Below are 56,501 nucleotides of genomic sequence, written 5' to 3'. Positions count from 1 at the left end.
AGATGATTACATTATCGGCGGCGCTGGCAGCGATACTATTTACGGCGATGCTGGTTCTGACTGGATACATGGGCAGGACGGCGCCGATTTTCTCTATGGCGGCGCGAGTGACGATGAATTGTATGGCGGTGCCGGCAATGATCAGCTCACAGGAAACGGCGGATACAACTACCTGTCCGGCGACGGCGGGAACGACACCTATATTCACAATTTCACCGACGCCGGCATCTCCATCATTTACGATAATGGTGGCGCGTCCGATCAGTTGACGTTGCAGAACCTGTCATCGACGCTCAATATCCAACGCTCCGGCACCGATCTTTATCTCTATACCGATGCTGACGCGGCGGATGGCGCACTGAACAATTATATCCAGATCCTGGATTTCTACGGGGCCACCTCGACGGTGCGTGGTGTCGGCACCGTCGAGGTCCTTGTGATCGGCAGCCAGACCTATGATCTCTGGGGACTGGCTCCCCATTGATCTCATCGCCATGCGGGAGAAGGGCGCCGCTGCCAGTGGCGCCCTTTGCGCTTTCGGCAAGGTCTTTGCCACGGATATTGCATGCCCATCGGCAATGCCACATGCGCAAATGACGGGCGCAGGCTGGGCGTCCGGCCACAGGCGGGCCCGAAAGTCCGTTGCATTTCAAAAAGATACGTCTGGTAAAGGCGGATTTTCGCAACAAGAACCGTTTGATCAGGATGTGCAATCGCTCAACAAAACAATCCCATTGATACTGGAAGCATTTGGGGAAAACCTGCGACAGTGATTGTCGTTGGAGTCCATTTGCCCATGACCGCCCCCCTGCCGTGGGATGAACGCCACGCCGCCGATATCATCCATCGGCACCTTCACCTGGAAGGGCCAACGCTGCCGATCCTGCACGCCCTGCAGGATGCGTTCGGCTGCGTACCCGACGCGGCCGTGCCCATGATCGCCGAGGCGCTGAACCTGTCGCGGGCGGAAATCCATGGCGTGGTCAGCTTCTACCATGATTTCCGCCGTGAACCGACCGGACGCCATGTGGTCAAGGTGTGCCGGGCCGAAGCCTGCCAGGCCCTGGGCAGTGAGAAGGCGGCAACCGCGTTGCTGGAACGGCTGGGCGTTGGCTGGGGCGAAACGACCGGCGACGGCACGGTGACAGTGGAAGCCGTCTATTGCCTGGGCATCTGCGCCTGCGCACCCGCCGCTTTGGTCGATGGCGATCCGGTGGGCCGCCTGGATGGCGCCAGACTGGCCGCTGCGGTGGAAGAGGTGCGCTGGTCATGACCCGTATCTTCATTCCCCAGGATGTCGCCGCGCTCGCCGTGGGTGCCGAAAAGGTGGCCAAGGCCATTGCCGCGCAGGCCGGCGATCAGGCCCCCATCGTGCGCACGGGATCACGCGGGCTGTTCTGGCTGGAACCGCTGGTGGAGGTGGAAACACCGGCCGGCCGCATCGCCTATGGCCCCGTCACGCCTTCCGACGTGCCCGGCCTGTTCGCGGCCGGTTTCCTGACCGGGGCGCCGCATCCGCTATGCCTGGGCCCGACGGAACAGATCCCCTGGCTGGCCCGCCAGAACCGCCTGACCTTCGCCCGCTGCGGCATCATCGATCCGCTGTCGGCGGAGGATTACCGCGCCCATGGCGGCTTCAAGGGCGTCAAGCGCGCCCTGGAACTGGGCCCGTCCAACACGGTTGAGGAGGTGGTGCGGTCGGGCCTGCGCGGGCGCGGTGGCGCCGGCTTCCCCACCGGCATCAAATGGCGCACCGTGGCAGCATCCCCTGCCGACCGCCGCTATATCATCTGCAACGCCGATGAGGGCGACAGCGGCACCTTCGCCGATCGCATGATGCTGGAGGGCGACCCGCTCGCCCTGATCGAGGGCATGGTCATCGCCGGCTATGGCGTCGGCGCGAATAAGGGCTATGTCTATTCCCGGTCGGAATATCCCCACGCCAACCATGTTTTCAGCCGCGCCCTCTATGTCGCTCGCAAGGCCGGGCTGCTGGGCCCGTCGGTGCTGGGCAGCGATTTTGCCTTCGATATCGAACTGCGCGTGGGTGCGGGCGCCTATGTCTGCGGGGAGGAAACGGCCCTGCTGGAAAGCCTGGAGGGCAAGCGCGGCGTCGTCCGGGCCAAGCCGCCCTTGCCCGCCATCAAGGGCCTGTTCGGCCGGCCGACCGTGGTGAACAACCTGTTGTCGCTGGCCACCGTGCCCACCATCCTGGCCAATGGCGCCCAGGCCTATGCCGATTACGGCATGGGACGGTCGCGCGGCACCATGCCCATCCAGATAGCCGGCAACGTCAAATTCGGCGGCCTGTTCGAAGATGCGTTCGGCATCACGCTGGGGGAAATCGTGAACGAGGTCGGCGGCGGCACCCTGACCGGCCGACCCGTGCGCGCCGCGCAGTGCGGCGGGCCCTTGGGCGCCTATTTCCCCCCGTCCCTGTTCGACACCCAATATGATTACGAGGCGTTCGCCGCGCGCGGCGGCCTGATCGGCCATGGCGGCATCGTCGTCTTCGATGATCAGGTCGACATGGCGGCCCAGGCCCGCTTCGCCATGGAATTCTGCGCCATCGAGAGCTGCGGCAAATGCACCCCCTGCCGCATCGGCTCCACCCGTGGCACCGAAGTGATCGACAAGATCATGGCGGGCGTGGAGGTCGACGCCAATATCGCCCTGGTGGAGGATCTCTGCCAGACGATGAAGTTCGGCTCCCTCTGCGCGCTGGGCGGCTTCACCCCCTACCCGGTGTTGAGCGCGCTTCAGCATTTCCCCGAGGATTTCCGGCGCGGGTCCCTCCCCGCGGCGGCGGAATAGGGGGATGGGGATGCTTGGCGAAAGCAATCATTCAGCCTATCTTGGACGTGAAGCCGCTTCGCGGAAGGGAACGCCATGCTCCAACTTGATCGCATCACCCAAGACCCTGCCATCATGGGCGGCAAACCCTGTGTCCGTGGGTTGCGCGTCACGGTCGGTATGCTTGTCGCACAGGTTGGCGCGGGGCGGGGCATCGACGAGCTTCTGGGCGACTACCCGTACCTTGAGCGCGAAGACATCCTGCAGGCGCTCAGATACGCGGCATGGCGCGCGGAAGAACGAGAGATCGTTCTGGCGTCCTGATGAAGCTGCTGTTGGACATGAATCTGTCGCCGCGCTGGGTCGATACCCTGGCGGACGCGGGGATTTCTGCCGTCCATTGGATGCATGTCGGCCCCATGGATGCACCGGACAGTCAGATCATGGATCATGCCGAAAGGCACAATCTGATCGTCCTGACCCACGATCTGGATTTCAGCGCCATTCTGGCCGCCACGAAGGGCGCGCGGCCCAGCGTCGTGCAAATCCGCAGCGACGACATCACACCGGAAGCGATGTCGGGCGTGTTGATCGCTGCCTTAAGGCAAGTGGCAGACGATTTGGCTGTTGGCGCTCTGCTGACTGTCGATCCAAAACGGTCAAGGTTGCGGCTGCTACCACTCGCCTAGACTCTCTTCTCTCTGCACTGGGCATGAATGTGCCCCCGACCTCCCCCCTGCATCAGGAGCGGGTGCCATGACACTCATCCACGAAACCGATTTCGGCACCCCGGCGTCAAAGTCGGAAAAGCTGGTCACCTTGACCATCGACGGGCAGAGCGTGAGCGTGCCCGAAGGCACCTCCATCATGCGCGCGGCCATGGAGATGGGAACGCAGATCCCCAAGCTTTGCGCCACCGACATGGTCGATGCCTTCGGTTCCTGCCGCCTGTGCCTGGTGGAGATTGAGGGGCGGCCGGGCACGCCCGCGTCCTGCACCACGCCCGTGGCACCGGGCCTGAATGTGAAGACGCAGACCCCGCGCCTGAAGCAACTGCGCCGGGGTGTGATGGAGCTTTACATCAGCGACCATCCGCTGGACTGCCTGACCTGCGCGGCGAACGGAGACTGTGAGCTGCAGGACATGGCCGGCGCCGTGGGCCTGCGCGAGGTGCGCTATGGCATGGACGGCGCCAACCATTTCAAGCCCGACAGCCCGCTGGCGATGCCCAAGGATGAGAGCAACCCCTATTTCACCTATGACCCGGCCAAATGCATCGTCTGTTCGCGCTGTGTGCGGGCGTGTGAGGAGGTGCAGGGCACCTTCGCCCTGACCATTGAGGGTCGCGGCTTCGACAGCCGCGTCTCCCCCGGCCAGCATGAGGATTTCCTGGACAGCGAATGTGTGTCCTGCGGCGCCTGCGTCCAGGCCTGCCCCACGGCCACGCTTCAGGAAAAATCGGTCATCGAGATCGGGCAGCCAGAACATTCCGTCGTCACCACCTGCGCCTATTGCGGCGTGGGCTGCGCCTTCAAGGCGGAGATGCGGGGCGATGAGCTGGTGCGCATGGTCCCCTATAAGGATGGCAAGGCCAATCGCGGCCATTCCTGCGTGAAGGGCCGTTTCGCCTGGGGCTATGCCACGCACAAGGAACGCATCCTGTCGCCCATGATCCGCGACAGTATCGACCAGCCCTGGCGCGAGGTCGGCTGGGAAGAAGCCATCGGCTTCACCGCGACCAGGCTGAAGGCGATCCAGGCCAAGTATGGCCGCGACAGTATCGGCGGCATCACCTCGTCGCGCTGCACCAACGAAGAAACCTTCCTGGTGCAGAAGCTGATCCGCGCCGGGTTCGGCAATAACAATGTCGATACCTGCGCCCGCGTCTGCCATTCCCCCACGGGCTACGGCCTGAAGACCACGTTTGGCACCTCTGCCGGCACCCAGGATTTCGATTCTGTCGAACAGACCGATGTCGTCATCGTCATCGGTGCCAACCCGACCGATGGTCACCCTGTCTTCGCGTCCCGCCTGAAAAAGCGGCTGCGCCAGGGGGCGAAGCTGATCGTCATCGATCCGCGCCGCATCGATCTGGTGAAGTCTCCGCATGTTGAGGCGGCGGTGCACCTGCCCCTGCGCCCCGGCACCAATGTCGCCGTGGTCACCGCACTGGCCCATGTCATCGTCAGCGAAGGGCTGGTGGACGAGGAATTTGTGCGCCAGCGCTGCGACTGGGCGGAATTCCAGGAATGGGCCGCCTTTGTCGCCGAACCGCGCAACAGCCCGGAAGTGGTCGGCGACATGGCCGGCATTGATCCCGACGCCATCCGCCAGGCCGCCCGCCTGTTCGCCACGGGCGGCGATGGCGCCATCTATTATGGCTTGGGCGTGACCGAACATTCCCAGGGCACGACCACCGTCATGGCCATTGCCAATCTGGCCATGGCCACCGGCAATATCGGCCGTCCGGGCGTGGGCGTGAACCCGTTACGGGGTCAAAACAATGTCCAGGGTTCCTGCGACATGGGTTCCTTCCCGCATGAATTCTCGGGTTATCGCCATGTGTCGGACGACGCCACAAGGCAGATGTTCGAGGAGATGTGGGGCGTTCCCCTGTCAGCCGAGCCGGGCCTGCGCATTCCCAACATGCTGGACGCCGCCGTCGACGGGACCTTCAAGGGGCTTTATGTGCAGGGGGAGGATATCCTGCAATCCGACCCCAACACCCATCATGTCGCCGCCGGTCTGGCGGCCATGGAATGCGTCATCGTCCAGGACCTGTTCCTGAATGAAACGGCCAATTACGCCCATGTCTTCCTGCCGGGCTGTACCTTCCTGGAAAAGGACGGCACCTTCACCAATGCCGAACGCCGCATCCAGCGTGTGCGCCGCGTCATGGCACCCCGCAATGGCTATGCGGATTGGGAGGTGACGCTGCTGCTGGCCAGGGCCATGGGTTTCACCATGGATTACGCCCATCCCAGCCAGATCATGGACGAAATCGCCCGCGTCACCCCCAGCTTCAAGGGTGTCTCCTATCAGCGGCTGGAAGAGATGGGCTCCATCCAATGGCCCTGCAACGACAAGGCGCCGCAGGGCACACCCGTCATGCATATCGATGGCTTCGTGCGCGGCAAGGGCAAGTTCGTCATCACCGAGTACATCCCGACGGAGGAACGCACCGGCGCCCGCTTCCCGCTGTTGCTGACCACGGGCCGCATCCTGTCGCAGTACAATGTCGGCGCCCAGACGCGACGCACGGCCAACAGCGTTTGGCACGAGGAGGACCGGCTGGAAATCCACCCGCATGACGCGGAAAACCGGGGCATCCGCGATGGCGACTGGGTGAAGCTGCAAAGCCGGGCGGGGGAAACCACCCTGCGGGCCCTGATCACCGACCGGGTGGCGCCCGGCGTGGTCTACACGACCTTCCACCATCCCGACACCCAGGCCAATGTCATCACCACCGACTATTCCGACTGGGCCACCAACTGTCCGGAATACAAGGTGACGGCCGTACAGGTCGGCCACAGCAACGGCCCCACGCCCTGGCAGCAGGAATATGAGGCGCAGGCCCGCCAGTCGCGCCGCATCGACGGCCATGTGGTCGAGGCGGCGGAATGACCAAAGCCGGAGGCGGGAACATGACCAAGCCGGAGGCAACGGCATGAACAGCCCGGCCAAGCCCCTGCGCCGTCTGGCCTGGCATGATGGCGTGATGCAGGAAGGCACCCGCATCACGGCAGAGGAGGTGCCCGTCGCCATCGTGCATGACGGCGCCACCTATGCCGTGATGATGGCCAGCCCCGCCGATCTGGAGGATTTCGCCATCGGCTTCAGCCTGACCGAAGGCGTGATCGACAGTCCGGCAGAGGTGGAAGACCTGGAACTGGTCGAAACCGACCTGGGCTGGGTCGCGCGGATGTGGCTCAGCAAACGGCCCCGCGCCGCCCTGGACACCCGCCGCCGCCGCCTGACCGGCCCCGCCGGCTGTGGCCTGTGCGGGGTGGAAAGTCTGGCCGAAGCCGTGAAGCCGGCCCGCCCCGTCGGGTCCGGCCGGCCGCTGACACCGCTGGCCCTGGCCCAGGGCTTTGATGCGATGTCGCAACAGCAGGTGCTGGGGCGCCTGACCCGCGCCGCCCATGCCGCCGCCTTCCTGGCACCCGATGGGGACCTGATGGTGCGGGAGGATGTGGGCCGCCACAATGCCCTGGACAAGCTGATCGGCGCGCTGGTCCGTTCGGGCATTGATGCCACGCAGGGCGCCATCCTGATGACCAGCCGCGTGTCGGTGGAACTGGTGCAGAAGGCCGCCATGGCCGGTGTGCCGCTGCTGGCCGCCGTCTCCGCCCCCTCCACGCTGGCCGTGAAGCTGGCCGACGCTGCCGGCATGACCCTGGTGGCCGTGGCGCGGGCCGACGGGTTTGAGGTTTTCTGCCACCCCGACCGCATCACGATCAACGCCGAGGAGTGCCCCCGTGTCGCCTGAAAAGCTGGTCATGATGGCCAACCAGATCGGCGCCTTTTTCGCCAGCCAGGGCCCGAACGGCGCCCATGGCGTCGCCGACCATATCAAAAGCTTCTGGGACCCGCGCATGCGGGCCGGGATTTTCGATCATCTGGACAAGGGCGGGGCCGGATTGACCCCCATCGTCGTCCAGGCCCTGGAGAGCCTGAGAACAAAACAATAGGAGGCGTCACCCAAACACCCCATCCCGGCACCCATAAGGAGCTTTCACCAGAAGAACCAACCGGAGCCATTCCAAGAAGCCCCGGCAATGCGTGTCCATCCAATAACGCCAAAGCGGCGAACGAACAGGAGGAAACGAGGGCATGGTAGCGGCAGATCAAACGCAGGGCCAAGGTGCGGGGCAACCCGGCCTGCTGGACCGGGAACGCATCATCGCGCATGCGGGCTTCAACCGATGGCTGGTGCCACCGGCGGCATTGGCAATCCATCTCTGTATCGGCATGGCCTATGGTTTCAGCGTGTTCTGGCTGCCGCTCAGCCAGTCGCTGGGCGTGACGGCACCGATGGCCTGTCCGGCCGATGCCGGGCTGATGAATGCCCTGTTCACCACCTCGTGCGACTGGAAGGTCGCCGATCTGGGCTGGATGTACACGCTGTTCTTCGTCCTGCTGGGCTCGTCCGCCGCCATCTGGGGCGGCTGGCTGGAACGCGAAGGCCCGCGCAAGGCCGGCTTTGTCGCCGCACTCTGCTGGTGCGGCGGCCTGCTGATCTCCGCCATCGGCGTCTATACCCATCAACTCTGGCTGATGTGGCTGGGCTCGGGCGTCATTGGCGGTATCGGGCTGGGCCTGGGCTATATCTCGCCCGTCTCCACCCTGGTGAAATGGTTCCCCGACCGGCGCGGCATGGCCACCGGCATGGCCATCATGGGCTTTGGTGGTGGTGCCATGATCGGCTCACCCTTGGCCAACATGCTGATGAACGGCTTCAAGACGTCGACCTCCGTCGGTGTGTGGGAAACCTTCGTCGTCCTGGCCGTGATCTATTTCGTGTTCATGATGTCCGGGGCCTTTGGCTATCGCCTGCCGCCGCCGGGCTGGGCGCCCAATGGCTGGACCCCGCCGGCGCCTTCCGCCAATGCCATGATCGCGCATGGCAATGTGCATGTGAAGGACGCGCACAAGACGCCGCAATTCTGGCTGATCTGGGCCGTGCTCTGCCTGAACGTGTCGGCCGGCATCGGCGTGCTGGGCATGGCGTCGCCCATGTTGCAGGAGATTTTCGGCGGCGCTCTGTTCGGTCAGCCGGACCTGGGTTTCTCCGACCTGAACGCGGACCAGAAGAAGATAATTGCCGGCATCGCCGCCGGCTTCACCGGCCTGTTGTCGCTGTTCAACATTGTCGGCCGCTTCTTCTGGGCGTCCTTGTCGGACAAGATCGGCCGGAAGATGACCTATTTCACCTTCTTCGGCCTGGGTATCGTGCTTTATGCCTCGGCCCCGTCCCTGGCCCATATGGGGTCGAAGGTGCTGTTCGTGGCGGCGTTCTGCATCATCCTGTCCATGTATGGCGGCGGCTTCGCCACCGTGCCGGCCTATCTGGCCGACATGTTCGGCACGAAGTTCGTGGGCGCCATCCATGGAAGGCTGCTGACGGCCTGGTCCACGGCCGGCATCATCGGCCCCGTGGTCGTGAACTATATCCGCGAGGCGCAGATCGCCGCCGGCGTGCCGCGCGCCCAGGTCTATGATTACACCATGTATATCCTGGCCGGGTTCCTGATCCTGGGCTTCCTTGCCAACGCCGCCGTCAAGCCTGTGGACCGTAAATGGTTCATGGACGAGGAAGAGGCACCGAAGACAGCCACCGGCCCCATGATCAACCGCAGCGACGTGGACAGCGGCGGATTCGACGCCAAGGTGCTGCTGGCCTGGCTGGCCGTGGGCATCCCCATCCTGTTCGGCGTCTATCAGACGCTGCAAAGCGTGGTGAAGCTGTTCGGGTGACGCCGCCGCCCGGCGCCTGAGTGAAATTTCACCTGAATTTGCGCCGCGACCATCTGACCTTCGATGTGGACCATTTGGCAGGTTGACCTGTGGCTCCGAAAGATTGATGTCATGACGGTCGCGCCGCATTTTCGGCGTCCGATTTTGTGGGAGGATCCCCTCGATGAAGTCCCTGTTCACCGCCCTTGTCCTGACGGGCGTTGCCGCCCTGACCGCCGGCACCGCCATGGCCCAGGACGCCGCCAAGGGCGAGACCGTGTTCAAGAAGTGCATGGCCTGCCATCGCATCGGCCCCGATGCCAAGAATCTGGTCGGCCCGATCCTGACCGGCGTCGTCGGCCGCCCGGCCGGCAAGGTCGATGGCTTCAAATATTCCGAGATCAATCACCATTCCGGTGAGGCCGGCCTGACCTGGACGGAAGCCAATCTGGAGGCCTATCTGGCCGACCCGAACGCCTTCCTGAAGAAGTTCCTGACCGACAAGGGCCACGCCGACCAGGCCGTGGGCGTCACCAAGATGGCGTTCAAGCTGCCCAACGAGCAGGAGCGCAAGGACGTGATCGCCTTCCTGAAGAGCAAGCAGTAACAGCCTGTTCCAGGCTGGCAAAAGGAGCCGGGCGGATCAACCGCCCGGCCCCTTTCTGTTTCAACCCACCTTCAACCCTTCCAGCACCGCCCGTAACGGCGCGGGCAGCGCCGTGGGCCGGCGGCTGTCCCTGTCGACATAAACATGCACGAAATGGCCGCCAGCGGCCGCCATCTCCGCCCCCGCCTTGAAAATCCCCAGCTCATAGCGCACGGAACTGTTGCCCAGATGGGCGACACGGATACCCACCTCCAGCCGGTCGGGAAAGGCCACAGAGGCGAAGAACCGGCACCCCGTCTCCACCACCAGACCGATGACATCGCCGGCATGGATGTCCAGCACGCCCTGGTCGATCAGATAGGCATTCACGGCCGTGTCGAAATAGGAATAGTAGGTCACGTTATTGACGTGGCCATAGACGTCATTATCCATCCAGCGCGTATCCAGCGCATGGAAATGCCGGTAATCGGCCCGAACGGGCGCCGTCGGCTTGCTCAAGATCACCCCTCCCCATCCCTCTTTCAGGCGCGCGGCCGCAGGCTCCGGATCAGCCCTTCCTGCGCCGTGCTGGCGATCAGCCGGCCCGTGCGGTCGAATATCTGCCCCCGGTTCAACCCGCGTCCATTCCCGCTCCACGGGCTGTCCGTGCTGTACAGCAGCCAGTCATCGACCCGGAAATCCAGCGCATGGAACCATACCGCATGGTCCAGGCTGGCCGCCCTCAGCGTCCGGCCCAACCAGCTGACATTATGCGGCAGGACGCCCGTGCCCAGCAGGACCATGTCGCTGATATAGGCCAAGGCCACGCGATGCAGGTTGGCATCATCGTCCAGGGGGGACACGACGCGGAACCAGACCTGCTGCAGCGGTTCCCGCACGCCCGGATTGACGGGATCGACGGGGTCGACCGGGCGCAGTTCCACGGCCCGGCGATGGGCCAGCAGCGCCCGGCTTTCCGCCGGCAGCTTGTCCGCGATGGACAGGTAGAATTCATGCTCCGTCATCAACACATCGGGCGGCGTGACCTGCGGCATGGGGAACAGCTGGTGTTCCAGCCCGTCCTCCGGCACCTGGAACGACGCCGTCAGGGTCAGGATGGGGGCTCCGCCCTGCAGCGCCTCCACCCGGCGGGTGGTAAAGCTGCGGCCGTCATAATCGCGGTGGACACGGAAATCGATGGGATAATCCTCGTCCCCCGGCCGCATGAAATAGGCGTGCAGGGAATGCACGACGCGCGACGGGTCCACCGTCCGGATGGCCGACGCCAGGGCCTGGGCCACCACCTGCCCGCCGAACACGCGGCCCTTGCCCCCGATCAGCCGGGACCCCTGATACATGTCGCTGCCCAGCTCATCGACCGTCAGCAGCCGCGTCAACCGTGCCACCAGCTCTTCCGGGCCGGGAATGGCGTTATAGTCCTCGATCATTCCGGGACCTTTCTTCACCGATGCCTAATCCCCTCCACTATTTTGGGGACCGGGGCGGCTGGCAAGGGTATGGCCGCCCCGGTTCGGACATGGGTGACTTGCGGTCGCATACTCGGGGATTCACAGCGACGCGCGATAGGCCCGCCAGCCGCCATAGCCGGTGATCTCTGTCGCCCCTTCCAACGCGTGGCCTTCGCACAGGAACCCCGTCACCTGCCGCCCATCATCCAGGGTCAGCTTGCCCACACCCAGGGGCGCCGGGATGCGGGCGACGAAGGCACCAAAGGCGGCGGGCGGCAGGGCCCATTCTTCGGCCAGGATGCCCGGCCCGGCAAAGCCCGGATCGCGCACCAGACCCGGCTTGGGCGGAATTGTGCCGGCCAGGGCGTAGAAACGGTAATCGGGCGCCGTCCGCACCTCCCCCAACCGGATGCCGCCGACGCTGGTCAATTCCGGGTTCAGCGGCATGCCCGTCAGATGCGCCCCCACCACGATGATGGGCAGCCAGTCGGAAGGCGGACTGTTCACCACCGGCACCGTGACCGGTTCCACCTCCCCATGCAGCCTGTCGCCGATATCGGCCAGGGCCGCATCGGTGAAGGCCGGCCCTACCAGCGTGACACCGAAGGGCAGGCCATTGGGCCGGAACCCCGCCGGCACGGCCAATGCCGCGCAATCCAGCAGGTTCACGAAATTGGTATAGCGGCCCAGATGGCTGTTCAGGCGCACCGGATCGGCCTGCATCTCCGCCACCGTATAGATGGTGGGTGTGGTGGGCAGCAGCAGGAAATCCACTTCCCCCCACAGCCGCGCGATACTCTGGGCATAGAAGGCCAGCGCATATTGGCCGACAAACGCCTCCACCGCACTCTTGCCCGCCGCCCCCTGGATGATGGTGCGGACCGTCGGGTCCATGGCGTCGGCCTGCCCCTCGACAAACTCCTCAATGGCGGCCAGCCGTTCGGCCACCCAGGGCCCGCCATAAAGAAGATGGGCGCATTCCCGCAGGGGGCCGTAATCGAACTGCACGGCCGACCCGCCCAGCGCCTCCAAATTGGCAATGGCAGCATCATACAGAGCCTCTGCCGCCTGATCGCCCAGGAACTCCTTTTCGGCCCCGGTCAGCACCCCGAACTTGAAACCGGTCACGCGGAGCGGTGTCGTTCGGGCCAGACGAGAGAAGGGATCGCCCCCATCGAACCCTTCCGCCACACGCCGCACCAGATCGCCATCGGCCACAGAATGGGCCAGCACCGTCACACAATCCTGTGACCGGCAGGCGGGTACCACCCCGGCAGCCGACAGCAACCCCTTGGTGGGCTTGATCCCCACCAGATTGTTGAAGGCGGCCGGTACCCGGCCCGACCCGGCCGTATCCGTGCCGAGCGCAAACGCCACCTGCCCCCGCGCCACCGCCACGGCGGACCCCGAACTGGACCCGCCGGAGATATAGTCATTGTTGAACACGCAGCGCGGGGCGCCATAGGGGCTGCGCGTGCCGTTCAGGCCCGTGGCGAACTGGTCCAGATTGGTCTTGCCGATCAGGATGGCGCCCGCAGCCCGCAGCCGCGCCACCACGGTACTGTCGGCCGCTGGATCATAGGCGAAGGCCGGGCAGGCAGCCGTCGTGGGCAGGCCGGCCGCGTCGATATTGTCTTTGGCCGCAAAGGGAATGCCCCACAGCGGTTTGGCCGGGTCATAGCCGGCATCGGCCAGGGCCTGCGCCTCGGCCCGCAACCGGTCGGCCGGCACCGTGCTGATCCAGATGGCGGGGTCGGGATTGGCTGCCAGCCGTTCCAGAACCGCCTCGATCACCGTGACTGGACTGGCATCGCCGCTGCGATAAAGGTCCGTCAGTTCATGGATGGTAAGTTTCTCGGGCAACATCAGGCAACCTCCTCCAGGATAGCGATGGTCTGGCCGGCATTGACGGTGCGGCCGGGTTTCGCGGTGATTTCCCGCACCCGGCCGGCCGTTGCGGCCTTCACCTCCATCTCCATCTTCATGCTTTCCAGGATCAGGATCGTGTCACCGGCCGCCACATACTGGCCCGGCTCCACCATGATTTTCCAGACGTTACCGGTCACGCCCGCTTCCACACCCGTACAGCCATCCGGCAATGCTGTGGCATCGGCGGCGGGGCCGCCATCATCGCTGACGAAACTGTCCAGCCCCTTGGCCTTCCACTCCTCGCGCTCGGCCTCGAACGCCGCCTGCTGCCGGCCCTTGAAGGCGTCGATGCTGTCGGCATGGGTGGCCTGGAACCGCAGATGGTCGGCGTAATCCAGTACCGTCTCCTCGATCCGCACGGGATAGCGGCCATGGGGGAAGGCCTCCCGCGCCTCGGCCAGTTCCTGTTCGCTGACGGGGAAGAAACGGATCTGGTCGAAGAAGCGCAACAGCCAGGGCTTGCCCGCCTGGAACGGTGCGGTGTTCCGCCAGGAATTCCAGACCTGGATGGTACGGCCGAACAGCTGGTATCCGCCCGGCCCCTCCATCCCATAGATGCACATATAGGCGCCGCCGATGCCCACGGCATTTTCCGGCGTCCAGGTGCGGGCGGGATTGTATTTCGTCGTCACCAGCCGGTGGCGCGGGTCCAGCGGCGTGGCCACCGGCGCGCCCAGATAGACGTCACCCAGCCCATAGACCAGATAATGGGCGTCAAACACGATGCGGCGCACATCGTCAACATGGTCCAAGCCATTGATGCGGCGGATAAATTCGATATTGTCGGGGCACCAGGGGGCATCGGCCCGCACCAGTTCCTGGTACTTAGTCATGGCCAGCCGCACCTGCGGGTCGTTCCAGGAGAGTGGCAGATGTACGACGCGGCTGGGCACCCGGGCATCCTCGATCCCGCCCAGCCCGGCCTCGATCTCCGCCAGCACGCCCAGCAGATTGGTGGTGCGCAGGGTCGAGCTGTCGTAATGCACCTGCAATGACCGGATGCCGGGCGTCAGATCGACGATGCCGGGCAGGTTCCGGTCACGCAGCGCCGTCACCAACAGATGCACGCGCAGCCGCAACCCCAGATCCAGCGCCATCGGCCCATATTCGACCAGCAGATAATCATCCCCCGCCCGGCGATAGATAACGGGTACCGGTCCGTCGATCCGGTGCAGGATCGGCGATGGCAGGTCGGCATGGGTGATGAGGACGGGGGCTGCCACCGGCTTGACCACCGGTACGAACCGGACCTTGTCGCCCGGTCGCAACTGCCCGACCTTCCACAGGTCACCTTTCGCCACCACCAATGGGCAGACGAAACCGCCCAGGCTGGGTCCGTCCGGGCCCAGGATGATGGGCATGTCGCCCGTGAAATCCACCGCGCCGATGGCATAGGCATTGTCATGGATGTTGGACGGGTGCAGCCCCGCCTCCCCCCCATCCGCACGGGCCCAGGTCGGCCTCGGGCCGATCAGGCGCACGCCCGTGCGGGCGGAATTGAAATGCACCTCGTAGGTCGCGGCGAACAGGTCGACGATGTCGGCTTCCTGAAAGAAATCCGGCGCCCCGTGCGGCCCGTAATGCACGGCCAGTTCCCAATCATGGGACAGAGACGGCAGCGTCACCGCCTCCGCCGTACCCGTGGGCAGGCCCGCCAGGGCCAGCGTATCCCCCGCCTTCAGGCAGCCCGTGCCATGGCCGCCGAACCGGCCCAGGGCAAAGGTGGCCTTCGACCCCAGATAGGTGGGCGCATCAAAGCCGCCGGCCACGGCCAGATAGGCGCGCTGCCCCGGCCCCTGGATACGGCCCAGCGCCAGCACCTGGCCCGCCTTCACCGTCACCGGCACGCCATGCGGGATGGAAATCCCGTCCAAGGTCCCCGCCATGGCCGCACCAGTCACGGCCACGATAGCGTCAATGTTGAAGCGCAGCGTCGGCCCGGTCAGCGTGCATTCCAGCGCCGCCGTCCCCTCCGCATTGCCCAGCATCCGGTTGGCCAGCCGGAAGGACTTGTCATCCATGGGCCCCGATGGCGGCACCCCGACATCCCAATAGCCCAACCGCCCCGGCCAATCCTGGATCGACGTCTGGGCACCCGGTGCGATCACCTCCACCGTCGCCGGCGTAAAGGGGAAATCCTTCAGCACCGATGTGGCGACATCGCCCCGCCGGAACAGGTCCGATGCGATGATGGCGCGCAGATAGGACAGGTTCGTCTCGATCCCCGCCACGCGCGACGCGGACAGGGCGGCCGACAGCTTGTCGATGGCGGCATCGCGCGTGCCGGCATGCACGATCAGCTTGGCCAGCATCGGGTCATAATGGGCCGTCACCTCCGTCCCCGTCGCCACCCAGCCATCCACCCGGATATCGTCGGGGAACGATACCTCGGTCAGCAGACCGGTGGAGGGGCGGAAATCGGCGGCGGCATTTTCGGCATAAAGCCGCACCTCGATCGCCGCCCCCTGCGGAACCAGACTGTCCTGCGCCGGCAGGGTGAAATCGCCCGCCGCCTGCCGGATCATCCATTCCACCAGATCGACGCCGAACACGGTTTCGGTCACGGGATGTTCGACCTGCAGGCGGGTATTCACCTCCAGGAAATAGACCTGCGCCCGTTCCACATCATAGATGAATTCCACGGTGCCGGCCGAGGCATATTGCACGCTCTGACCCAGGGCCACCGCCGCCTCGCGTAACCGGGCACGCACATTGTCGGGCAAACCGGGGGCCGGCGTCTCCTCCACCACCTTCTGGTTACGGCGTTGCAGGGAACAGTCACGCTCGCCCAGCGCCACCACCCCGCCCTTGCCATCGCCGAAGATCTGCACCTCCACATGCCGGGCCTGGGCGACAAACCGTTCCAGATAGACGCGCGCATCGCCAAAGCTGCTGGTCGCCATGCGCTGCACGGCGGCGAAGCGGGCGGCCAGTTCCTCGGCCGTATGGCAAAGCTGCATGCCGATGCCGCCGCCGCCCGCCGTGCTTTTCAGCATGACGGGAAAGCCGATGCGCGCCGCCGCTTCCTGCGCCTGTTCAACGCTGTCCAGAATATCCGTACCGGGCAGCAACGGCACGCCCGCCGCTCTGGCCAGATCACGCGCCGTGTGTTTCAGGCCGAAACCGCGCAGATGCTCCACCCGCGGGCCGATAAAGGTAATGCCGGCCGCGTTCAGCTTTTCCACGAACCCAGCATTTTCCGACAGGAATCCATAGCCGGGATGGACCGCCTGTGCGCCCGTGGCCCGGCAGGCGGCGATGACAGCGTCGATGTCCAGATAGCTTTGCTTGGCCGGCGACGGGCCGATAGGCACCGCCTCATCGGCCGCCAGGACGGGCGCCGTAAACCGGTCGGCATCGGCATAGACGGCGACCGAGGCGATACCCATGCGCCGCAGGGTCTTGATGACCCGCGCGCAGATCTCACCGCGATTGGCGATCAGAACCTTGGTGAACATGACAGGGTTCCTTTGGGGGGAAGGGCATGCCCTTCGTGCATCTTTTCCGTCACCCCGGCGCAGGCCCATAGGCGCTAAGTTAGGGGCTTCACCTTTCCTGCCTCCCCCGCGAAAGCGGGGGTCCAGGGGCCACAAGAGCCAGCGCTTCAGTGCTCTTGGCTCCTGGACCCCCGCTTTCGCGGGGGAGGCAGGTTTGTGCAGAAGGTTAACTTAGTGCCTATGGGCGCAGGCCGGGGTGACGGTCTAATTCTGGGACAGCGACACGCCTCACCCTTCCCAGATCACCACCTGGATGGGCGTGGGGTCGAAACCGTTGCAGGGATTGTTCACCTGCGGACAGTTGGAAATGACGCAGAGCAGATCCTGCTGCACCAGCAGTTCCACATAGTCACCGGCCGACGACACCCCATCGACAATGGCCAGCGTGCCATCGGGGTCGATGGGCACATTCATGAAGAAATTGATGTTGGGCACGATATCGCGCTTGCCCATCCCGTGACGGGTCACGGCGATCACGAAGTTCTCCCGGCATGCATGCATGTATTTCGTATGATGCCCGAACCGCACCGTATTGCTTTCGCAGGAACAGGCGCCGGCCGAGGTATCGTGCCGGCCGCACGTATCGGCCACGACACTGGCCAGGACATTGCCACGGTTGGAATAAAGCACCGACCCCGCCTGGATATAGGGCGTGCCCTGGGCCAGCACTGTGTCCTGGGCGCTGTAACGTTCGCTGAAATCATCCAGGCTGTAGAACAGCGTATCGACGGCCTGACAGCCCTCGCTGTCGACAATCCGGATCACCTGACCCTTGCGCACAATGCCGGACCAGGGATGTTCGGCCGGCACCAGTTCGTTCAGAATGGCGCTGGCGGGATCACGGTCGGACAAAACCGGGGTGAAGCTGTGACTGGTCATGGTTCTTCCCTCCCCGCTCAGGCCGACAGATAGGCATCATTATTGACGAAGCCCCGCGCGGCTTCCGCCGTGGCCGTGCGGCACAGATCATCGGCCGCGGCCGGCGGCACCTCATGGATGACCAGTTCGACGGGGACCGGCGGTGTGGCCGGGGCCAGCGGGTGGGGAGTGTTGGATACGGCCAGGATCATATCCATCTCCGCCCGCAGCGACACGAAATCGCCCGGCTGCACACCCGCCGCATCAAAGGCAAACGTCCCGTCACCGGTCACGGAAGTGGGCGCAAAGAAGCTGATACAGGGTGGGATATCCCGCTGGGTCAGGCCATGCTTGCCGGCCGCCAGTACGAAATTGTCGCGCGCATTGCGCACACCGCTGTCGGGGCCATAGGTACGGGCGACACTGGCCGGGGTGGACCCGCCCACCACCGTATCATGTCGGCCGCAGCTATCCTCCACGATGGACAACAGCACGCGCCCCATGTCTGAGAACAGGACCCGCCCCTTGCCCAGCGCCGCCGTCCACTGGATCTTGATCGTGTCGGCATGGTTGAACCGTTCCGACGGGTCGTTGCGGTTCCAGGCCAGCAGCGACACGCCCGGCGTGGCGGCCGGGTTGGTGATGCGCAGCACCTGCCCGCGCCGGATCACCCCGGTCCAGTACCAGCCACCGGGCAATTCCTCCCGCAGGCGCACAGACGCCCCCTCGGGCAGGCCCAGCCCGCGCGGGCTGGGCGGGGGCAGGACCAGGGGCGCACGGCCGGAGGCGGCGGATTTCAGTTCCAGATACCGGGCCCGGTTGGCCGCGATCTGCTCTTGGGTCTGGCGGGGCATGCTTGCTCCCTCCTCACGCTGCGTCGGCCGGGTCGTCCCGGTCTGTCTGCCCATCCGTTTTGGCCGGGTCGTCCCGGCGGGGCGGTTCCTTGCCGAAATCGGGCTGGCCGGCCACGCGGCGGGGCCAGACCTCGATATCGTTGGTGATGCTGGCGCCATAGCGCAGCCGTTCTTCCGGCAGGTTGCGGCGGCGGTCAAAGGCGATGACGCGGGTGCCCAGATGGAAGGCTTCCGACAGATCATGGGTGACCATGACCACCGTCATCGGATGGTCGTGCCACAATTGGCGCATCAACTTGTGCACATCGGCGCGGATGCCGGGGTCCAGCGCCCCGAACGGTTCATCCAACAGCAGGACCTTGGGCCGCGCGATCAGGGCCTGGGCCAGGGCCAGCCGCTGCTGCATGCCGCCCGACAACTGCGCCGGGTACTTGTCCAGCGCATGCGACAGGCCGACCGCGTCCAGCAGTTGCGCCGCCTCTTCCTTCGCCTTGCGGCGGGCGGCGCCGAACAGCCGGCCGAACAGGCCACCCGCCTGCAATTCCGCGCCCAGCAAGACATTGCCCAGCACACTCAGATGCGGGAACACGGAATAGCGCTGGAACACCACGCCGCGGTCGGGGCCGGGTTCGGGCGAGATGGGCTGGCCGTCGATCAGGATCTCACCGCGCGACGGGGTTTCCTGCGACAGCAGCATGCGCAGAAAGGTGGTCTTGCCACATCCGGACGGGCCGACCAGGGCCACGAAGGAACGCGGCGCGATGTCCAGGTTGATCTGTTCCAGAACCACCTGCTCGCCATATTCCTTCCAGACATTGCGGACGGAAATCTGGGTCATGCGCCGGCCCTCGCATCCGCAAACCAGGGGAAGGCCCGGCGCTGCACCACCCGCAGCCCCAGATCCATCAGGAAGCAAAGCAGCGTGATCCAGGCGACATAGGGCAGGATGACATCCATGGCCATATAGCGCCGCACCAGGAAGATGCGGTAGCCCAGCCCGCTTTCGCTGGCAATTGCCTCTGCCGAGATCAGGAACAGCCAGGCCGGGCCCAGATTCAGCCGGATACTGTCAATCAGACGCGGCAGGATCTGGGGCAGGACGACGCGGATGGCAATCGTCCAGCTATTGGCGCCCAGCGTCTGCGCCTTGATGAATTGCTGGCGCGGGAGATCATCGATCTTCAGCATCAGGTCGCGGATCAGGCAGGGCAGCACGCCGATCACGATCAGCGTCACCTTCGACGCCTCCCCCAATCCCACCATGATGAACAGGATGGGCAGGATGGCCAGCGGCGGCACCATGGAGATGACGGTGACAAAGGGCGACAGCGTGGCCCGCACATGCGGCAGCAGCCCCGCCGCCATGCCCACCAACAGCCCGCCACCCGACGCGATGGCGATGCCCGCGAACAGCCGGGCCAGCGACGCGCCCGTGTCCAGCCACAGCAGCACGTCGCCCGTGCGCTTGTCCGCTGTGAACGCCATACGGTCGATGGCGTCGGCGAAGGATGCGAGACCCGGCAACAGCTTGTCGGCCGGATTATCGGCTAGCCTTACGGCAGAGCCCAGGGCATAGGCCGCCAGCACCGCGACAAAGGGCAGTGCCGCCAGCATCATCCAGCTTGTCCGGTCGGGCCTTCGGTTGATCAGGCGCATGGGGCGTGTCCTTGCAGAAGCGTAGGTCGTGGGTGAGGCGACGGCCGAACCCCGACAAGCGACGGTGCCAATATCCGTCGGGGTTCGCTGGACGCTCACCCGCGACCTACATCATCCATCCGCCCTTACAGCTTCCCCTCGGCCGCGGCGGCCATGTAGGTGTCGCTGAAGCGGAACTTCACGAATTTCGGGTTGCCATAGAGCGCACCGCCCGGAAATTCGATGCCCACCGCTTCGGCCGACGGCGCACCATTGCCCAGCAGGCCATGGTCGAACAGGAATCCCGCCACCTTCTGCATGGTCGCCTTCGGCTCCGGCCCGCGCACAAAGGCCAGGGCTTCCGCCGGCTTGTAGAACATGCGCGTGGCCTTCAACTGCGCCTCATACCCGGCCAGATCGGTGCCCGACGCCTTGCCCATGGCGGCGCGCGCGGCCTTGCCGGCCTCGCTGTCGGCGGACATGACGGCCATGGTCTCGTACCAGATGCCGGCCAACGCCTTGCCGAAGGCGGGGTTGTCCTTCAGCGTGTCGGTATTGGCCACCGTCAGGTCGATGATCTCACCGGGGATCTGGCTGCTGTCGAACACCTTCTTGGCGTTCGGCGTGCCCAGGATTTCCGCCACCAGCGGGTTCCAGGTCACAACTGCCGTCACGTCGGGCGTGGCCCAGGCGGCGACCATGTCGGCGTCGGAGGTGGAGACGACCTTGACGTCCTTCTTCTCCGTCAGCTTGACCGTTTCCAGCGCGCGGGCCAGCAGATAGTGGGAAACGGAGAATTCCACCAGATTGACCTTCTGGCCCTTGATATCGGCCAGATTGCCCTTGCCCTTCAGGATGACGGCATCATTGCCGTTGGAGAAGTCACCGACGATGACGGCGGTGGTGTCGACACCACCGGCGGCCGGGATCGACAACGTGTCCATATTGGTCACGGTCACGGCATCAAAGGCGCCGGCCGTGTACTGGTTGATGCTTTCAACATAATCGTTGAACTGCACCACCTCGATGCCGATGCCGTATTTGTCGGCCCATTTCTTCACGATGCCGTGTTCGGCGGCATACTGCCAGGGCATCCAGCCGGCATAGATCGACCATGCCAGCTTGAAGTCCTTCTTGGGCGCGGCCAGCGCCGGGACCGAGAGGAGCGAGGCGGCAATCAGCCCGGCGGTCAATTTTCCAAGGAAGCGGCGCGTCTTCATCATCCAACCCCTTATGGTTCCAAACCGGTTTGGGGGTTGGCGGAGACCGAACGGGGGCGCCAACCCTCCTCGATCTCCCGGGCTTTTGTCCCGCCGTGTACCCGGCCGGGCCAGATGATCTGGCGGGACCGGGCGGCAGCTCTCGGACCAGTCACCGCGTCTGTCGGACGCCGCCGGAACCCTAGCCACCATTGCCGCATAGCAGCAATCGCCGTGCCAGTCCAGTACGGGCGGATTCCTGTGATCGCTGCCTGAAACTGGCGCCGATAGGGGCAGGATCAAGATGCAATCCGCCCAAATATTGAGCACCGGCCAATCCCGCCCGGAATGGTTGACAAGGGGACCGGCTTTGGGTCATTGCAACCCCATGCCCAAGCGCACATTGACGGAGGCCACGACGTGTTGGAACGCCTGATTGAACGGGCCCTTTACGGCAGCCGCTGGCTGCTGGTGCCGGTATATCTGTGCCTCTCCTTCGTGCTGGTGGCCTTCAGCATCCGCTTCTGCATCGAACTCTATCACCTGTTCGAATATGCGGTGTTCGGCGCCAGTGATGCCGACCTGATCCTGGCCGCCCTGGGGCTGGTTGACCTGACCCTGGTCGCATCCCTGGTGGTCATGGTGATGCTGAGCGGGTACGAAAATTTCGTCTCGCGCATCGACCTGGGCGATCATGAGGAGAAACTGTCCTGGCTGGGCAAGCTGGACAGCGGCTCGCTGAAGGTGAAGGTGGCTGCCTCCATCGTCGCCATTTCCTCCATCCATCTGCTGAAAAGCTTCATGGACGCGGATAAGGTGGGCAATGACAAGCTGTTCTGGCTGGTCATCATCCATCTGACCTTCGTCATCTCCGCCGTGCTGATGGGCGCGCTGGACAAGCTGACCAACAAGGGCAAGCACTGACCCCAGGCTCGTGCCGGTACCTTGCGGCACCGGGGAAATGGCCCCCTCGCCTGGAACCCGCTCCTTGCGTCCAGCAACATTCGCGTTTCTTGTTGAACGGGGCTGATCAGATGCGGGGGATGGCGCAATGGATGTTGATGTTCTGATCGTGTTCAGCAGCGTGACCATCATCGTCATCGCCGCCCTTTATCTGAATTTCCGTGCGCGACAATCGGTCACAGACACCGTGCGCGGCATCGTGGACAAGGCCGGCGGGCTGGATCAGCAGACGGCGGCCGCCATGGCCGCACAATTAACCAGCACCGGGTCCGACCTGCGGCGTGGCGTTCTGTTCATCGCGGTAGCCCTGGCCATCGGCATCGCCTCACAGTTCATCGGCCAGGAACTGGCCGTCCGCCCCTTGCTGGCGGTTGCTGCCTTTCCCGGCATGATCGGCGCTGGTTACCTGCTACTGCATGCGCTGCGATCGGGCGGAATGGCCAAGGATGGGACAGGTAAAACGTCCTGAGCGCGGAATCGGTAAAAAAATTTCTCCCACCCACCGCCGAACGTCACTAAAGTAATAGTGAATGCGTGACGCGCCATCCGGATGGCGTGACAGTAAGGGGATGGGGATGTTCTTGCGGCGTGGAGCCATGGCCTTGGCGGTTTTGCTCACCGTGCTGCCATCCTTTCCCAGTCTGGCACAGAACCGTTTGATGATCTTCGCCTATGGCGACCATAACGAGGCCCCCTATGCCGTGATCCGGCAGGACCGGCTGGAAGGTGGCTTCATCAAGGAACTGGGGCAGACATTGGCCCAGCGGCTGGGACGGGAAGCCGCCTTCCGTTTTGTTCCCCGCAACCGCATCTCCGCCGAATTGACGGCCGGCTCGGTCGACGCCTACTGCATGGCGGCGCGACAATATTATCCCGGCTTTTCCGCCGATCGGTTTTCCCGCGGCCTGTTTACCGATGATGACGTCGTGATCCTGTCCGCGACTGTGACGGGAGAAATCAGTTCCTCAATCCTGGCAGGCAGGCGGGTCGGAACGGTGCTGGGCTATATCTACCCACCGGAGATCGAGGACCTGTTCCGCACCGGCAAAGCGGAACGGGTCGATGCCCGTAACGCGGAAAGCAACCTTCGCAAATTGGGCGGCGGACGCGTGGACGCCGTGATCATGCCGCGGCTGGCCTGGTTGGATTCCATCAAACGGGAACCCGCCCTGGCCCGGATGGCGCGGCCGGAACCAATCACCATCGCCACACGGGAACGCAGCTGCCTGATCAGCCCAGCCAGCGACCTGTCGGTTGCGGAGGTGGACAACGCGCTGCTTTCCCTGGAAGAGGATGGCAGCCTGACAGTCATGCGCACCCGCCTGGGCCAGCCCGTCCCGGGCGCTGGCACCATGGGCACCATCATGAATGGCACGCCCCGGCGGTAATGGCGCGGTCCCGTCAGTCCAGCAGCCCATCAATGTCGGTCATCAGACGCTGGCGTCGCTGCACAACGGGCACGGGCGGCTCCTCCGGCATCCCCGCCGCGCCGGCAGGTGCGGCGGGCACCACCGTCGCCTCCGTCTCCAGCAGGGCCTGCACCGCCAGCCGTACCTCTTCCCGGCGCTCTGCCGGAACCCAGAATTCAAGCCGCACCAGCCCCGCCGCCTTGCGCCGGGCCCGCGCCCTGATCTGCCTGATCGCGTCGCTCATCGCTCTTACCCCTTCAACGCCGCCAGATTAGAGCAAGCGCAGCCGCAAAGTGAATAGCGGGGGGTGGGCATCTCCCATACCGGTCACGCACCCCATGGTTGAGAGAACCCGGCCTATTCCATAACGGGGCCAGGCCCGGACGTCATCCGGGCCGGCCGGCGCAGCACCAGGACCAGGGGCAGCGCCGCCAGGGTGATGATCATCATCATCTTGAAATCATTGATATAGGCGATCATGGCTGCCTGCTGGTTCACCATGCCGTCGACGGTTGCCATCACCTGCGGCGACATCTGCCCGCCCAACGCCAGGAAGCTGTCCAGCTCTGACCGGTAGGGGGTGATATGGGCCGCCAGTTCAGCATGGTTGATCTGGATGAAATGCGCCAGCATGGAGGTGACGATGGATACACCCAGCGAATTGCCCAGATTGCGCACCAGACTGAACAGGCTGGCCGCGTCCACACGGTCCGCCGGCTGCAAGGTGGCAAAGGCGATGGTGCTGAGCGGCACGAAAACCAGCCCCAGGCCCAGGCCCTGCACGACGCCGCTCAGGATGATGGGGGTACTGTCCATGACGATGGTGAAGCCTGTCATCATGTGCAGCGACCAGGCCGTCAGGCTGATACCGATGGTGATCAGGATGCGCGGATCGACGATGCGCACCAGCCGCCCTACCATCAGCATGGAGATCATCACCCCCACGCCGCGCGGCGCCATCACCAGACCCGTGGTGATGGTGGGATAGCCCATCAGCCGCTGCAGCATGGGCGGCAACAGGGCCATGGCCGCCAGCACGATGATGCCGACCACAAAGATCAGGATCAGGCCCGTAGCCAGATTGCGGTCACGCAGCAGGCGCGGTTCCACGAATGGCCGCCTGGCCGTCAGCATATGCACACCAAAGGCCCAGAAGGCGGAGACGGAGATGCCCAATTCGATCCAGATCTCGTTGGCGGCGAACCAATCCAGCTGCTCACCCCGGTCCAGCAGCAGTTGCAAGGTACCTACCGCGATGCTGAGCAGGGCGAAGCCCAGGAAATCGAAGCCGCGCTGACGCTTGGGTGCTGCCGGCAACCAGGCCAGCATGCCCAGGAAGGCCATGATGCCCACCGGCACATTGATGTAGAAGACCCAGCGCCAGTTGAAGCTTTCCGTCAGCCAGCCGCCCAAGGTCGGACCGATGACAGGGCCGACCATGATGCCAGCCCCCCACATGGCCATGGCCGACCCATGGCGTTCCGGCGGATTGATGTTCAACAGCACCGTCTGCGACAGCGGCACCAGGGCGGCACCGAACACACCCTGTGCCAGTCGCCAGATGATCATCTCGGTCAGGCTGCCCGCCTGGCCGCACAGCATGGACGCCAGCGTGAACCCAGCCACGGACGCCAGAAACAGGTTCTTCAGCCCGATCCGGTCGGCCATCCAGCCGGTGACCGGGGTCATGATGGCCGACGCGACGATATAGGAGGTCAGCACCCAGGTGATGCTGTCCTGTGCGGCGCCCAGGCTGCCCTGCATGCTGGGCAGCGCCACATTGGCGATGGTCGTGTCCAGCACCTGCATGATGGTTGCCAGCATGATGGCAAGCGTCAGCGGGCCGCGTTTGACAGGGGCGGCCGGGGCGGCGATGGCGGCGTTCATGGCGCGCCCCCGCTCACTCTTCGGCGGCCTGGGCGGTACCGAAGCCGGGCAGGCCGCGCGCATGGCCCGTATCGATCTCCACCGTGGCCGACAGGCCGGCGCGCAGCGGCACCTTGCCGCCATCGGCCAGTTCCAGGCGCACCGGCACGCGCTGCACCACCTTCACCCAGTTGCCCGTGGCATTCTGGGCGGGAAGAATGGAGAATTCAGAACCCGTGCCGGCGCCGATGCTGGCGATGCGGGCCTTCAGCTGGCGGTCGGGAAAGGCGTCCAGCACGACGGTCGCCGTCTGGCCCGACTGCATATGGGTCAGGTCGGTTTCCTTGACATTGGCTTCGATGAAGACGGATTGCGTCTCCACGATCGACATCATGGACAGGCCGGGCATGACGAACTGGCCCACCTGCAGACGATCGGTCTGGCTGGCGATGCCGTCCGCCGGCGCGATCACACGGGTGCGTTCCAGCTCAAGCGCCGCGCGGTCGCGGGTTGCCTGGGCCTGCATGACGCTGGGGTGACTGTCGGTGGGAATGTCGGGATTGCCGGCCAGACCGGCCAGCGCAGCGGCCACACCCTGGCGGGCCTTGACCACGCCCTGCTCCGCGGCGCGCAGCTCGTTGCGGGCCTCGTCCAGCTTGGACTGGGCGGCATAGCCGCTCTGGGCCAGCTTGGACTGACGCTCATAATCGCGGCGGCGGTAATCCATATCCTGTTCGGCCTGTTCCAGCTCGGCACGCTGATGCGACAGGGTGGCGCGCAGGCGCTCCACCTCCAGCCGGGCCGTGGCCAGGGCCGCGTCAGCCTGGGCCAGCGCGATGCGATAGGGCTGTGGGTCGATCTCGAACAGGGCGTCGCCGCGCTTCACGGGACGGTTTTCCGCGGCATGTACCGCAATGATGCGGCCCTGTACTTCCGGGGAAACGCCGACCTTGTCCTGCTTGACATAGGCATTGTCGGTGCTGATGAAACGCCCGCCAGTCACCCAGACATAGCCGCCGGCAGCCGCCAGGGCCAAAGGCAGGGCCAGACCCAGGATCAGGCGGCGCCCGACGGACATGGTCGTCTTCTCGGTCTCACTCATTTTCATCACCATTCTGCGGGCGCTCGACCGACGGACCCTCCATCGCCGACAGGTTGGCCCGGACCCGGACCAACAGCCGGACCAGCTCGTCCCGCTCCTGCGGGGTCAGGCCGGCCAGCGCCTCCTCGTAAATCTCTTCGACGACGATCCGCATGGGGGCCAGCGCATCGCGCGCCTTGTCCGTCAGGACCAGAAGGCGGGCGCGGCGGTCATTGGGGTCCGGCTGACGTTCCACCCAGCCCCCTTCCACCATGCGGTCCAGCATGCGCGTCAGCGTGATCGGTTCCACCTCCAGCGCCTCGGCCAGTTCGGCCTGCTTGACACCGGGATTCTTGGAAATCTTGAAAATGGCATGCCACTGCGCCCGCGTGCTGCCGCTGAAGCGCAGGCGCTGGTCGAAACGCCGGCGCAACAGGCGCGCCGTGTCGGCCAGATTGGTTCCAAAATGGGTGGTGGGATCGCTGCTGCTCATGACCCTGCATATTATAAGCACGCTTACTATAAGCAATGCCATAAACGCCGGACCAGCCATGCGCGGCTGCGGAGACGGCGCTTGCCACAGGCCGGTCTCGCGCGTATTTCTGCCGATCTGATAGAAAGGATGCGGTGAAGCCGGTGCGATTGTCCCTGCCCCATTGGCGGTTGATGCTGTTGGCGGCCCTGGTGCTGCTGACCGGCGCCATGGGCGACAGCGTCTCGGCACGCCTGTCGGCCGGCATCGCGTCCGGCTGCACGGTGCGCAGCCCCGAACAGGACCGCGACTGCGACAGCCGCCTGACGGCCCCGACACAGACGGCCCTGCTGCAGGGCCTGTACCGGATCGACGGCAAGGCCGCACCGACGACGGGCGGCGGTGTCGGCCCGCTGCTGCCCCACGCCGATGGGGTGTCACCGACTTTCCTGACATTGGCGCTTCCGCCCGTGGACCCGGTTCGCGTGGCGGGTGGCCTGTCCGGCCCGACGGGGCGCCCCCGCGGGCCGCCGGTTCCGGCCTGACCCGACCGCTTTTCCTCCGAACAAGTTTGATCGAACCGGCCCTGTGCGTCCGGTTCCCATGATCGGAACCTATCCCATGTTGAATTTCTCCAAGGTCCGGACGGCAGTCATCCTGCTGATCTGCTTCCTGGGCATCGTTCTGTCGATCCCCAGCCTGATCGGGCCGGCCAACATCCCCTCCTGGCTGCCCGCCCGTCATTTCAATCTCGGCCTTGACCTGCAGGGCGGCTCCTACCTGCTGCTGGAGGTGGATGCCGATGCGGTGAAGCGCGAGCGGCTGGAAAACGCCACGGATGAGATCCGCGGCCTGCTGCGCACGGCGGAACTGCGTGTGGCCGGCGTGGCTGTGGATGGCAACGGCATTGTCGTGCGTCTGGCCGATCCGTCGGATGCCAGCCGCGTCACCGATGCCCTGGCCCCGCTGACCCGTGGCGCCATGCCGGGTGAGCTGGGCGATTTCACCATCGTGCCGGAAGCCGGGCGCCTGCGCCTGGATTTCGGTCCGCAAGCCCTGGCCAACCGCGTCAGCAAGGCCGTGGACCAGTCGCTGGAAATCGTGCGCCGCCGTATCGACGAAACCGGCGTGAACGAGCCGATCGTGGCCCGTCAGGGCCAGTCGCGCGTGCTGGTGCAGCTGCCGGGTGTCACCGATCCCGGCCGTATCAAGCGCCTGCTGGGCCAGACGGCCAAGATGACCTTCCATCTGGTCGGTGACGCCACGGCGGTGCCGGGCACGCCGGCGCCGCCGGGTTTTGAATGGCTGAACAACAGCGACCGTGGGGCCGGCGGCGGTCAGGTGCTGGTGCGCAAGCGCGTGGAAGTGGACGGCGCCACCCTGACCGACGCCCAGCCCAGCGCCGACCCGCAGACGGGCCGCTGGGTCGTGTCCTTCAGCTTCGACAGCATCGGCGCCCGCCGCTTCGCCGACATCACCAAGGCCAATGTTGGCCGCCCCTTCGCCATCGTTCTGGACGGACGGGTCATTTCCGCACCTGTGATCAATGAACCGATCCTGGGCGGGCGTGGCCAGATCAGCGGCAATTTCACGGCCCAGTCGGCCACCGAACTGGCCGTGCTGCTGCGCGCCGGTGCCCTGCCCGCCCCGCTGACCGTGGTGGAAGAACGCTCCATCGGACCCGAACTGGGCGCGGACAGCATCAAGGCCGGCCTGGTTTCGTGCCTGGTCGGTGTGGCGCTGGTCTTCGCCTATATGTGGATCACCTATGGCAAGTTCGGCGCCATCGCCAATATTGCCCTGCTGTTCAACCTGTTCCTGACGCTGTCCTCGCTGGCCATGCTGGAAGCGACCCTGACCCTGCCCGGCATTGCCGGCGTGGTACTGACGCTCGGCATGTCGGTTGATGCCAACATCCTGATCAACGAACGCATCAAGGAAGAGCTGCGCAAGGGCAAGACGGCCCTGTCGGCGCTGGAAACCGGCTATTCCAAGGCCATGGCGACCATCACCGACAGTAACCTGACCACGCTGATCAAGATGATCCTGCTCTATATCGTGGGCACGGGATCGGTGAAGGGGTTCGCTGTCACCACGTCGCTAGGCATCATCACCTCCATGTTCACGGCCACGCTGGTGGCCCGCCTGCTGACGGCCATCTGGTACAAGCGCTCGCGGCCCAAGACGCTGCCCGTGTTTGGGCCGTTGCAGCTGAAGACCGTGGGCATGAAGATCAACTTCATGAACGGCCGCCATATCGGTCTGGCCGTATCGGTTGTCCTGTCCACGGCGTCCGTCTTCATGTTCTTCAAGCCGGGGCTGAATTACGGCATCGACTTTGCCGGCGGCATCGTCATGGAAGTGCGCACGACGGAGCCGACGGACTTCCCCAAGCTGCGTGAAGTGATGGAAGGCGTGAATGTCGGTCCGGTGGCCCTGCAGGCGTTCGGCACCGACCGGGATGTCATCCTGCGCATGGAACGTCAGGAAGGGGCGGAAGCCAACCAGCAGGCCGCGATCAAGGCCGTGACGGCCGCCCTGGACCAGCATTTCCCCGGCACCGAAGTCCGCCGCGTGGAAGCGGTTGGCGCGTCCGTGTCGTCCGAACTGTTCCATGATGGCATGCTGGCGCTCGGTCTGGCGGCGTTCGCCATGCTGTTCTACATCACCATCCGGTTTGAATGGCAGTTCGGCATCGGTGCCGTGGTGACCATGCTGCTGGACGTGACCAAGACCATCGGCTTCTACGCGCTGACGGGGATGCAGTTCAACCTGACGGCCATCGCCGCCATGCTGACCATCATGGGCTTCTCCATCAATGACAAGGTTGTGGTCTATGACCGCGTGCGCGAAAACCTGCGGCTTTATCGCAAGATGCCGCTGCGCGAGTTGATCGACCGGTCGATCAACGAAACGCTGACCCGCACGATCAACACCAACATCGCCGTGTTCCTGTCCATCGTGCCCCTGGCCATCTATGGCGGGGAAGCGTTGCGGGAATTTGCCTGGGCGCTGCTGTTCGGCATCCTGCTGGCGACATCGTCTTCCATCTTCATCGCCGCGCCCATCCTGCTCTATCTGGGTGAGAACCGGCTGCGCAAGACCATGACGGGCGACGACACGCCCGGCACGGAAGGCGAAGGCGAGAGCGCGAAGGCCTGATCCAGGCCCCCCCCCTTGAATGACGAAAACCCCGGCACTGAGAGGCGCCGGGGTTTTTGTTTGGATGCGGATCAATCCGCCCGCTTCATGCCGGTCACCATGGAACGCGGCAGGTTTTCCCAGTGCAGCAGGCTGCTCAGCAGCACGCCGGCCAGATGCAGGGCGACCAGGGCCAGGGTGGCGTTGGCCATCACCTCGTGCCCCTCCTCCAGCATATGCTTGAAGGGACGCAGGGCCTCGGTGGGATAGCGGGTGATCAGGCCCAGCGCCGCCGTGCCCAGCAACGACAGCCACAGGGCCACGGCCATGGCGCCACCGGCGGGGTTATGCCCCAGATGGCGCGTGGCCTTGCCGGTCAGCAGCTGCCGCCCATAGGCCAGCAGGCCGGCCGGCGTGGGCACGAAATCGTCGAAGCGGGCATGCTGGGGGCCGACCAGGCCCCACAGCGCCCGCAGGCCGACCACGGCGATGATGGTCAGGCCTGCGGCCTCATGCACGCCCATCATCTCTTCCGCCGACAGCCAGGCGGTCAGGAAGGCGGCGGCGATGGTCCAGTGGGTGAGGCGCACCACGGGGTCCCAGACGCGGACCATGGGGGCGGCGGTGGGGGCGGCTGACGCCGCCGCCCCTGCCGAAAGAGGAAGCGTGCCCATCAGTCATTCTCCACTTTCAGGATCTCGCCCGTGCGGGCATCAACATAAATTTCTTTCCGGCGACCATCGGGGGCGATGGCCTTGACCTCCACCTTGCGGTCGCCCTTGCGCTCGACCTCGCTGATGTCGCGATAGCCCTGGGCCGTCAGCTTGTCCAGCAAGGCAGGGATGGGCAAGGCATCCGCCGGGGCAGCGGTGGTCGGGGCCGTGGCGGTGGCCGGGGTGCCCGCCCCTTGCGCCCAGGCATAGGCACCCAGGCCCATGGAACCGGCCAGCAGGGCCACGGCGATGAAACGGGGATACAGCATGGAAGGAACTCCTGTCCGTTTGTGAGGATGCGCACATCCTGACAGGAGCCGGCTGAACCCAGCCTGAATGGGAGCCGAAAAGAAAAACGGCCGGGAAAATCCCCGGCCGCTTGTCAGTCACACCGCTTCGGGAGGAGCCCGGCGGGTCAGGAAACTTGTTCAACCCAGGAGTCCTCTGATCGCTCCCGAAGGCCGGCGACCGACGGCCCGCGCCCGAAGGAACAGGTCTTATCAGCGTGCCTCGCCGCCCACCGCGCCAGCCGGAGCCGACACGCCCGCCGTCTTGGCGATGGCGACGCGGTACAGCGCCAGCGTGATGATGATCGTCAGCAGGAAGCCCGACGCCCCGCCGACCAGCAAGCCGATGGCATTGGGCAGCGCCACCATCATCCAGTAGAAAGCGGCCGTGCGGGCCGGCGAGACCAGCCAGCGCAGCAGATAGTGATGCAGATGTTCACGATCCGGCGAGAACGGCGCCCGACCGGCCTTCAGACGGCTGACGATCAGCCGCAGGCAATCGACGACAGGCAGCAGGAACAGGCCCATCAGCTGCATATTGCCGAGCGCGCTGTCCGGATGGCTGGTAACGGCCAGCCCAAGCAAGCCCATGACGGCAGAGATGCCATAGGCACCGCTGTCACCCAGGAAGATGCGGCCACGCATGTTGAAGGTCAGGAACACGGCCCCGCCGGCCAGCACCAGCAGCGCCAGCATCGAATAGGTACCGGCGCCGGCCAGGGCGAAGAACAGGGCCCAGATCATGGCCATGCCGCTGGCGATGCCATTGGCGCCGTCGCTCATGTTGAAGGCATACTGGAAGCCGACAAGGCTGATGATGGTCAGCATGGCGCCCATCACCGGCGGCAGCAGGATCTTGGTGCCGTCGCCGAAATCCAGGGCCGAAATGGCCAGAGCCGGCGCCAGGATCACCGCCAGCGTGAACATGACCAGCGAAACAGAAAGGCGCACGACGGGCGGCAGGTGCTGCCGGTCGTCAAGCATGCCCATGACGAACAATGTGACCATCACCGGTACGATGATCCAGTGGGCTGACACGCCGTCGATGACGGAAAGACCGGCGCCGATCAGGGTGGCGGGCAGCAGAATGGCCAGCCCACCCACCAGGGGGACTGCGCCGCGATGCAATTTCCGCAAACTGTCGGGTTTGTCCATGATCCCCAAAACCGTCCCGATCTGGGGAGCCTTGAGGCAGATCAGGGCAGACAGGGCGATCTGCAGAACAACAGCAAGTGCATAAATCAATTTTGCCACCCTTCAAGCGCGGGTTTGCGAGTTTGCCTTCCGGCGACCGCCCAGATCACAATCCCGACCCCATGCCGGAATTTGATGGGCCACCCAACCGAAAACGCGATCTTCTTACCATTGTTCCGCGGTCCGCCCCTTCGTACCGCAGCGCCGAAGCCTTGGCTGGTTTACCATAGGCCCCGGTTAATCGTGAAGACATTACCGTAGGGATGGTCTGCGTCTGAAGCGCAGACGGACAAAAACAACTTACTGACATCGAGATTATCATATCGACGGTGCGATTGGCACGCTCTTTCGTCGTTGCCATCTATGCCCTTCTGGTAGGGCGCTTGGCCAGAAGTGGCGGAATACAAGGCCTTTTGGCTTACGGCCACCGCACCGTTCCGACAGCGGCACCAGGCCGCAGCCCCCAAAGCGGCTCCTTATCCGGGCCCGCGAGTCGAAAGGGCGGGCCCGTCTGCACGGTGCCCGCCCCTTCTCCGGAATGCCTTGTTGCATCGCGGCAAATTAACCAGCCCGGTCTCCCATGCCGCCGCCCAGCGCCTTATAGAGCGTGACCAGATTGGTCAGACGCTGTTGGCGCAAGGCAATCAGGCTGCGCTCGGCAGCGTATTGTGTGCGCTGCGCGTCCAGCACCTGCAGGTAGCTGTCAATCCCGCGGTCGTACCGGGCCCGGGACAGGGCATGGCTGTCGGTCGCGGCCGCCACCAGGGCCGCCTGGGCGGCAATCTGGTCGTCCAGGGTCGACCGTGCCGCCAGCGCGTCCGCCACCTCGCGGAAGCCCGTGCGCACGGCCCCCTGATACTGGGCCACAGCAATGTCCCGATCAGCCTTGGCCACGTCCAGGTTGGACTGGTTGCGGCCAAAATCGAAGATCGGCAGGCTGGCGTCCGCCCCGACATTCCAGGTCTTCGACCCGCTGCCGAACAGGCCGGACAGCGAGCTGGACGCCGTACCCAGGGCCGATGTCAGGCTGATCTTGGGGAAGAAGGCGGCCCGCGCGGCGCCGATATTGGCATTGGCGGCGCGCAGCGTGTGTTCGGCCTGGGCGATATCGGGCCGGCGCGCCAGCAGGTCGGACGGCAGTCCTTCCGGCAATCCCGGTATCAGCAGGCTGCCATCCGCCCCCAGCGCCCGACCAGCCGCCACGGTCACCGGCGATCCGACCAGCAGGGTCAGGGCGTTCTCGTCCTGCGCCACCTGCCGGCGATAGGCAATCTGGTCGCCACGCGCCGTCTCCAGCGCCGTTTCGGCCTGGCGCAGGTCCAGCTGGCTTTTGGTGCCACGGTCGAAGGATTGCTTGATCAGGTCATAGCTTTCCTTCTGTGTGGCAAAGGTCCGCTCGGCCAGGGCCAGTTGCTCCCGATCGGCCAGCAGGGTCAGATAGGCGTTGGCAACCTCTGCAATCAGGGCCAGCCGCGTCGTTTCCCGCGCTGCCTGCGTCGCCAGATAGCTTTCCAGGGCCGCGTCCGACAGGTTGCGCACCCGGCCAAACAGGTCCAGCTCGAAGGCCGTGACGCCCAGCCCGACGCTGTAGCTGTTGCCCGTGGCCGGCTGCGGTTCGACGACGCGGGCGCGGGCGGCCTGGCCCGTGCCGTTCAGGGTCGGCAACTGATCGGCCCGCTGCACGCCGTAAAGCGCACGGGCGCGTTCGACATTGGCCGTGGCCTGCACCAGATCATGGTTCTGGGCCAGGGCCTGGTCGACCAGCCCGCGCAATTCCCCATCCAGGAAGAAATCACGCCAGCCGACATCGGCGACGGCCGCCGCGGCTGCCGGGGCCGCACTGCTGGCCGTCGGATAACGGTCGGCAACACCCGTGCCTGGCGTCTGATAATCCGGCGCCATGGAGCATCCGGCCAGCAGCAGCGGGGCCAGGGCCAGGATCAGCTTCGTCCTCATCATGCTCACTCCCGCCCGCCGGTTTTGTTGCGGGCCTGTTTGGTCCTGCCGGCCAGCCGCTCCACCCCTACAAAGAACAGGGGGACAAAGAAGATGGCCAGCAACGTCGCCGACAGCATGCCACCGACCACACCGATACCGATGGCGTTCTGGCTGCCCGATCCGGCACCCGATGCCAAAGCCAGGGGCGAAACGCCCAGAATGAACGCCAGGGACGTCATGATGATGGGGCGCAGGCGCTGGCGTGCAGCTTCCAGCGTGGCTTCCGTCAGGTCCATGCCCTTCTCGTAATATTCCTTGGCGAATTCCACGATCAGGATGGCGTTCTTGGCAGACAGGCCGATGGTGGTCAGCAGGCCGACCTGGAAATAGATGTCATTGGCCAGGCCCGTCAGGGTGGCGGCCAGCACCGCCCCCAGCACGCCCAGCGGCACCACCAGCATCACCGCGAACGGGATGGACCAGCTTTCATACAGCGCCGCCAGACACAGGAACACGACCAGCAGCGAGATGGCATAGAGCGCCGGGGCCTGCGACCCGGACAGTCGTTCTTCGTACGACAGGCCGGTCCAGGCATAGCCGATGCCCTGCGGCAGCTTGCCGATCATCTCCTCCATCGCCGCCATGGCCTGACCGGAGCTGTAGCCCGGCGCCGGCTGGCCCTGGATATTCATGGCCGACGCCCCCTGGAACCGTTCCAGGCGCGGCGAGCCATGGGCCCAGACAGCCTTGGCGAAGGCGGAGAAGGGCACCATCTCCCCCTTGGCATTGCGCACATGCAGCTTGCCCAGATCCTCCGGCAGGGCCCGGAACGGGGCGTCGGCCTGGATGAACACGCGCTTCACGCGGCCACGGTCCACGAAATCGTCGATATAGGACGATCCCCACATGGAAGAGAGCGTGCTGTTGATGTCGGCGATGGACAGGCCCAGCGCGGCGGCCTTGTCCTTGTCGACCTCTACACTCAACTGGGCGGTGTCTTCCATGCCGTTGGGGCGCACGCCCACCACGGCCGGATTCTGGGCCGCCATGCCCATCAGCTGGTTGCGGGCCGCCATCAGGGCGTCGTGGCCCAGCCCACCTTCGTCCAGAAGCTGCAGGTCGAAACCCGTGGCATTGCCCAGATCCTGCACCGACGGCGGGGTAAAGGCGAAGACCATGGCATCTTTCTGGCCCATGAAGGCGCCCATCATGCGCATGGCGATGGCCTGGGCCGTGGCATCCTTGCCCGTGCGCTGTGACCAGTCCTTCAGGTTCACGAACAGGATGGCCGCATTCTGGCCCTGGCCGGCGAAGCTGAAGCCGGCGACGGAGAACATATCCTTCACATAGGCCTTTTCCGGGCCCGCCAGATAATTCTCCACCTCCTTCACCACGTCCAGTGTACGGCCCTGGGTAGCGCCCGGCGGCGTCATGACCATGGCGAAGATGATGCCCTGGTCCTCTTCCGGCAGGAAGGCGGTGGGCAGGCGGGTGAACAGGACCGCCATGCCCGTGACCAGCACGGCGAAGACCAGCAGGAAGCGCTTGGACCGGCGCAACAGGCCCTGGGCAGCGCCGACATAGGCGTGGTTGGTGCGGTTGAAGCTGCGGTTGAACCAGCCGAAGAAGCCCTTGCGCTCCTCATGGGACTGCGCCTTCAGCAGGCTGGCACACAAAGCCGGCGTCAGCACCAGTGCCACCAGCACCGACAGCGCCATGGCCGAGACGATGGTGATGGAGAACTGGCGATAGATGACGCCGGTGGAGCCGGGGAAGAAGGCCATGGGCACGAACACGGCCGACAGGACCAGGCCGATACCGACCAGGGCGCCCGTGATCTGACCCATGGATTTGCGCGTCGCCTCACGCGGGGACAACCCATCCTCGTGCATCACGCGTTCGACATTTTCCACCACCACGATGGCATCGTCGACCAGCAGGCCGATGGCCAGCACCACGCCGAACAGGGTCAAGGTGTTGATGGTGAAGCCGAACGCCGCCAGCACACCGAACGTGCCCAGCAGCACCACCGGCACGGCGATGGTCGGGATCAGGGTGGCCCGGATGCTCTGCAGGAACACATACATGACCAGGAAGACCAGCACGACCGCTTCGGCCAGGGTCTTCACCACCTCATGGATCGACAACCGCACGAACGGCGTCGTCTCATAGGGGTAGATGGCGTCCACGCCCGCCGGGAAGCTGGGGCGCAGGCGTTCGATCGTGGCCTTCACCGCCTCGGCCGTTTCCAGGGCGTTGGCGCCAGGCGCCAGGCTAACGGCGAAGCCCGCGGCGTTCTTCTGGTTCAGGCGGGAGACGATTTCATAGCTTTCGCCGCCCAGCTCGACACGGGCCACGTCGCGCAGATGCACGGCCGAACCGTCGGCGTTGGATTTCACCACCACCGCTTCAAACTGCCCGGGCGTCTGCATGCGGCTCTGCGCCGTGACGGTGGCGTTCAACTGTTGGCCCAGGGGCGACGGCGTGCCGCCGACCTGCCCCGCCGATACCTGGGCGTTCTGGGCCTTGATGGCGGCGGTCACCTCGTCCACCGTCAGGCCGAAACCGGCCATCTTGATCGGGTCCAGCCAGATACGCATGGCATAGGAGGCGCCGAAGACCTGCACGCTGCCCACGCCATTGACGCGGCTGACCGGGTCCTGGATGCGGGAAACGACGAAATCGCCCAGGTCATTGCCGTCCAGGCTGCCATCCGTCGACATCAGGCCGACAACCATCAGGAAGCTCATGGACGCCTTGGTGACGGTCACGCCGCGCTGCTGCACTTCCGACGGCAACTGCGACAGGGCCGGCGACACCTTGTTCTGCACCTGCACCTGGGCGATGTCGGGATCGGTCCCGGCATTGAAGGTCAGGTTGATGGTGACGGCGCCCGACGAATCGCTGGTGGCGCCGATATAGCGCAGATTGTCGATGCCCTTCAGGTTCTGTTCCAGAACCTGGGTCACGGTCTTTTCCAGCGTCTCGGCCGACGCCCCCGGATAGGACGCATTGACAGCGATGGTGGGCGGGGCGATGGCCGGGTACTGCTCGATCGGCAGCCGCATGATCGACAGGGCGCCCGCCAGCATGATCACGATGGCGATCACCCAGGCGAAGACCGGGCGATCAATGAAGAATTTCGCCATGATGCACTACTCCGGTCAGTGGGCCTGTGCCGGAGCGGCGGCGGCCGCTGCTGCGGGTTGATAGGGGACGGGCTTCACCTTGGCACCGGGGGCAGCCTTCATGATGCCCTGAACCATGACGCGGTCACCCGACGCCAGCCCCTGGGTCACGACCCACTGGTCACCGACGGCCATCTCCGCCTTCACGGGGCGCGGCTCCACCACATCATCCTTGTTGATGATCATGGCCATGGCCATGCCGCCCTGCACATGCATCACGGCCTGCTGCGGCACCAGGAAGGCCTGGGCATGCGTGCCCTGATCGACCACGGCACGCACGAACATGCCGGGCAACAGTTCCAGATGCTTGTTGGGGAAGGTGGCGCGCAGGCCGACGGTGCCGGTCCCCTGGTCCACGGTGATGTCAGTGAAGTCCAGCTCGCCCGTCTCCGCATAGGTGGCACCGTCGGGCAGCAGCAGCTTGACCTTCAGCTTGCCGCCTTCGGGGACGCTGACCTGTCCGGCTGCCGCCTGGCGTCGCAGCAGCGACAACGCGTCGGATGCCTGCGTCAGGTCGATATAGATCGGGTCAAGCTGGGTGACGCTGGTCAGCATGTCCGCCTGACCGGCGGTGACCAGAGCGCCCGGCGTCACGCGCGACTTGCCGACGCGGCCGGCGATGGGGGAGGTGAGGCTGGCATAGTCCAGATTGATGCGTGCCGTGTCTATGGCGGCACGGGCGGCAGCCACGGCGGCTTCCCGTGCGCCCAGATCGGCCACGGCGTCTTCATATTCCTGCTGGCTGACGCCCTTGACCGCCACCAGTTCCTTGTAGCGTGCAGCCTTGGACTTGACCGAGGTCAGCGTGGCTTCGGCACTTTTCAGTTCTGCCTGCGCCTGGGCCAGCGTGGCACGATAAGGAGCGGGGTCGATCTGGTACAGCGGCTGGCCCGCCGCCACATCCTTGCCTTCGGTGAACAGGCGGTCCTTGATGATGCCGGACACCTGTGGCCGAATCTCCGCCACCCGGTACGGCGTCACGCGGCCTGTCAGTTCCGTGGTCAGGGTGTAAGGGGCGGCCTGGACGGAGACGACCGCGACCTCCGCCGGGGGCATAGCCCCGCCCTGCATCCCCCCGCCACCAGCATCCTTGCCACAGGCGGCAAGCGACAGCGCCATAAGCATCAGCGGGCCGTAACGGCGGGACAGGACAGACATTTCTTGTATTCCCTTGGATTCTTCAGGTTCGACCGGCAGTCCGGTCACGAAATTACATCCGATATCGGATGTATCATAGCCACTTGGCATGGTGAATGTGCAGAACGACAGAGGCAACCTATCCATTTAGCGATAAGGCCGCCCGCAATCCGCACACTGGCCGCCGTCAGGATGCCGCCAGTACGCCGGATATATGGTTCACGTCCGTTCCCGGGCCAGTGACCGCAATCACAAAGGCGGCGGGAATATGTCCGCAGGCCCCCGTTGCAAAATTTCAGATGGTGCGAAACGGTTTCGTGTGTGCAAAGCGCCCTCCCTGCCGGGTCTGCCACAACGGTGCCCGGATAACAGGAAGACGACTGGCCGGGCTGGTTGCCGACAGTCCGGGGAGAAAAAATCCCCCCGGCCGTAAGGATTCCCCCGAACGGTAAGGAAAGGGCTCAGAACCCGCCGGGAACCTTGTAGATGTCGGGTTCCGCCGGCTTTTCGACATAGGACAGGCGCATGCTGGCCCCGCTGGCGGTGGGCGGCACATCCTTCTTGCCCGACGGTGTGGAAATGACGCCCAGTACCAGTTCCGTCAGCCGGCCCTGAATGTCCGTGCCCTGGAAGACCAGGACATTGTCATTGCCCAGCGGCTGGTTCAACACCAGCCCTTCCTTGCGATAACCCTGATCCACCAGATAGTTGCGCAGGGCATTGGCGCCGGCCACGATCTGGTCGGGCTTTGTCGGCGATCCGATCTCCTGTCCCCAGATCACATTGATACGGAACAGTTTCTTGGACTTGTACCCCATGATGTAGGCGACGACGGCTGGTCCTGTTTCCGGAAGCAGATCATTGACCTTCACGATCAGGGCCGTCGTCCGCTCCGTGGGGTCCTCCACCCGCTGGATGGCGTCACCGGACAGCTTGAAATCCTTACCGATCGCGGCGCGGACCTGGGCCTCGTCCATGCCGAAACGGGCATTCCGAAAGCCTTCCACCTTCACCTGCTTGGCCGCCTGCGCGGCCTGCGGCGACGTGGCAGGGGCCTGATTCTGGGCCATTGCCGGGCTTGCCACCAGCCAGACGGTCAGCATCGGGATTATCAGCTTGCGCATCATCTCACATCCTTACGCCCTGGGGGCGACTCGTCTTTCCTTACCGCGTGGGGGCATGCTTGCGACGTCGCAATCACCCCCGGATCAGGCGGTCGATCCGATCGCGCAGTTCCGTCAGCGACTGCACCTCGTCGTCGGCCAGCCGCCCGGCCCTGTCCGACAGCTTATCCAGGCTGCGGCCCAGCTTGCGCGCCACGCTCAGCACGGGGCTTTCCGGCGTAGCCTCGGCAGTAGACGGCGCCTGCTTGGCGGCGCGCAGTTCCTTGATGGTGGCGCCATCCTTGATCCGCCCCCATAAGGTAAGGCGTGCCGCCTCCCCTTCCGTGTCGGCCAGCAGATAGAGATGGCTTTTCGTGACCTTGTCGCGGAAGGCCGGATATTCGGCCTGGATCTTCTCCGGCAGGCCGCGCAGGGCCAGCAGGCGGGAGACCTCCGACTTGGAGAGGCCGACGACGACGGCCAGTTGTTCCTGCTGATAATTGTGCCGTTCGCCCAGCCGGGCCAGGGCTGATGCCGTCTCCAGCGCGTCCAGGTCGCGGCGCTGCAAATTCTCCACCAGGGCCACTTCTTCGATATCGCCCTTGGTGATGACGGCGAAGATGGTGGGCTTGCCCAGCAGCCCATGTGCGCGCCAGCGCCGTTCCCCCGCCGCGATGAGATAGCCGCCATCGGCATGCTTCTTCACCAGGATGGGTTGCAGCAGGCCGTTATGGCGGATGCTGTCGGCCAGTTCCTGCAATGCCTGCGGGTCGAAATGGCGGCGCGGCTGTTCCGGGTTGGGCTGCACCTGATCCAGGTCCAGTTCCACCAGTTCGGGGAAATCGGCCGAGGTGCCGAACAGACGGTTCAGGCCGCTGTCGCGGGGCACCAGGGGGGCGGCGGGGGCCAGAGCCGGGTTGGTGCGGGCGAGCTTACGCGACATCGGCTTCCTCCGTCTGGTCGGCCTGGATCAGGGAATGCGCCACCTCCCGGAAGGGGGCGACGATGGCCGGGTCGGTCGCCACATCCACCGTCGGCATGGCGGCTGCCACCGACTGCGGGAAGATGGTGGAACGGGGAACCGGTGTAAAGATGCGCAAAGACCCGCCGAACCGTTCCGTCAGGTCGGCCAGGGTGGCGCGGTCCTGCGTGTGGCGGGATGTGAACATGGTGGGCAGGATGCCGATGATGGACAGGTCGGGATTGCCGCGCCGGCGCACCTTGGCGATGGTGTCCAGCAGCAGCGGCACGCCCATCATGGCCAGCATTTCCGTCTGCACGGGGATCAAAACACCTGTAGCGGCCGCCAGCGCATTCAGGGTCATCATGCCCAGATGCGGCGGGCAATCCAGCAGGATGTAATCATAGGAACGGGTGACCGATGACAGCTTCTCCCGCAGCACCAGCGTGCCCATGGGCTCGGCCATCAACTCCGTCTCTGCCGCCGACAGCAGGATGGTGGATGCCAGCAGGTGGAAGCGCCCGTCGCAGACTGGCATGACCGCGCCCGACACGGGTTGGTCCTTCAGCATGACGTGATAGGTGGTGCGGCCGGCGTCCGATGCCTCGGCCTGGCTGATGCCCAGATGCACGGTGGCGCTGGCCTGCGGGTCGGCATCGACCAGCAGTACGCGCTGGCCCAGGGCGGCCAGGGCGGCAGCGATGTTCACGGCGGCACTGGTCTTGCCCACCCCGCCCTTCTGGTTGGAAATGGCGATGATGGTGGCGCGGTCGCGGCGGCGACGGGCCGGGGTGCCGATAATGTCGGCCACGACCTGCGGGATCTTCTCCGTGCCGCCTTCCCAGCGCGAAACGCGGCCCTTGTCATAGCGGCGGCCCAGCCGGGCGTTCAGCCAGTCGGCAAAGGCCTGCTGCGTATCCCCCCGCGCTTCCCGCGCAGCCCTCAACGCCGCCCCATCCATGCTCCCGCCCCATCGCTAGTGGCTGTTCCTGGCGCGGGAGCATAGGGATTGGTTGACGGTCTGTCAACTGGTGGGGTTGTGGGGTGTCAACAGGGGTGAGCTAAACGGATTTTAGTATTTTACCATCGGGTGCAATGAACGATGCTGGGGCTGCAACAACATTCTGAATGTCTGATCTCGCTTCCGTGATAATTCCTGCTAGCTGCATAAACTCTAAGCCGGCGCGCTCATATTTTCCAATAAATGGCCCCCCACTTATACCACCTAGCTCATAACCTTCTGGCAACGTTGGGATTCTTGTCGAATGCACTACCGAACTGGGGTCTGGTGACCAAGTGATTTTGTCATCATATACCCTTCGTGCAACGCCCAGGCCCACGAACATTCCAAAATTGCAACCGTCTTCATGTTCAATCCTAGTATTTCCTGGATACCCACCAATCAGAACCCCCCTTCCTTCGATTATCGGAATGTATTTCGACAAAGATACCGGGACAATATCTCGTCCTACAGATTTCATTATCCGATCGGGAAGCCTAATTGTCGCCAAATCAATTTCATAATTAATGTCAATAATTTCAAATTTAAACTCTACATCATATATATATGCATTCACAGGCGCCCAATTCATATCGCAACGAAGGGCACCCAACACATGTGCCGCTGTAACACCAAATACGTCCTCACCTGATTTAACTATTGTAATAGTACCATTTGTTCCATTCATAGTACCGAAAGGTCTTTTCCAGTATATTGGAACCATACACCTTCGCACTATATCACGATACACCTCTCCAAGGTCGCCAGCTATCAATTCCCTGGCACGTTTTCTTGTGATGAAATGATTGTCTAGAGGTTCTGGTATATCGAAGCTCAAGGCATCCTCTCGCAGCAAACGTCAACGCCGCCCCAACCTCCGCGTAGGGAGCCGTCAACTTCTCCCCCTCCCGCTCAATCAGTCAGACCGTGACCAACGCCTCTGGACATCCGTATGCACATTCTTTTTGATCCCGGCGCACGCAGTAACCCAACGGGCTAATGATATCGGCTACGAACTTCAGGATCTCCCAGCCACGCCGTTCCAGCTAGAAGCCCGCGCCGCATCCATGTTCCTGGCGCGGGAGTATAGGGATTAGTTGACGGTCTGTCAACTTGTGTGGTTGTGGGGTGTCAACAGGCCGCTGCCCGCCCGATCCAGCAGGATGGCGCCCGTGGCCTTCTCACGGATCAGCAGGCGCCCGTCATGATAGAACTCCGCGAAATGTCGGTTCAGTTCCACGCGGCGGCCATCGGGCATGTCCGACCAGGCCATGTCGACATGGGGCGGGGGCAGATACATGCGCGCACCCCAGCCCCAATTGCCGGCCCGGTCATCGGCCACCAGGGTCCATTCATCCTCCACCCGCTTCAACGCCAGTTCCACATCGGCCATGGCACCGGCGGCATCGCCGCTGGGCGGTCCAGCAGCCAGCAGTGCCAACACCTTTTGCAGCCGGTCGCGCTTGGGGGCCTTCTCCAGGCCCGTGTTCATGGACAATGGCCCTGCGCGGTGCGGCGCCACGGCCACCATGGTCACAGCCCCAGATATTGCTGCGCCGGCATCACCACAGCGAACAGCATGCGCGCGGTGCTGGCGGTTGAGGTGATCTTGGTGGTCAATTGTCCGCCGGTGGCGTTGAAACTGGCTTTGGTATTGACGCCGCTGCCGGTCAGGTAATGCGGCCACAGACCGTTGGACAGGCCGGCAGCGATCAGGGCCTGCTCCGCCGGCGAAAAGGACGTGCTGCTGCTCGCCGTGATGTCGACACCCGAAACCACCACCAGCGCGGACAGCATTTGCTGCAGCATGCCCCCTTCACCGAAGGTCGTCTGCCAGGTGACGGGGGAGGCGGAATTCCACGGGGCGCCCGTCTTGTTGCGATAAGCCAGCGATATGGCCGTGGACACGTACCAGTCGCCGGGTGTGGGCGTGAAGGACAGCAGGTGCTTGAACGCCGTCGATACCGCCACCGAGCCGGCAGCATAGCTGTCCGACGGGCCGGTGATGGGGGAGGAGTTGCCCCACAGGCCCCAATAGCCCGGATCCGGCGTTGCCGGGTTGCTGAAGCTGAAGGAAAGATGCGGTGCGGCCTGCAACGCCCTGGACAGGCCGTCGGCGCCCTGATTCCAGGTGGGAGGCTTGCCGCCCCAGGCCGCCAGCTTCGATTGGGCGATCTTCACTGGGTCCAGCGGATTGGTGCCCGGTATCAGCGCATTGATCAGCGTCGAATAGCCGGCGAAGAAGGCCAGCGTCGATGGGGCATAGAAGGTGCCGCCCGCCGTCGGGATGGTGTTGAACAGGGCCCACAGATCGGCATCGGTGGCCGGCACGGTGACACCGGGCTGGAACAGCCGCGCCGAGCTGGGCTGAAGCCCGATCGCGCGCATTTCGCTGCTGACATAGGCCTGCTGCAGATCATCGAAGGTGCTCATGGCATTTCCTCCTGGAACGGAACAAAGGGACAGGTGGGGCGACAGAAGCCGCCCCACCCTTGACCATTGCCGATCCGGCCGGATCAGGCGGCAGCGTAGTAACTGGTGGTCAGCAATTCGGACGCCTTCACCTCATGGCCCAGATACTGGGCGGCCGGCAGCACGATGCAGCCGATAACCACGGGCACGCCCGCCTTGCTGGTGATGGTGACCTGCATGTTGCCCGACGCCGTGAAGGACACGGACGTGCTGGACCCGCTGCCACCGCCGCTGCTGTAGAAGGGCCACAGACCGGCAGAGGAATGGGACTGAATCTCCTTCTGTTCCGACTGATCGTAGACGGCGCTGGAGGTGACCACGACATTCATGCTGTTGGCGATCAGCAGGCTGGTGCAGAAGCGCTGCATATTGCCGTTCGGGCCGAAGGTATTGGCCCAGTTGATTGGGCTGGACGGCGCCCAGGGCGCCTTGCCGGGATTGTTGAAGGCAAGGCCAAACGCGGAGGAGGAGTACCAGGCGCCCGGCACCGCATTGAACGGCAGCACATTGGCGAATTTCGCCGTCAGGCTGACGCCGCTGCTGGCGAACTTTTCGCTGAGGGTGGAAGAGGAGGAACTGCCACCCCACAGGCCGAAGATGCCGCTGGTCGAACCCTTGGTCCAGGTGCTGCTGACATTGGTGTTCCAGTTGCCCGCCGCCACCTGGAACGCCCGCGACGGGGCGTTCTTCAGTTGCTTCAGCATGGTCTTGTAGCCGGGGCTGAAATCCACCGGATCGGTGCCGGCCGGCTGATAGGGCAGGACATTCATCTGGGCCGCGAAGATCGGGTCCAGCATGGCCCGCGCCAGGGCCGACGCACCGGACACGGCAACGCTGGAACAGGCGCCATTGACCAACGCCCAGTTCCGGAACTGCACCGGCCCCGGCTTCACGGCACCATCCTTCAACGCCTGCTGATAGGCAGCGAAGCAGACAGGCCCCACAGTCGCCTGAAAGTCGTTCGGGGCCGCCTGCAGCGCCGACATCACACCCTGATAGTCGGCCAGGAACTGGTTGCCGCCGGAAAACACCGTGTTCTGCGTCAGCGAGAACGGCGGAATGGCGTTCAGATAGTTCCAGAGCAGTTCGTCTGCGTCATCGCCGGACACCAGCGGCGGCGACGGCTGGATGACTTGAAACGGATCGCTGGGGGAGTAACCCAGCCCCTGGGCCAGGGCGTTATAGAACCCGGCCTGCAGATCCACGAAATTCTTGGTATCCGACATCGTTACCTCCGATTTCCCGTGATGGCGTTTTCCCATGGCGTCTGTTCCGCCATGTACGGGCATTTTATGACCCATATAAATCTTATAACAAGAATTAGTTAGATGACTTTTATACGCATACCGTCTTTTTGACGGCGTGATCTACTAGTATATTCAATATATACCCGAATGCTCGCCAGCAGCGTCGAGTCTTTAAGAATCTGTGACATTCGCGATAAAGATAATCAGGATATAGCGTCGCTTTGATTGCGTAGCATTCATCTCGATGATGATCAATATATATAGATATATATTTTATAATATCTGCCAGTTGATTCAGTTTCCTTCCTCATTCCGCGCCGCACCATGCAGTCGATTGGAAAGAAACGCGGACAACAGCGCCATCCGATTAAATCAATTCTCTATGACCGCCGGCCGTAGCGATGTTGCAATGCAGCGCAGGTGAATGCCGGCGAGCGCCCTGCCCTTCCCATCGAGTCGGCCCTGTCCATCCGGGAAAATGCACAAAGGCCCCGGCATCGCATGACGCCGGGGCCCCGATGAAACGGCCGTAATGATGCCACCCTAGTTCAGTAATCCACTCCGGCCAGGAAATCCGCCGCGGCATTGGCCCATTCGACGGGGCTCTGGTCCAGGATGTCGATGCCGCCGCCCTCGATGGCGTGGAAGGCGAAGTCCGGGCGCATGCGGTGGGCTTCCAGGGCCGCCTGATAGATCATGTCGCCCGTGTTGGTCAGGATCAGCGTCGGCTGGCGCAGCGCCATCAGCGGCGCTTCCTGCCGGTAATTGAAGCTGGCGGCGTGGCCATACCAGTAGGTGCCCATGGCATAGGCCTGCATGGCCTGCACGACATAGTCGGTGATGCGGGCGGCCGACACGGTACCGGCGGCATAGCGCTCGCGGATCTTGGCCACCTCCACCATGTGTGCGCCCTCCGGCAGGGCGGTGAAGGCCTTTTCACGCACGACGATATCATCGATCAGCGCCTGGCGGACGGCGTCGGGGATCAGCAGCGGGCCGCCCAGAATGGCGGCCGCAATGCGGTCGGGGAACTGGTTGGCGGCATCGTTGCTGACCAGGGCGCCTGTATGGTGCCCGCCCACGGCTGCCTTTTCGATGCCAAGCGCGTCCAGCACGGCTGGAACCGCCCGTGCATAGTCGGCGATGCTGGGCGGGGTAGCCGGCGGGTCGGACAGGCCGAAGCCTGGCAGGTCGATGGCGATGGGGCGGATACCGCGGGCCAGGAACGGCTCGAACACATTGTCGAATTCATTGGCGCTCATGATCGCCTGGTGCAGCAGCACCAGCGGCTTGCCCTTCTCACCATCCCAGTAATGGATCTGGCCGAAAGGACCATCCGCATAACCGCGCCGCAACCGAACCATCGCCTTGCACTCCCTTCCGGATTGATCGTGGGCGCAGCATCGCCGCAACCGGAAGGGATAACACAGGCTGAACCGATGGCTTGTTCAACAGGCGGTCACGGCTCAGGCCTTCTTGACGAAGCAGGTCTTCAGGACCAGGCCCTTCACCTTTTCCACCTTGCCCTCGATCTCTTCGGGGTCATTGGTCAGGTGGATGCCCTTCACCACGGTGCCGCGCTTCAGCGTGACATTGGCGCCCTTCACTTTCAGATCCTTGATCAGGGTGACGCTGTCACCCTCGTTCAGGATATTGCCGTTGCAGTCCTTGACGTCTTCCATTCCATCCACCCTGCTGGGGGTCAATCCGGGGCGGGACCTTAACGCACTCGCCCGCTCCCGATCTTTGAGGAAAGCACATCACGCCCCCGCCGCTTTGTGTATCTCTCGATATCAAGCGGAGATTATCGACCGGGACGGGTGTTCCCCGCCGCCTGGAACTCCACCTCACCGATGCTGCCTGAGCTGAGGGAGGAAAGGACCAGCCGGATCGTTGGCTCGTGGCTGCGCCGGGCCGTATCGGCGGTCGCGGCGTGGCCGGCGCGCAGAACCAGCTTGCGCGATCCCCGCGCCGTCTCCTCGATCCCGACCACGGTCAGGTCGCGCAGCAGCGGGCCCGGCACCTGCTTCTGGCCCAAGGCGTGGCGGGCGGCGGCCCACAGCGCCTCGGCATCGTCGGCGTCAGGCATGGGCGGCGGGGTCAGTTCGGCCACGGGCCGGGCGCTGACAGCCTTGGGCGGCGCCCCCTCCCCCGCCTCGCGGCGGGCCTTGCGCCCGGCTGGATCGCGCTCGCGCTCCAGGAAGGTTTCGGCCGCTTCCTCCTCGTCCTTGGCATGGAAATCGAGGGTGACCTCCTCGATCTTGCGGCCGCGGCGCTTCATCTTCTCTTCCGGCATCTCCACGCGGAAGGGCGCCAACTGGTTCACCTCCGCCATGGCGCGGTCGATGGTGCGGGTGCGCAGGATGCCGAAATCCTTGTACGCCCCTTCCGGCACGTTCAGCAGCTTGCGCAGCGTTTCGATGTCCAGCGTCAGGGACGGATGGTCCATCTGGTACCGCTGCATCCCGATCTCATAGAGTTTCAGGGCATAGGTACTGGTCACCTTCACCATGGCCGGCCCCGACAGCCGGGCCCAGAGCTGGGAGGAGCGCTGGAGTTCCAGGAACGCGTCGGTGAACTGGAAATGGATATCGGCGCTGTCGATTTCCACCTCGTCCTCGGGCCGGACATAGGAGGACAGGATGCGCAGTTCGGCGCGGCTGCGCCGTCCGCGAAACGGGCCGATAACCACCAGAGAGCTTTCGTAGATCTCCTTCAGCGCATCAAAAATGCGCTCATTGCCCTTGTGGTTGCCGCGCACGACCTTCTTGGGCAGGCGATAGAGCTTGTTGGCAAAATTCTGGCTGCCGGCCAGGTGGATCATGAAATTCAGCATCTTCTGCGCCGGCAGCGACAGGCGTGAACCATTGGCGGGATAGGAATAGACCGCCTCCGCCGCCTTGATCAGATGCTTGTACCCGTCGCGTTCAAAGGTGGCGGCGGCCACGCGGGCCGTATGGCCCATCCGGTCGACCGATGGCAGGTTCTCCGGCTTGCCCGGATCCACCAGACTGCCATCCAGGTCGATCACCATGCCGGCATCGCCATCGCCCGGCACATAGGGTACGATGGCCCCCATCGCCCCGATCGAGGACGAGGGCTCCGCGATGCCAGTGTCCGGCAAGGCGTTCTTTCGGCGACTGGGCGGCATGGTCGTTCCCCTGGTAACGCGGCCAAGCTAATCCCTTCCTTACAGCGCTGGCAAGTAAGGAAAGGCGGTTTGGTCGGGGAAATGCCTGTCCTTACCGGGCGGGGGCGGACCTTACGCCCTGGGGCGTGGGTCAAATGCCCCCGACATGTAGGGACACCCTACCCCGACCTGTAAGGATAAGGTCGAAAAACCCCAGGGATTCCGCGGCTCTCCACGTCCTAGAATCTTTACCTGAATCTTGGAACAAATAGCAGGTCAGGATTTTGGGGGTAAAAGGGGACAGGCAATAGGTGGGCGGTCCCAGGACCAAGGGCCCCAGTCGTGCCTGAAATCCCGACTCGCGGCAGGTTTTCCTTACAGCCTGGGGGCAGGGCGACTCAGGACATGGCGATCCCTGCATATCCTTACGGCTTGGGGGCATTCCTTACTGTCTGGGGGCTGGTGATCAGCGAATGCGGACGCCCCCGAACCGTAAGGACGTCGTTCCCCCGGGAAGTAAGGGAATCGGCGGGCCATCCATCAGGCAGAACAAGGGTGGCACCCTGTCAGGCAAGCAACTTCAAGGCGTTGCGGTCCCCCAGGGCGTAAGGATGCCTGCCCCCGAACCGTAAGGATGGCGCCCGGCCCCATCATCCCCCAAACAGTAAGGATGGTCGATTCCCTTACCGCCCGGGGGCGTCCCCCGAGCCGTAAGGAAGCGAGCCATCGATATCGGTCATGAGCGTGCGGGCCAGGTCCAGCTCCAGTTCCAGGACGCGCCATTCAACCGATGCCCGGAGTCGCCCTTTCGGCAGCAGCATCAGCAGGGCGAATCCGATTTCGCCTTCTTCGTCAAGCAAAGGCAGCAGAAGCCGATGATAGCCCAGCTTCTGCCGGAAAACGCGAAAGCGCCGGTCGGAAAAGACGGGTCCCCTTGCCGCCAGCATCCGGCGATAGGCGTCGCGTACCTCGCGCAAGGTCTGGCCGCTGTAGCATTGGCAGAGCAGCTTACTGGTGAGTGGTTCGCCGAACAGGGTCACCAGATTGGCGCCGGCCCAGAGATAACGGGCCGGTTCGATCCCCCGGCGCAAATCCACCAGGGCCATGTTGCCAGCCATGCCGCGCAATGCCACGGGCGTGAAATCCAGGGCTTTCGGGATGGGCTGGTCCTGCCCGCTGCAATCCCGCCACTGCGCGGCCAGGGCCACCATGGCATCCGGTGTCTCTGCCAGGGGCTGGTCGCTGTGTGTTTCCCACATGCCGAACGGAGCCGCCAACCGCGTGAAGATCAATGTGCCCATGGTCCCTGTCCTGGTGGAACGGGACTCAGAATAAGGCAAAGCGCCGGCTTGGGAATCCCCCTTCTGACGTATTGCGAATGATTATCAATAACGATACTGTCGCGTCATCGCACCCGGAATGGAGCTTTCCCATGCGCATCGATCGCAATGCCCGGTCTTCTTCCCGACAGCGGATCATCGGCCGCATGCCTTTTGTCGCCCTGACGCCATCGGCAAGGCTGGCCTTGTGGGGGCTGCGATACTGGTCGACCTGCGCCCGGCAGGGGCGCTGTCCAGCCCTGCTGCTGCGCGATGTCTATGCATCGGCCGGGGTTACCTATGCACCTGTCAGCCTTGATCGCCTGATGCGCATTCTGACCGCGGCGGGCATGGAAGGGCCGGGCCTGGGCTGCCCCACCTGCACCCGGCTGACGGATGATGAAGCGGACATTCTGAATGCCATGCTGGCTGTTCAGGACGGGGATGATGGCGTGGTCATCCCCTTGCTGGGCTGTTGGCTGCCGCCGCACGCGGCCGCCGTGGCGGGTGCCGCCCTGTCGGGCTATGCGCGCCTGCTGCTGGAAGCGGGCTACGACATGGCATCGGAGGAAACGCCGGAGCTTCAACGGCCGCCGCAGGGCGCGCGGCTGCATTGACCGAGGCGGGCTGCCCCCCCCTGCCCGCCTTTGCGACAAGTAAGCATTGGACAGGCGATGCCCGGCATGGCATCGCATATCCATGCATATGCGGATGAAGCCAGGGGCTGGTTGGTGGCATCGTCGGGCAGCCCTGCTGCTGCTGCCGGCACTGCTGCTGGTTGCCTTGGTGCCTCGGGGCTATATGCCCGATGCCGATGCCCTGCGCCGGGGACAGGTCGCCCTGACCTTGTGCCGCGTGGTCGCGGAACCGGGGGTGGCCGATGCCGGCCTGTTGTCACAGGACGTGCCCTGCCCCTTCGCCCTGTTATCGACCTGGCATAGCCCCCCTGCCCCACCACTGCTGCCCGAACGGGTTGAAATCCAGTCCACGGGGCTGGTCATTCAAGGCGAGGTGCAGATCAGCCGTGGCGTGCCGGGTGGCGGTCTTGGTGCGCGCGGGCCACCCTTGGCCTGAAAGCCCCTGCGTATTTTGCCATCTGAACCGCACAATGCCCCTTGAAGGGAAACCACCATGCGCAAGATCACCCATCGCCTGCTGCTGTCCACGCTGACCGGGCTGTTCCTGGCCGGTGCGGCCCACGCTGCCCAGGTCACCGTCACCACCCCCTTCTCCCGCGCCGGCGCCCCCATGGCCAAGGCCGGCGCCGCCTTCCTGACACTGAACATTGATGAGGGGGAGGACAAGCTGGTCGGCGCCACCACCCCGGTCGCGGAAAAGGCGGAACTGCACACGCATCTGATGGAAGATGGCATCGCTAAGATGCGCCCCGTTCAGGGTGGCATCCCGGTGAAGGCCGGTACGCCGACGGAACTGAAGCCCGGCGGACTGCATATCATGCTGATGGGGCTGAAGGCCCCGCTGAAGCAGGGCGAAAGCTTCCCTTTGACCCTGACCTTTGAAAAGGCCGGTGCCGTGCAGGTGACCGTGCCGGTGCAGGCGCCGGGCGCTGGCATGCCCATGATGCAGGGCCACGACCATGGCGGTGCCGACCACAGCGGTCACCAGCATTAAGCCCCGGACATGCGTCGTCGCACATTCTGGACCGGTCTGGCACTGCTGGCGACAGCCGCCGTGCTGGGCTCCGTCGTCCTGATTGCTGACCGTCTTTCCCCCGGCCAGGAAAAGATGCAGGCGACCGTCAATATCGGCGGTCCCTTCACCTTGACCGATCACCAGGGGCAGACGGTTACGCAGGACATCCTGAACGGCAAGATCAATCTGGTCTATTTCGGCTACAGCTTCTGTCCCGATATCTGTCCGACCGATTTGCAGTTGATCGGACAGGCGCTGGACCAGTTGACACCGGATGAACTGGGCGACACCCAGGCCTTGTTCGTTTCCGTCGACCCGGAACGGGACACGCCGCAGCAACTGGCCGGCTATGTCGGCCTGTTCCATCCGTCCATCCGTGGACTGACCGGCACGCCGGATCAGATCGCGGCGGCGGCCAAGGCCTATCGTGCTTACTATAAGAAGATATCGGCGGAAGAAGCGGGCACGTCGGAATATCTGATGGACCATTCGGCCTTCATCTATCTGATGGACCGCAACGGGCAGTTCGTGCGGGTGTTCGGGCACGGTGTCGATCCGAAGGAAATGGTCGAATGGATACGCAAGGTGCGTGCCGCTGGCTGACCGGCCTGCCGAGCGTCAGTTTTCGATCTTAAGCAGAACTCCGCTATCCAGGTCCGGATAGCGGGGTTTTCTCATGCCCCCCAAGAGGTAAGGAACGGGCCCGGTATCGCACGCTGGACAGGCTGAAGGGTTGCGACGTCGCAACCTTTGGGCACCCGTGCCATTGCCGCAAGCGGCCGCGAGGCCCGCTCAGCCCTGCCGGCTGGTCCGATCCAGCATGCCACGCAGCAGCTTGTCCCCCGGTGCCTTTGCGGGCGGGCAAAGTTCAAGATGGCGATCGGCTGTTTTCGTGACCGATAATTTATCGCCCGGCTTCACGCCCAGATGGGCCAGCATCTCCGCCGTCAGGGTTACGCTGCCATCCTGACCGACCAGCAGATCCATCGTGCACTTCCTCCGTCTTCTTTGTTGGCTGTCAGGCTACCTCTATTGGGTGGGGGGCCGCAATTCCGCCGAAGGTCCAAAAGGATTGACAATCGTCCAGCATCCGCCCGATATGGTATAAAAATATATCAATAGGGGTTTCGCCATGCGGATAGGCATGATCGGTGCCGTCAGGGACCCGCTGCGACCGGGCGGGCCATCGCCTGAACTGTCTTTCCTGCTGCCACCAGGGGCGGCCTTGCGTGCCTATCCATCGCGTGTACCGGCCTTCCCATACACGGAGGTCGAAAGACTTCTGCAACAGGTCGGGCACCTGGATGCCGCGATCAGCGCCGCTGCCGATGGCTGCGCGGCGCTGGTCATTGAGTCCGTGGGGGATTACGGGCTGACGGCGATGCAGGCCGGCCTGTCGGTTCCGGTCTTCGGGGCTGGCGCCTGCGGCCTGGCGGCGGCGTCTTCCATGGGGCGGCGCATTGGCATTGCGACGGTCTGGCCGGCCTCCATGAACTTCATCCTGATGGAGCGGCTGCATGCCTGCGGCCTCGCCGACGCCTGCACCGGCATAGTCAATGTCGGTGGCGAAGCAGCATTGGACCGTCTGGCGGGCCCTGATGGCTATCTGGCCCAGGTGCGGGATGGTGCGGGCGGCATCATCGCCGATATTGACGGCGCCATTGCCAGCCTGGTCGCGAATGGTGCGCAGGCCGTGCTGCTGGGCTGTACCTGCATGTCGCCCTTGGCGGCACGTCTTTCTGCCCGTGCGCCTGTGCCGGTGATCAATCCGCTGGCTGAGGCGGTTCGCGCAGCTGTGGCGGCGGGGGCAGCCACGCCGCCGCCCCAACCGTTCACCCTGCGTCCGGGTCGGCGGGAACTTGTGGCCCGCATGGTGGACGCCGTGGCGGACGACCCGGCCGAGGATTGCCCCATCTGCGTGGTGAGCAGTGTATTGGAGGACGATCATGGCTGATACGCGCATCCGCCGCGGCTTCGTCGATGGCCCGCATGGGCAGATTCATTACCGTCGGGCCGGGCAGGGACCGGCCATCATGCTGTTCCACGCCTCGCCCGGCAGCTCCCGGCAGCTGGAGCCGGTGATCGCAGCGCTGGCCGCCCAGTTCGACGTCATCGCCCCTGACACGCCGGGCAATGGCGACAGCGACGCCCCCCGGCTCCCGGATGGACGACCGCCAGAGATCGCCGATTACGCCGCCAATGCCGTGGTGCTGATGGACCGGTTGTCAGTTGCGACGTCGCATCTTTACGGCTCGCATACGGGCGCTGCCATCGCTGCGGAACTGGCGATCCTGGCCCCGGGCAGGGTAGGGGGCGTCGTGCTGGACGGGGTGGCGGCCTTCACGGCGGCGCAGCAGGCCGAATACAATCGGCACTACGCGCCGACCTTCCCCCCAACGCTGGAGGGTGACTATCTGATGCGGGCCTTCATGTTCTGCCGCGATCAGTTCGCTTTCTTTCCGTGGTATGCGCGTGACGCCGCACATCGCCGCCCCATCGGGCTGCCCCCAGCACACAGGCTGCATGAACTGGTGCTGGATGTTCTGAAGGCGGCGGAAACATACCCCTTGGCCTATCACGCGGCGTTCCGTTATCCGACCTTCGACCGCATCCCGCTGGTGACGCGCCCATTGCTGGGCATATTGGGGACGGCCGACCCGCTGGCGGATGATACGCGGGCAGCGTTGGCGCGGGCACCGCAGGGGACCTGCCGGACGGCGCCCGGCTTCGGTACCCAGGACCACGCCGCCGTGTTGGCCGGGATCATTGCAGAATTTGTGGCAGAGGCACCATGAACGGGGGTGCCCCCAAGGGGTAAGGATCAGGGGCGGGGCCCCGCGGTTCAGATCCAGCCCGCCAACTCCCGCTCCACGATCGTGCGCAGCAGCGCGATATGGTCGGGATGGTCGTTCAGGCAGGGGATATAGGTGAAATCACTCCCCCCGGCCGTAAGGAAGGCGGCCCGGATGCCCTGATCAACTTCCTCCAGTGTCTCCACACAGTCGCTGACGAAGGCCGGCGCCAGCACCGCCAGCTTCTTGATGCCCTGGCCCGGCAGGGCCTTCACGGTGGGTTCCAGGTAAGGCTGAAGCCATTCCGTGCGGCCGAAACGGGACTGGAAGGCATGGGTCAGCCGGTCCGGCCCCAGGCCCAGTCTTTCCCGCAGCAGGCGGGCCGTCTTCAGGCAATAGCAATGGTACGGGTCGCCCTTTTCCAGATAGGCCTTGGGCAGGCCGTGAAAGGACGTGAGGATCAGGTCGGGCTGCCAGGAAAGGCCATCCAGATGCCGGCGCACAGACGCGGCCAGGGCGTCGATATAGGCCGGATCGTCGTGATATGTCGGCACCGTGCGGATGGCCGGCTGTCGGCGCAGGGTCATCAGATGACGGAAGGCCTGGTCGCAGGCCGTGGCCGTGGTGGTGGCGCTGTATTGCGGGTAGAGTGGGAACAGCAATATCCGCTCGCACCCCTGCGCGATCAGGCTGTCGATGCCCGTGGCCGTGGCAGGCTGGCCGTAGCGCATGGCCCATTCCACGACGATCCGGTCGTCATATAGGCCGGCCAGGGCCCCGCGCAGACCGTCAGCCTGGGCGCGGGTATAGGTCTTCAGCGGGCTTTCATTGCGCTCGCGGTTCCAGATACCGGCATAGGCGTGGCCGCTTTTCTTCGGCCGGAAGGTCAGGATGATGCCCTGCAGGATCGGCTGCCAGATGGCGGGCGGCACCTCCACCACGCGCCGGTCGGACAGGAATTCCGACAGGTAGCGGCGCATCGACCAATAATCGGTCGCTTCCGGCGTGCCCAGATTGATCAGCAACACGCCGATTTTCTGCGCCTTCACGGGCGGGTGGCCGGCGGGCAGGGCGGGGGAGGGGCTGTTCTGGGTCACTTGCGAGCCGATTTCTGACGGGGTGGGGGGAACCCGCTCCGTCAGGAACGGGTACGCACCATCGCCGCCAAGGCCCGGCGGTGACGGTGCGCCTGCATCAAGATATCCGCCGGTGCCAAACCTTCAATGACCAGACGGCCATTTTCCAGCGAAAGCCCCGCGCCATGCCGGCGCAACGACAACACCAGTTTTTCCAGGGATTTCCGCTGCATCATTCTTCCTCCATCCATGTCGAAACAGGATGACAGGAAGGATGCGATCAGGGAAATCGATTGATCTGATCGATACGATAGGAACACCCTATCACGCGCCGCAGCACTTCTTGTACTTCTTGCCCGATCCGCAGGTGCAGGGATCGTTGCGGCCGACCTTCACGACGGTGCGCGGGCGCTGGCCCATCACGCCGTCCACATACCACCAGCGGCCGTCCTGATTCTTGAAGCGGCCGGTTTCGTGATGGATCAGGTCCTTGCCGTCCATGGTGAACTTGGCGACGAATTCCACATAGGATTCGTCTGCGTCAGCGCCGGGGCCGGTGGACCGCACCTCCAGGCCCGTCCAGATGCTCTTGGACGCCCACTCGGTCACCTGCTCGGCGTCGAAATCATCCTGCGTGCCGGGCAGCAGGGTTTCACCCAGATATTTGATGTCCTGTTTGGCGAACGCGGTATAGCGCGAGCGCATCAGCGCTTCCGGCGTGGGCGGCACGGCGGTGCGGGCCAGATAGGGGCCGCAGCACTGGTCGAAATCACGGCCGGAATCGCAGGGGCACTTGCTCATGTCTGTCACTCTTGCGCGAAAGGTGGAATGCTGCGGCAAGGGGATAGCCCATTGCCGCCGGGCCCGCCAGTGCGGTTATGGGAGGGGAGGGTATGTTCACCCGCGGGGAGGCGGGGTCAGAGATCCAACGACAGTTCCCGGCCCGGCGCCTGGCTGTGGTCATGCCAATGCAGGTTGCAGCGCGGTTCATACAGGTCGGCCTGGCCCAGTTCGACGGTGCGGTCGTTGCGGTGCTTCTTGAAGCTTTTATGCGCGTCATGACCGCAGACGGCGCAGCGTGAG

At 64.4% G+C, this 56,501-nt stretch carries 57 protein-coding genes and 1 riboswitch (2 of these 58 only partly in view); of the genes, 22 read left to right on the top strand and 35 right to left on the bottom strand.

Going from position 1 to position 56,501, the window contains the following annotated elements:
• The 11 genes from ACODTW_RS00535 to ACODTW_RS00485 form a co-directional block, all read left to right on the top strand.
• Positions 1 to 484, top strand: partial view of a calcium-binding protein gene (locus ACODTW_RS00535; protein WP_488943909.1) — the 3' portion only. It extends 137 nt beyond the left edge of the window; only the last 484 of its 621 coding nucleotides appear in the window; its start codon lies off the left edge, out of view; it ends in the stop codon at positions 482 to 484.
• Positions 456 to 773 (top strand): hypothetical protein, encoded by a 318-nt coding sequence (locus tag ACODTW_RS00530; RefSeq protein ID WP_488943908.1) that lies wholly within the window; start codon positions 456 to 458, stop codon positions 771 to 773. Before ACODTW_RS00535 ends, ACODTW_RS00530 begins: the two co-directional genes overlap by 29 nt.
• Before the next feature lie 23 nt (positions 774 to 796).
• Complete coding sequence (locus ACODTW_RS00525; protein ID WP_488943907.1) at positions 797 to 1,273, top strand: formate dehydrogenase subunit gamma; 477 nt, start codon at positions 797 to 799, stop codon at positions 1,271 to 1,273.
• The gene (locus tag ACODTW_RS00520) at positions 1,270 to 2,814 is read left to right on the top strand and encodes a formate dehydrogenase beta subunit (protein ID WP_488943906.1); all 1,545 of its coding nucleotides are present in this window, start codon (positions 1,270 to 1,272) and stop codon (positions 2,812 to 2,814) included. Before ACODTW_RS00525 ends, ACODTW_RS00520 begins: the two co-directional genes overlap by 4 nt.
• 75 nt (positions 2,815 to 2,889) lie before the next feature.
• A complete protein-coding gene (locus ACODTW_RS00515) occupies positions 2,890 to 3,117 on the top strand; it encodes a DUF433 domain-containing protein (RefSeq protein WP_488943905.1) in 228 nt (75 codons plus the stop codon).
• The gene (locus tag ACODTW_RS00510) at positions 3,117 to 3,482 is read left to right on the top strand and encodes a DUF5615 family PIN-like protein (RefSeq protein ID WP_488943904.1); all 366 of its coding nucleotides are present in this window, start codon (positions 3,117 to 3,119) and stop codon (positions 3,480 to 3,482) included. Before ACODTW_RS00515 ends, ACODTW_RS00510 begins: the two co-directional genes overlap by 1 nt.
• 67 nt (positions 3,483 to 3,549) lie before the next feature.
• Positions 3,550 to 6,417, top strand: a complete 2,868-nt coding sequence (fdhF, locus tag ACODTW_RS00505) for a formate dehydrogenase subunit alpha (protein ID WP_488943903.1) — start codon at positions 3,550 to 3,552, stop codon at positions 6,415 to 6,417.
• 43 nt (positions 6,418 to 6,460) lie between these two features.
• Positions 6,461 to 7,282: a formate dehydrogenase accessory sulfurtransferase FdhD gene (gene fdhD / locus ACODTW_RS00500; RefSeq protein WP_488943902.1), complete on the top strand. Its 822-nt coding sequence runs from the start codon at positions 6,461 to 6,463 to the stop codon at positions 7,280 to 7,282.
• On the top strand, positions 7,272 to 7,484 hold the full coding sequence (locus tag ACODTW_RS00495) for a formate dehydrogenase subunit delta (protein ID WP_488943901.1): 213 nt from the start codon (positions 7,272 to 7,274) through the stop codon (positions 7,482 to 7,484). Before fdhD ends, ACODTW_RS00495 begins: the two co-directional genes overlap by 11 nt.
• A gap of 142 nt (positions 7,485 to 7,626) precedes the next feature.
• Complete coding sequence (locus tag ACODTW_RS00490; RefSeq protein WP_488943900.1) at positions 7,627 to 9,270, top strand: OFA family MFS transporter; 1,644 nt, start codon at positions 7,627 to 7,629, stop codon at positions 9,268 to 9,270.
• Between the two features lie 163 nt (positions 9,271 to 9,433).
• The gene (locus ACODTW_RS00485; RefSeq protein WP_488943899.1) at positions 9,434 to 9,856 is read left to right on the top strand and encodes a c-type cytochrome; all 423 of its coding nucleotides are present in this window, start codon (positions 9,434 to 9,436) and stop codon (positions 9,854 to 9,856) included.
• 60 nt (positions 9,857 to 9,916) lie between these two features.
• On the opposite strand, the gene ACODTW_RS00480 is transcribed toward ACODTW_RS00485, so the two are convergent.
• The 9 genes from ACODTW_RS00480 to ACODTW_RS00440 all read right to left on the bottom strand — a co-directional run bounded on the left by ACODTW_RS00480 (position 9,917) and on the right by ACODTW_RS00440 (position 21,300).
• A complete protein-coding gene (locus ACODTW_RS00480) occupies positions 9,917 to 10,360 on the bottom strand; it encodes an acyl-CoA thioesterase (RefSeq protein ID WP_488943898.1) in 444 nt (147 codons plus the stop codon).
• Positions 10,361 to 10,377: 17 nt separating this feature from the next.
• The gene (locus ACODTW_RS00475) at positions 10,378 to 11,283 is read right to left on the bottom strand and encodes an acyl-CoA thioesterase (RefSeq protein ID WP_488943897.1); all 906 of its coding nucleotides are present in this window, start codon (positions 11,281 to 11,283) and stop codon (positions 10,378 to 10,380) included.
• A gap of 120 nt (positions 11,284 to 11,403) precedes the next feature.
• Positions 11,404 to 13,170 carry an allophanate hydrolase gene (gene atzF, locus ACODTW_RS00470; RefSeq protein ID WP_488943896.1) on the bottom strand — a complete coding sequence of 589 codons (1,767 nt, stop codon included), beginning with the start codon at positions 13,168 to 13,170 and terminating at the stop codon, positions 11,404 to 11,406.
• Positions 13,170 to 16,691 carry an urea carboxylase gene (gene uca, locus ACODTW_RS00465; protein ID WP_488943895.1) on the bottom strand — a complete coding sequence of 1,174 codons (3,522 nt, stop codon included), beginning with the start codon at positions 16,689 to 16,691 and terminating at the stop codon, positions 13,170 to 13,172. The genes atzF and uca overlap by 1 nt, the downstream gene beginning before the upstream one ends.
• Positions 16,692 to 16,958: 267 nt before the next feature.
• Positions 16,959 to 17,609: an urea amidolyase associated protein UAAP2 gene (locus ACODTW_RS00460; RefSeq protein WP_488943894.1), complete on the bottom strand. Its 651-nt coding sequence runs from the start codon at positions 17,607 to 17,609 to the stop codon at positions 16,959 to 16,961.
• A 17-nt stretch (positions 17,610 to 17,626) separates the two neighbouring features.
• Positions 17,627 to 18,442: an urea amidolyase associated protein UAAP1 gene (locus tag ACODTW_RS00455; RefSeq protein ID WP_488943893.1), complete on the bottom strand. Its 816-nt coding sequence runs from the start codon at positions 18,440 to 18,442 to the stop codon at positions 17,627 to 17,629.
• Positions 18,443 to 18,455: 13 nt separating this feature from the next.
• Positions 18,456 to 19,280 (bottom strand): ABC transporter ATP-binding protein, encoded by an 825-nt coding sequence (locus ACODTW_RS00450; protein ID WP_488943892.1) that lies wholly within the window; start codon positions 19,278 to 19,280, stop codon positions 18,456 to 18,458.
• A complete protein-coding gene (locus ACODTW_RS00445) occupies positions 19,277 to 20,098 on the bottom strand; it encodes an ABC transporter permease (protein WP_488943891.1) in 822 nt (273 codons plus the stop codon). Before ACODTW_RS00445 ends, ACODTW_RS00450 begins: the two co-directional genes overlap by 4 nt.
• Before the next feature lie 125 nt (positions 20,099 to 20,223).
• Positions 20,224 to 21,300: a putative urea ABC transporter substrate-binding protein gene (locus ACODTW_RS00440; protein ID WP_488943890.1), complete on the bottom strand. Its 1,077-nt coding sequence runs from the start codon at positions 21,298 to 21,300 to the stop codon at positions 20,224 to 20,226.
• A 69-nt stretch (positions 21,301 to 21,369) separates the two neighbouring features.
• Positions 21,370 to 21,493, bottom strand: a riboswitch (guanidine-I (ykkC/yxkD leader).
• 203 nt (positions 21,494 to 21,696) lie between these two features.
• On the opposite strand from ACODTW_RS00440, the gene ACODTW_RS00435 reads away from it, so the two are divergent.
• From ACODTW_RS00435 to ACODTW_RS00425, 3 genes are all read left to right on the top strand, one after another.
• A complete protein-coding gene (locus ACODTW_RS00435; RefSeq protein WP_488943889.1) occupies positions 21,697 to 22,200 on the top strand; it encodes a TIGR00645 family protein in 504 nt (167 codons plus the stop codon).
• 127 nt (positions 22,201 to 22,327) lie between these two features.
• Entirely contained in the window at positions 22,328 to 22,708 is a 381-nt protein-coding gene (locus ACODTW_RS00430) for a hypothetical protein (RefSeq protein ID WP_488943888.1), read from the top strand.
• Positions 22,709 to 22,841: 133 nt separating this feature from the next.
• Complete coding sequence (locus ACODTW_RS00425) at positions 22,842 to 23,627, top strand: substrate-binding periplasmic protein (RefSeq protein WP_488943887.1); 786 nt, start codon at positions 22,842 to 22,844, stop codon at positions 23,625 to 23,627.
• A 13-nt stretch (positions 23,628 to 23,640) separates the two neighbouring features.
• Here the strand turns inward: ACODTW_RS00425 and ACODTW_RS00420 are convergent, their stop codons facing one another.
• From ACODTW_RS00420 to ACODTW_RS00405, 4 genes are all read right to left on the bottom strand, one after another.
• Positions 23,641 to 23,892: a hypothetical protein gene (locus ACODTW_RS00420; protein WP_488943886.1), complete on the bottom strand. Its 252-nt coding sequence runs from the start codon at positions 23,890 to 23,892 to the stop codon at positions 23,641 to 23,643.
• 113 nt (positions 23,893 to 24,005) lie between these two features.
• Complete coding sequence (locus ACODTW_RS00415) at positions 24,006 to 25,535, bottom strand: DHA2 family efflux MFS transporter permease subunit (protein ID WP_488943885.1); 1,530 nt, start codon at positions 25,533 to 25,535, stop codon at positions 24,006 to 24,008.
• Between the two features lie 13 nt (positions 25,536 to 25,548).
• The gene (locus ACODTW_RS00410) at positions 25,549 to 26,616 is read right to left on the bottom strand and encodes an HlyD family secretion protein (protein WP_488943884.1); all 1,068 of its coding nucleotides are present in this window, start codon (positions 26,614 to 26,616) and stop codon (positions 25,549 to 25,551) included.
• Positions 26,609 to 27,088, bottom strand: coding sequence for a MarR family winged helix-turn-helix transcriptional regulator (locus ACODTW_RS00405; protein WP_488943883.1), 480 nt, complete (start codon positions 27,086 to 27,088; stop codon positions 26,609 to 26,611). The genes ACODTW_RS00410 and ACODTW_RS00405 overlap by 8 nt, the downstream gene beginning before the upstream one ends.
• Before the next feature lie 143 nt (positions 27,089 to 27,231).
• On the opposite strand from ACODTW_RS00405, the gene ACODTW_RS00400 reads away from it, so the two are divergent.
• Entirely contained in the window at positions 27,232 to 27,612 is a 381-nt protein-coding gene (locus tag ACODTW_RS00400) for a hypothetical protein (RefSeq protein WP_488943882.1), read from the top strand.
• A gap of 76 nt (positions 27,613 to 27,688) precedes the next feature.
• Complete coding sequence (gene secD, locus ACODTW_RS00395) at positions 27,689 to 30,229, top strand: protein translocase subunit SecD (protein WP_488943881.1); 2,541 nt, start codon at positions 27,689 to 27,691, stop codon at positions 30,227 to 30,229.
• Positions 30,230 to 30,300: 71 nt separating this feature from the next.
• On the opposite strand, the gene ACODTW_RS00390 is transcribed toward secD, so the two are convergent.
• From ACODTW_RS00390 to ACODTW_RS00310, 17 genes are all read right to left on the bottom strand, one after another.
• A complete protein-coding gene (locus ACODTW_RS00390) occupies positions 30,301 to 30,882 on the bottom strand; it encodes a cytochrome b/b6 domain-containing protein (RefSeq protein WP_488943880.1) in 582 nt (193 codons plus the stop codon).
• Positions 30,882 to 31,190: a PepSY domain-containing protein gene (locus ACODTW_RS00385; protein WP_488943879.1), complete on the bottom strand. Its 309-nt coding sequence runs from the start codon at positions 31,188 to 31,190 to the stop codon at positions 30,882 to 30,884. The genes ACODTW_RS00390 and ACODTW_RS00385 overlap by 1 nt, the downstream gene beginning before the upstream one ends.
• A 231-nt stretch (positions 31,191 to 31,421) precedes the next feature.
• Positions 31,422 to 32,363 (bottom strand): MraY family glycosyltransferase, encoded by a 942-nt coding sequence (locus tag ACODTW_RS00380; RefSeq protein ID WP_488943878.1) that lies wholly within the window; start codon positions 32,361 to 32,363, stop codon positions 31,422 to 31,424.
• 600 nt (positions 32,364 to 32,963) lie between these two features.
• Positions 32,964 to 34,361 carry an efflux transporter outer membrane subunit gene (locus ACODTW_RS00375; protein WP_488943877.1) on the bottom strand — a complete coding sequence of 466 codons (1,398 nt, stop codon included), beginning with the start codon at positions 34,359 to 34,361 and terminating at the stop codon, positions 32,964 to 32,966.
• Positions 34,362 to 34,363: 2 nt separating this feature from the next.
• Positions 34,364 to 37,489, bottom strand: coding sequence for an efflux RND transporter permease subunit (locus ACODTW_RS00370; protein WP_488943876.1), 3,126 nt, complete (start codon positions 37,487 to 37,489; stop codon positions 34,364 to 34,366).
• 15 nt (positions 37,490 to 37,504) lie between these two features.
• On the bottom strand, positions 37,505 to 38,686 hold the full coding sequence (locus tag ACODTW_RS00365; RefSeq protein ID WP_488943875.1) for an efflux RND transporter periplasmic adaptor subunit: 1,182 nt from the start codon (positions 38,684 to 38,686) through the stop codon (positions 37,505 to 37,507).
• Positions 38,687 to 39,126: 440 nt separating this feature from the next.
• Positions 39,127 to 39,789: a hypothetical protein gene (locus ACODTW_RS00360; RefSeq protein ID WP_488943874.1), complete on the bottom strand. Its 663-nt coding sequence runs from the start codon at positions 39,787 to 39,789 to the stop codon at positions 39,127 to 39,129.
• A gap of 73 nt (positions 39,790 to 39,862) precedes the next feature.
• Positions 39,863 to 40,711 carry a ParB/RepB/Spo0J family partition protein gene (locus ACODTW_RS00355; RefSeq protein WP_488943873.1) on the bottom strand — a complete coding sequence of 283 codons (849 nt, stop codon included), beginning with the start codon at positions 40,709 to 40,711 and terminating at the stop codon, positions 39,863 to 39,865.
• Positions 40,701 to 41,690 (bottom strand): ParA family protein, encoded by a 990-nt coding sequence (locus ACODTW_RS00350; protein WP_488943872.1) that lies wholly within the window; start codon positions 41,688 to 41,690, stop codon positions 40,701 to 40,703. Before ACODTW_RS00350 ends, ACODTW_RS00355 begins: the two co-directional genes overlap by 11 nt.
• Positions 41,691 to 41,790: 100 nt before the next feature.
• Positions 41,791 to 42,567 (bottom strand): hypothetical protein, encoded by a 777-nt coding sequence (locus ACODTW_RS00345; RefSeq protein ID WP_488943871.1) that lies wholly within the window; start codon positions 42,565 to 42,567, stop codon positions 41,791 to 41,793.
• A gap of 270 nt (positions 42,568 to 42,837) precedes the next feature.
• Positions 42,838 to 43,221: a hypothetical protein gene (locus tag ACODTW_RS00340; protein ID WP_488943870.1), complete on the bottom strand. Its 384-nt coding sequence runs from the start codon at positions 43,219 to 43,221 to the stop codon at positions 42,838 to 42,840.
• Between the two features lie 41 nt (positions 43,222 to 43,262).
• Positions 43,263 to 44,162, bottom strand: coding sequence for a hypothetical protein (locus tag ACODTW_RS00335; protein ID WP_488943869.1), 900 nt, complete (start codon positions 44,160 to 44,162; stop codon positions 43,263 to 43,265).
• A gap of 83 nt (positions 44,163 to 44,245) precedes the next feature.
• On the bottom strand, positions 44,246 to 45,427 hold the full coding sequence (locus tag ACODTW_RS00330; RefSeq protein ID WP_488943868.1) for a hypothetical protein: 1,182 nt from the start codon (positions 45,425 to 45,427) through the stop codon (positions 44,246 to 44,248).
• 569 nt (positions 45,428 to 45,996) lie between these two features.
• Entirely contained in the window at positions 45,997 to 46,812 is an 816-nt protein-coding gene (locus tag ACODTW_RS00325) for an alpha/beta fold hydrolase (RefSeq protein WP_488943867.1), read from the bottom strand.
• Between the two features lie 102 nt (positions 46,813 to 46,914).
• Complete coding sequence (locus ACODTW_RS00320; protein ID WP_488943866.1) at positions 46,915 to 47,130, bottom strand: alkylphosphonate utilization protein; 216 nt, start codon at positions 47,128 to 47,130, stop codon at positions 46,915 to 46,917.
• 122 nt (positions 47,131 to 47,252) lie between these two features.
• A complete protein-coding gene (locus tag ACODTW_RS00315) occupies positions 47,253 to 48,599 on the bottom strand; it encodes a replication initiation protein (RefSeq protein ID WP_488943865.1) in 1,347 nt (448 codons plus the stop codon).
• A 662-nt stretch (positions 48,600 to 49,261) separates the two neighbouring features.
• The gene (locus ACODTW_RS00310) at positions 49,262 to 49,879 is read right to left on the bottom strand and encodes a PAS domain-containing protein (RefSeq protein WP_488943864.1); all 618 of its coding nucleotides are present in this window, start codon (positions 49,877 to 49,879) and stop codon (positions 49,262 to 49,264) included.
• A gap of 131 nt (positions 49,880 to 50,010) precedes the next feature.
• On the opposite strand from ACODTW_RS00310, the gene ACODTW_RS00305 reads away from it, so the two are divergent.
• From ACODTW_RS00305 to ACODTW_RS00290, 4 genes are all read left to right on the top strand, one after another.
• Positions 50,011 to 50,514: a hypothetical protein gene (locus ACODTW_RS00305; RefSeq protein ID WP_488943863.1), complete on the top strand. Its 504-nt coding sequence runs from the start codon at positions 50,011 to 50,013 to the stop codon at positions 50,512 to 50,514.
• A 94-nt stretch (positions 50,515 to 50,608) separates the two neighbouring features.
• Positions 50,609 to 50,971 (top strand): hypothetical protein, encoded by a 363-nt coding sequence (locus ACODTW_RS00300; protein WP_488943862.1) that lies wholly within the window; start codon positions 50,609 to 50,611, stop codon positions 50,969 to 50,971.
• Positions 50,972 to 51,028: 57 nt separating this feature from the next.
• Positions 51,029 to 51,529 (top strand): copper chaperone PCu(A)C, encoded by a 501-nt coding sequence (locus tag ACODTW_RS00295; protein WP_488943861.1) that lies wholly within the window; start codon positions 51,029 to 51,031, stop codon positions 51,527 to 51,529.
• Between the two features lie 9 nt (positions 51,530 to 51,538).
• Complete coding sequence (locus ACODTW_RS00290; protein ID WP_488943860.1) at positions 51,539 to 52,153, top strand: SCO family protein; 615 nt, start codon at positions 51,539 to 51,541, stop codon at positions 52,151 to 52,153.
• A gap of 189 nt (positions 52,154 to 52,342) precedes the next feature.
• Here ACODTW_RS00290 and ACODTW_RS00285 read toward each other — a convergent pair whose 3' ends face one another.
• Positions 52,343 to 52,537 (bottom strand): hypothetical protein, encoded by a 195-nt coding sequence (locus ACODTW_RS00285; protein ID WP_488943859.1) that lies wholly within the window; start codon positions 52,535 to 52,537, stop codon positions 52,343 to 52,345.
• A gap of 145 nt (positions 52,538 to 52,682) precedes the next feature.
• Between ACODTW_RS00285 and ACODTW_RS00280 the strand changes: the two genes are divergently transcribed.
• Both ACODTW_RS00280 and ACODTW_RS00275 read left to right on the top strand, forming a co-directional pair.
• Positions 52,683 to 53,504: an aspartate/glutamate racemase family protein gene (locus ACODTW_RS00280; protein WP_488943858.1), complete on the top strand. Its 822-nt coding sequence runs from the start codon at positions 52,683 to 52,685 to the stop codon at positions 53,502 to 53,504.
• Entirely contained in the window at positions 53,497 to 54,345 is an 849-nt protein-coding gene (locus ACODTW_RS00275; protein ID WP_488943857.1) for an alpha/beta fold hydrolase, read from the top strand. The genes ACODTW_RS00280 and ACODTW_RS00275 overlap by 8 nt, the downstream gene beginning before the upstream one ends.
• A gap of 47 nt (positions 54,346 to 54,392) precedes the next feature.
• Here ACODTW_RS00275 and hemH read toward each other — a convergent pair whose 3' ends face one another.
• From hemH to ACODTW_RS00255, 4 genes are all read right to left on the bottom strand, one after another.
• A complete protein-coding gene (gene hemH / locus ACODTW_RS00270; protein ID WP_488943856.1) occupies positions 54,393 to 55,439 on the bottom strand; it encodes a ferrochelatase in 1,047 nt (348 codons plus the stop codon).
• A gap of 41 nt (positions 55,440 to 55,480) precedes the next feature.
• Positions 55,481 to 55,654, bottom strand: a complete 174-nt coding sequence (locus ACODTW_RS00265; protein WP_488943855.1) for a hypothetical protein — start codon at positions 55,652 to 55,654, stop codon at positions 55,481 to 55,483.
• Positions 55,655 to 55,742: 88 nt separating this feature from the next.
• Complete coding sequence (locus ACODTW_RS00260; protein ID WP_488943854.1) at positions 55,743 to 56,219, bottom strand: YchJ family protein; 477 nt, start codon at positions 56,217 to 56,219, stop codon at positions 55,743 to 55,745.
• 116 nt (positions 56,220 to 56,335) lie between these two features.
• Positions 56,336 to 56,501: the final stretch of a thymidine kinase gene (locus tag ACODTW_RS00255; RefSeq protein WP_488943853.1), read on the bottom strand. The gene runs 419 nt beyond the window's last position; the window shows 166 of its 585 coding nt (coding positions 420-585); its start codon lies beyond the right edge, outside the window; the stop codon is at positions 56,336 to 56,338.

Source organism: Niveispirillum sp. FG148 (assembly GCF_057809655.1).
This window is presented reverse-complemented; position numbering and strand designations above follow the sequence as displayed.

Coding starts and splice junctions, on each gene's coding strand:
- ACODTW_RS00530 (WP_488943908.1), top strand. CDS start 456: ATGATCTCTGGGGACTGGCTCCCCATTGATCTCATCGCCATGCGGGAG.
- ACODTW_RS00525 (WP_488943907.1), top strand. CDS start 797: ATGACCGCCCCCCTGCCGTGGGATGAACGCCACGCCGCCGATATCATC.
- ACODTW_RS00520 (WP_488943906.1), top strand. CDS start 1,270: ATGACCCGTATCTTCATTCCCCAGGATGTCGCCGCGCTCGCCGTGGGT.
- ACODTW_RS00515 (WP_488943905.1), top strand. CDS start 2,890: ATGCTCCAACTTGATCGCATCACCCAAGACCCTGCCATCATGGGCGGC.
- ACODTW_RS00510 (WP_488943904.1), top strand. CDS start 3,117: ATGAAGCTGCTGTTGGACATGAATCTGTCGCCGCGCTGGGTCGATACC.
- fdhF (WP_488943903.1), top strand. CDS start 3,550: ATGACACTCATCCACGAAACCGATTTCGGCACCCCGGCGTCAAAGTCG.
- fdhD (WP_488943902.1), top strand. CDS start 6,461: ATGAACAGCCCGGCCAAGCCCCTGCGCCGTCTGGCCTGGCATGATGGC.
- ACODTW_RS00490 (WP_488943900.1), top strand. CDS start 7,627: ATGGTAGCGGCAGATCAAACGCAGGGCCAAGGTGCGGGGCAACCCGGC.
- ACODTW_RS00485 (WP_488943899.1), top strand. CDS start 9,434: ATGAAGTCCCTGTTCACCGCCCTTGTCCTGACGGGCGTTGCCGCCCTG.
- ACODTW_RS00475 (WP_488943897.1), bottom strand. CDS start 11,283: ATGATCGAGGACTATAACGCCATTCCCGGCCCGGAAGAGCTGGTGGCA.
- atzF (WP_488943896.1), bottom strand. CDS start 13,170: ATGTTGCCCGAGAAACTTACCATCCATGAACTGACGGACCTTTATCGC.
- uca (WP_488943895.1), bottom strand. CDS start 16,691: ATGTTCACCAAGGTTCTGATCGCCAATCGCGGTGAGATCTGCGCGCGG.
- ACODTW_RS00460 (WP_488943894.1), bottom strand. CDS start 17,609: ATGACCAGTCACAGCTTCACCCCGGTTTTGTCCGACCGTGATCCCGCC.
- ACODTW_RS00455 (WP_488943893.1), bottom strand. CDS start 18,442: ATGCCCCGCCAGACCCAAGAGCAGATCGCGGCCAACCGGGCCCGGTAT.
- ACODTW_RS00450 (WP_488943892.1), bottom strand. CDS start 19,280: ATGACCCAGATTTCCGTCCGCAATGTCTGGAAGGAATATGGCGAGCAG.
- ACODTW_RS00445 (WP_488943891.1), bottom strand. CDS start 20,098: ATGCGCCTGATCAACCGAAGGCCCGACCGGACAAGCTGGATGATGCTG.
- ACODTW_RS00440 (WP_488943890.1), bottom strand. CDS start 21,300: ATGATGAAGACGCGCCGCTTCCTTGGAAAATTGACCGCCGGGCTGATT.
- ACODTW_RS00430 (WP_488943888.1), top strand. CDS start 22,328: ATGGATGTTGATGTTCTGATCGTGTTCAGCAGCGTGACCATCATCGTC.
- ACODTW_RS00420 (WP_488943886.1), bottom strand. CDS start 23,892: ATGAGCGACGCGATCAGGCAGATCAGGGCGCGGGCCCGGCGCAAGGCG.
- ACODTW_RS00415 (WP_488943885.1), bottom strand. CDS start 25,535: ATGAACGCCGCCATCGCCGCCCCGGCCGCCCCTGTCAAACGCGGCCCG.
- ACODTW_RS00410 (WP_488943884.1), bottom strand. CDS start 26,616: ATGAGTGAGACCGAGAAGACGACCATGTCCGTCGGGCGCCGCCTGATC.
- ACODTW_RS00405 (WP_488943883.1), bottom strand. CDS start 27,088: ATGAGCAGCAGCGATCCCACCACCCATTTTGGAACCAATCTGGCCGAC.
- secD (WP_488943881.1), top strand. CDS start 27,689: ATGTTGAATTTCTCCAAGGTCCGGACGGCAGTCATCCTGCTGATCTGC.
- ACODTW_RS00390 (WP_488943880.1), bottom strand. CDS start 30,882: ATGGGCACGCTTCCTCTTTCGGCAGGGGCGGCGGCGTCAGCCGCCCCC.
- ACODTW_RS00385 (WP_488943879.1), bottom strand. CDS start 31,190: ATGCTGTATCCCCGTTTCATCGCCGTGGCCCTGCTGGCCGGTTCCATG.
- ACODTW_RS00380 (WP_488943878.1), bottom strand. CDS start 32,363: ATGGACAAACCCGACAGTTTGCGGAAATTGCATCGCGGCGCAGTCCCC.
- ACODTW_RS00375 (WP_488943877.1), bottom strand. CDS start 34,361: ATGATGAGGACGAAGCTGATCCTGGCCCTGGCCCCGCTGCTGCTGGCC.
- ACODTW_RS00370 (WP_488943876.1), bottom strand. CDS start 37,489: ATGGCGAAATTCTTCATTGATCGCCCGGTCTTCGCCTGGGTGATCGCC.
- ACODTW_RS00365 (WP_488943875.1), bottom strand. CDS start 38,686: ATGTCTGTCCTGTCCCGCCGTTACGGCCCGCTGATGCTTATGGCGCTG.
- ACODTW_RS00360 (WP_488943874.1), bottom strand. CDS start 39,789: ATGCGCAAGCTGATAATCCCGATGCTGACCGTCTGGCTGGTGGCAAGC.
- ACODTW_RS00355 (WP_488943873.1), bottom strand. CDS start 40,711: ATGTCGCGTAAGCTCGCCCGCACCAACCCGGCTCTGGCCCCCGCCGCC.
- ACODTW_RS00350 (WP_488943872.1), bottom strand. CDS start 41,690: ATGGATGGGGCGGCGTTGAGGGCTGCGCGGGAAGCGCGGGGGGATACG.
- ACODTW_RS00340 (WP_488943870.1), bottom strand. CDS start 43,221: ATGAACACGGGCCTGGAGAAGGCCCCCAAGCGCGACCGGCTGCAAAAG.
- ACODTW_RS00335 (WP_488943869.1), bottom strand. CDS start 44,162: ATGAGCACCTTCGATGATCTGCAGCAGGCCTATGTCAGCAGCGAAATG.
- ACODTW_RS00330 (WP_488943868.1), bottom strand. CDS start 45,427: ATGTCGGATACCAAGAATTTCGTGGATCTGCAGGCCGGGTTCTATAAC.
- ACODTW_RS00325 (WP_488943867.1), bottom strand. CDS start 46,812: ATGGTTCGGTTGCGGCGCGGTTATGCGGATGGTCCTTTCGGCCAGATC.
- ACODTW_RS00320 (WP_488943866.1), bottom strand. CDS start 47,130: ATGGAAGACGTCAAGGACTGCAACGGCAATATCCTGAACGAGGGTGAC.
- ACODTW_RS00315 (WP_488943865.1), bottom strand. CDS start 48,599: ATGCCGCCCAGTCGCCGAAAGAACGCCTTGCCGGACACTGGCATCGCG.
- ACODTW_RS00310 (WP_488943864.1), bottom strand. CDS start 49,879: ATGGGCACATTGATCTTCACGCGGTTGGCGGCTCCGTTCGGCATGTGG.
- ACODTW_RS00305 (WP_488943863.1), top strand. CDS start 50,011: ATGCGCATCGATCGCAATGCCCGGTCTTCTTCCCGACAGCGGATCATC.
- ACODTW_RS00300 (WP_488943862.1), top strand. CDS start 50,609: ATGAAGCCAGGGGCTGGTTGGTGGCATCGTCGGGCAGCCCTGCTGCTG.
- ACODTW_RS00295 (WP_488943861.1), top strand. CDS start 51,029: ATGCGCAAGATCACCCATCGCCTGCTGCTGTCCACGCTGACCGGGCTG.
- ACODTW_RS00290 (WP_488943860.1), top strand. CDS start 51,539: ATGCGTCGTCGCACATTCTGGACCGGTCTGGCACTGCTGGCGACAGCC.
- ACODTW_RS00285 (WP_488943859.1), bottom strand. CDS start 52,537: ATGGATCTGCTGGTCGGTCAGGATGGCAGCGTAACCCTGACGGCGGAG.
- ACODTW_RS00280 (WP_488943858.1), top strand. CDS start 52,683: ATGCGGATAGGCATGATCGGTGCCGTCAGGGACCCGCTGCGACCGGGC.
- ACODTW_RS00275 (WP_488943857.1), top strand. CDS start 53,497: ATGGCTGATACGCGCATCCGCCGCGGCTTCGTCGATGGCCCGCATGGG.
- ACODTW_RS00265 (WP_488943855.1), bottom strand. CDS start 55,654: ATGATGCAGCGGAAATCCCTGGAAAAACTGGTGTTGTCGTTGCGCCGG.
- ACODTW_RS00260 (WP_488943854.1), bottom strand. CDS start 56,219: ATGAGCAAGTGCCCCTGCGATTCCGGCCGTGATTTCGACCAGTGCTGC.